Raw genomic sequence first — 56822 nt, forward strand, 5'->3', positions numbered from 1 at the left:
AGCGCGTAGTACTCGCACTGGATCGGGATTAGCACCTCCTGCGCGGCCACGAGCGCGTTGACCGTGAGCAGGCCGAGCGAGGGCGGGCAGTCGATGAAGACGTAGTCGAAGTGGCCGGGGTAGGCGGCGATCGCCCGGGCCAGCCGGGACTCGCGGGCCACCACCGACACCAGCTCGATCTCCGCGCCGGCGAGGTCGATCGTCGCCGGTACGCACCAGAGGTTGGGGATCCCCTCGACGCCCTGGGCGACCTCCTCCAGCGGCACGCTGTTGATGAGGCAGTCGTAGACGTCCGGCACACCGGTGTGGTGCGGGACGTTCAGCCCGGTGGAGGCGTTCCCTTGCGGGTCCAGGTCGACCACCAGCACCCGGTTGCCGTGCAGGGCTAGCGCCACCGCAAGGTTGACCGTGGTCGTGGTCTTTCCCACGCCGCCCTTCTGGTTCGCGACGCACATGACCCGGGTCCGTTCCGGGCGAGGCATCGTCACCTCGCCACTCGGATTAAGGATCTGCACGGCGCGCATCGCCTCCATAGCCAACGGTGGGTCATCCTCTTCGCGCGTCGGGGTTTCACGTGAAACGTACGCGGCCTCGGCGACGGTGGCTCCGGGGGAGCCGGCCGGGGGCGCGAACGGGTCGGTGACGGGAACGGGTTCGGGAGTCGCGTCCGGCACGGAGTCCGGGGTGGGCTGCTGCGGCACGGCGGACTCGAACCGCGCCGAGGCCGACGGGTTGCGCCGGACGGCAATCACCCGGCCGCCGGCCGAATTGCCGGCCCGCGGCACGTCGGCCGTGGCGCGGATCGCCGGAGGCTCCGGCACGTCCGGCTCGGCGCCGCCCGACCGAACGGCCGCGTCCCCGTCCTGCGGCGGGTTCGTCGGCCCGTCGGGCGACCAGCTCGGGTAGTCGGTTTCACGTGAAACGGGGTCGCCCGCTGGCCCCGTCACGCGTGGATCGTCGTACCTTCCGTCGTCATGCACCTGTCATCCCTGCCCGCTTCGGATGGTCGGTCCGCACCCCGTCAACTGGCCGTACGCGATCGCACCGCGGAGCGTACGGCCCGGCGGGAGCGGCGGGACCGGTGAACGTCCGTTGCCGCCCGCTCCACACTATCGACGCGCAGCCAGCCTACGGCTCACGGGCGCGACCGGTCCACGTCGGGTTCTCATCCTTCCGTCCACCCGTACCGGTTCAACGACGCAACCGCCGGCCGGGAAGCCGGTAGGCGGACATCCCGCGTGGGTGTCCGAGAGGGACTCACCGCCGCCGGGAGCGGCCGCCGCGAGCGCTCTTCGCGGCCTTCGGCCGGGCCGGTCCGATCATCCGCTCCCGCACGATCTCCACCACCGTCGTCGGCGGGTCGATCACTCCCTCGCCGCAGCGGTGCACCTCGGGCTCACCGCCACCGAGTCGGGCCACGGTCTGCGCGTGCTCGGCGATCTCCTCCGCGGCGGACGCCCCCTTGAGCGCGATCAGCCGACCGCCGCGCACGGCCAGCGGCAGGCACCACGTCGAGAGCCGGTCGAGCGGTGCGACGGCGCGCGCGGTGACCACGTCCCCGCTCAGCGGACCGATGCCGGTCGACCCGGTCGCCGCCTCGTCGGCGCGCCCCCGGAACACCCGGACCATCTTCGCCAACCCGAGGTGCTGCACCGCCTCGATGAGGAAGGAGGTGCGCCGGGAGAGCGGTTCGATCAGGGTCACCGTCAGGTCGGGTCGCGCGATGGCCAGCACCAGGCCGGGCAGCCCGGCCCCGGAGCCGACGTCGAGCACCGTCGCGCCCTCCGGGATGCGCTCGGCGACCGCCGCGCAGTTGAGCAGGTGGCGATCCCAGATCCGGGGCGCCTCGCGCGGGCCGATCAGGCCGCGGACCACGCCGTCGGTGGCGAGCAGTTCGGCGTACGCGGCGGCCAGGTCGAGGCGGTCGCCGAAGAGGGTGCGCGCCGCAGCGGCCAACTCCGGCGGCAGCACCGCCACGGCCGGAGAAGCGTCCTCCGCCGTCACGGCCGAGGACAGGGCGTCCTCGGAGGTGTCAGTCGGTGACGGGGCGTTCTCAGGGGCGACGGTCGAGGACGGGGCGCCCTCAGGGGCGTCGATCGACGGCGCGGCGTCGGAAGTCACGGTCGGCTCGGGCCGGACAGGCGACGGCCCGGGCGGCGTGCCACCCGGGCCGTCCACGGCACCGGCCGTGGTGTCGTCGTGGGTCACCCGGGTCAGTCCGCCGGCCGGACGATGATGCGCCGGTTCGGCTCGACGCCCTCGGACTCGCTCTCCACGCCGCTCATCGCGTTGACCACGTCGTGCACGCACTTGCGCTCGAACGCGGACATCGGCTCCAGGCGCACGGGCTCGCCGTGCTCCTTGACCTTCTCCACGGCGTTCTTGGCGACGGCGGCGAGTTCCTTGCGGCGGGTCGCCCGGTAGCCGCCGACGTCGAGCAGCAGCCGGCTCGGGGTGCCGGTCTGCCGGAAGACGGCCAGCCGGGCGAGCTCCTGGAGCGCCTCCAGGGTGGCGCCGCGCTGGCCGACGAGGTTCTGCAGCCGGCCGCCGACCACCTCGACGACGGGACGACCGGCCGAGACCAACTCGTCGATGTCGCCGTCGTAGTCGAGGATGTCGAGCAGGCCCTCGACGTAGTCGGCCGCGATCTCGCTCTGCCGGAACAGCTCGCTCTCGCCGACGGCCTTCTTCTCCCGGGTGCCCGACTCCTCGTCGGTCTCCTCGGTCTCGCCGTTCACCGCGGTCGGCTCGGTCCCCTCCTCGTCCAGGGACTCGTCGGCGCGGGGGGTGCTGGTGTCGGTCACGGTCTCATCTCCGTACTCGCTCGGCCGGACCGTCGGGTCCGCTGGTTTCCCGGGGCCGGCGGGAGGTCGCCGGTGCCCACGGGCACGTCTGTCGTAGGGCAGTTTCGCCCGTGGCCGCGCCGCGCGCGGCGGTTCCGCCCCGGCGCCGGCCGTACGGCGGCTGCGCGGTGCGGAACGGGCCGCCGCCGGTCTCCCGACGGCGGCCCGGACGTTCTCAGCCCTGCCGTTTGGCGGGGCCCTTCTTCGGGTTGACCGGCTTGGCGCCCGGCTTGGGGCCGGCGACCTTCGGCGCGACCGGCTTGGCCGGGGCCGGGGGGGCCGACTTGGTGCGGCCCAGCAGGCCGCCCGTCTTCGCCGGCTGCACCGGGTTGCGGGACGAGGTGCCCGGCTTGCTGGTGGCGGTGGGCGGCGGCGGGAACTTCCGCAGCACCCACTGCTGCTGCGCGAGGGTGAAGAGGTTGTTGGTGACCCAGTAGATGATCACACCGATGGGGAAGATGGCACCGGAGATGAGCAGCGACAGCGGGATGCCGTAGAGCATCAGCTTCTGGATCATCCGCTGCTGCGGGTCCTCGGCCCAACCGGTCTTCAGGATCATCTGGCGGCTGGTGAGGTAGGTGGTGCCCATCATCACCAGGACGAGGATCCCGGCGATGATCTTCACGGTGGTGCCGTTGGCGCCGAGCCGCGTCAGCTCCTCGGCGGTGGAGCCGAACTTGCCGGCGATCGGGGCGGTGAAGAGCTTCGCGGACGAGGCGCTCTCGAACTGGCTGATCGTCCAGCCGTAGAGGGTCTTACCGGCCTCGCTCTTGTCCGGGTTGAGCCGACGGAGCACGTGGAAGAGGCCCAGGAAGACGGGAATCTGGAGGAACATCGGAAGGCAGCCCATGAGCGGGTTGGCCTTTTCCTTCCGGTAGAGCTCCATCATCTCTTTCTGGAGCGTCTCCCGGTCACCCTTGTGCTTCTCCTGCAGCGCCTTCACCTGTGGCTGGAGCGCCTGCATCGCCCGCTGCGACTTGATCTGCTTGACGAAGACGGGGAAGAGGATCACCCGGACGGTGACCACCAGGAAGATGATGGCGAGGATCCAGGCCCAGTTGGTGCCGATCACCGCCGGATCCGGCACCCCGACGAAGTCCCAGGCCCCGTGCCAGACCAGCAGGATCCACGAAATCGCGTAGTAGATCCAGTCGAGACTCAATTCTCAGGCTCCAGTCACATCGGCGCGGCGGCGGCCGCCCGGCTTCGGCACCGGGTCGTGTCCACCTGGGTGAAAGGGGTGGCAGCGCAACAGCCGCCGGGCCGTCAGGCCAGCTCCCCGGATCGCGCCGTGCACCGCCACCGCCTCCAGGGCGTAGGCACTGCACGACGGGTAGAACCGACAGCGGGCCGGCAGAGCCGGACTTATCCACCGACGGTACGCGATGACGGGCCCGCTCAGCACCCGGGCACCGATCGTCGTCGGCCGGGGCTCGGCCGGTCCGCTGGTCACCGGGACCGCCGCCCGCGGGGCGCCTTCGCCGCGACGATCGCCGCGTCCAGGTCGGCGCCGAGTCGCGGGTACGAGGCGTCGGCCGCGGCGGGCTGCGCGCGTACGACCAGGGTGCTTCCCGCGGGCAGAGCCGCCAGCCGCTCGCGGACCAGGTGCCGCAGGCGACGCCGGACCCGGTTGCGGACCACGGCGTTCCCGACGGCCTTGGACACGACGAAGCCGGCGCGGGCCGGCGCGGAGGGTTGCTCCGCACCGCTGCTCCGCGCCGGCTCCGGCGAGGTTGCTGTCGCGGCCTCGGGGGTTGTCGGCAGACTCAGGTGGACGACGACCGCGCCACGGCCGGCGCGTCGACCACCCCGGACCGCTGCGGCGAAGTCAGTGCTGCGCCGCAGTCGCTGTGCGGCCGCCAGCACGACTGCCCACGTCCCCCGGACCTGACCCGGTCGGCCTCAGGCCGACAGGCGGGTGCGGCCCTTGGAGCGACGGGTCGAAAGGATGGCGCGGCCGGCACGGGTGCGCATGCGCAGCCGGAAGCCGTGGGTCTTCGCGCGCCGGCGGTTGTTCGGCTGGTAGGTGCGCTTGCTCACGTCAGGCTCTCCGTTTTCGTACGCCCCGGGCGAGGGGTCGCCGGGATCGTGTGGTGGTCCAGGCCACCTCGGCGGTGGCCCCCGATCGGTGCTGCCCGGCGGCGCGGGACCTCGGCGATGCGGGGAAGCGACCGCGGACAGCAAGCACCTAACACCCTAGCAGAGGGCGAGAGAGCAGCCGTTCCAGCCTACGCAGGGCGGCAACGACCGTCAAACACCCTCAGCAGGGCGGACACCGGGCCCTCCCGGCGACCGGAGCGGCGGTTTTCGCTGATGTCGACGAGGGTCGCCGCGCGTCGGCGGTTGATGGCGCGCCGACAACGCTGTTACCGTGCCCGATTGCGGTCAGCGTCGAAAGGTCCGGTCGTCGCCGGCGGGCAAGACCGGACAAGGTAGTGAATCGTTCGGCACGGTGAACCCGCTTCAGCGCCCGTTCAGGCAGGGGGCAGGTCCGACCCGCGTCCGGCGGGCGGCCACAATCGGTGCGTACACAGGCTGTGGATAACTTGTGGACGAGAACCGGTCGGCCGTCCGGTGGGTGTCGTTCCACCCGCGCGTACGCGGCGGGCCCGGGACGGCCGACCGGAGAAGACGGCGGCGTCGGCGGAGCAGAGGCGAGGGGGTGGCACGACGGTGACCGGTACGACCGACCTTGCCGCGGTGTGGACAGCAACGACCGACGAGCTCGCCGACGAGATCATCTCCGCGCAGCAGCGGGCGTACCTGCGGCTGACCCGGCTGCGGGCCATCGTCGAGGACACGGCGCTGCTCTCCGTCCCGGACGCCTTCACCCGGGACGTGATCGAGTCCCGCCTGCGCCCGGCGATCACGGAGGCGCTCACCCGCCGACTGGGCCGGCCGATCCAGGTCGCGGTGACCGTACGCGTGCCCGACGACGGTTCCGGCCGCCCGGCGGGGACCGTCTACCGCAGTGTTCCCGAGCCGGGGCCGGCCGACCACGACGGCGGGCCGCCCGGCTACGCCGACGCCGGCTACGACGGGTTGCCCGGGCAGCGCGACGGCGGGGACCACGACGCCGGGCAGTCGCCGCTCATCCCCGAACAGGCGCACCCCCGGCGCCGGCCCGACACGTCGTCGCCGGGCGACGACGGGCACCGGCCGGACGACCGGGACGGGCAGGAGGCCCTGTTCAGCACCGCCTTCGCCGAGCCGCCGCGCCCCGACCGGTCGGGGCCGCTCCGGCACCCGTCCGAGCGCCGGAGCTACGACGAGCAGGCAGCCCGGCTGGACCGGCCGACCGCCGACACCCGGGGGTACGAGCCGCGCTACCGCGAGGACGCCGTCTCCCCCCGGGACCAGCACGTGATCCGGGCGCTGCCCCGCGACACCGGCACGGACAACGGGCCCGGACGGGGTGGCGCGGATCACCGGCCCGGTGGCCGGGACGACCGCCGCATGCCCGGCGCCGACGGCGGGGGCAACCGGCTCAACCCGAAGTACATGTTCGAGACGTTCGTCATCGGCTCGTCCAACCGCTTCGCCCACGCGGCGAGCGTCGCGGTCGCCGAGTCGCCGGCGAAGGCGTACAACCCGCTGTTCATCTACGGCAGCTCGGGGCTGGGCAAGACGCACCTGCTGCACGCCATCGGGCACTACGCCACGACGCTGGGCAACGCGCGCTCGGTCCGGTACGTCTCGACCGAGGAGTTCACCAACGACTTCATCAACTCGCTCCGGGACGACAAGACCAGTGCGTTCCAGCGGCGCTACCGCGACGTCGACATCCTGCTGATCGACGACATCCAGTTCCTGGAGAACCGCGAGCGTACGCAGGAGGAGTTCTTCCACACGTTCAACACCCTGCACAACGCCAACAAGCAGATCGTGATCACCTCGGACCGGTCGCCGAAGCAGCTCGCGACCCTGGAGGACCGGCTGCGTACCCGCTTCGAGTGGGGACTGCTCGCCGACATCCAGCCGCCGGACCTGGAGACCCGGATCGCGATCCTGCAGAAGAAGGCGGCGCAGGAGCGCCTCTACGCCCCACCGGACGTGCTGGAGTTCATCGCCTCGCGGGTGTCGAACTCGATCCGGGAGCTGGAGGGCGCGCTGATCCGGGTGACGGCGTTCGCCAGCCTGACCCGCTCGACGGTCGAGCTGGCGCTGGCCGAGGAGGTGCTGCGGGACTTCATCCCGGACGGCGCCGGGCCGGAGATCACCGCCGACCAGATCATGGTCTCCACCGCCGACTACTTCGGGGTGAGCCTGGAGGACCTGCGCGGCCACTCCCGCTCCCGGGTGCTGGTGAACGCCCGCCAGGTGGCCATGTACCTGTGCCGGGAGCTGACCGACCTGTCGCTGCCCCGCATCGGGCAGGCCTTCGGCGGCCGGGACCACACCACGGTCATGCACGCCGACCGCAAGATCCGCCAGCAGATGGCCGAGCGCCGGTCGCTCTACAACCAGATCGCCGAGCTGACCAACCGGATCAAGCAAAACACCTGAGCGACGGCTAACGGACGCGCCCGACCGGACCATCGGTCGGGCGCTTTTTCGTCCTCCACAGCCGGTCCCGGCTTGACCCTCGACATGGTCTAGGCCACAGCATCTGAGCCGTGACCGTCCACCGCCCGGATCGTTGTCCACATCTCGTTGTCCACAGCCTGTGGGAAACTACGGTCCGTCCACCCCCAGTTACCCACAGGTTGTGGACAAACCCTGGGGACGAGCCTGTGGACGCCTGGGGACAACCGGTTGGTTGTCCACCGACGACGATCTACCTGTGGGAAACCTGTTGAAGGTTCTGGGGATGACGCCGTCGGTGCGGCTTCCGCCTGTCCACAGGTCTGGGGAGAAAGTCGGTGGATAACCGGTGGATAACCGGTGGACGACGGTGGACAACTTGGGGGCGCCGGCCGCCTGTGGACCGGGACGCGAGTTTTACCCCGGGTTCTCCACAGGTAAACCACCGGTGGATAACGTGTCTGAGCTGCGCAAACGCGGGTTCTCCACAGTTTGCACAGGTGCGATGAAGATGACGAGTTATCTCTTCTAAGAGAACAAAAACCAATCATCACCGTTGGACTTCCTGTGGATTGGCCGGAACGCCGTCGTGGACGGCCTCCCGGCACCAGGAGTCCACGGGGTCGGGCGCACAGCCGATGCCCACGCGCCCTAAGGTGCGATGGGTACCCGCACGGACAGGCGGGTCGGTAGGCAGCGGTCGGCATGAGAGAGTTGTCGCTGACGTCGACGCGGAGGCATTGATGAAGTTCCGAGTGGAGCGCGACGCGCTCGCCGAGGCCGTGGCCTGGACCGCGAAGAGCCTGCCCAACCGGCCGTCCGTACCGGTGCTCGCCGGCGTGATGCTGCGCGTCACCGACGGCAACCTGCAGGTTTCCGGCTTCGACTACGAGGTCTCCAGCCAGGTGACCGTCGAGGTGCAGGGGGACGCCGACGGCGCCGCCCTGGTCTCCGGCCGGCTGCTGGCCGAGATCACCAAGGCGCTGCCCGCCAAGCCGGTGGACATCGCCGCCGTCGGCGCGCACCTCGAGTTGGTCTGCGGCAGCGCCCGGTTCACCCTGCCCACCATGCCGGTCGAGGACTACCCGTCCCTGCCGGAGATGCCGGAGAGCACCGGCACCGTCGACGCCGCCGCCTTCGCCGCCGCGGTCGCGCAGGTGGCCATCGCCGCCGGGCGCGACGAGACGCTGCCGATGATGACCGGCGTACGCATCGAGCTCTCCGGCGGCACGCTGGCCATGCTCGCCACCGACCGCTACCGGCTGGCCCTGCGCGAGATGGAGTGGAACCCGGACGACGCCGAGGTGAGCGTCAACGCCCTCGTGCCGGCCCGGACCCTGCACGACACCGCCAAGGCCCTCGGCCCGATCGGCGGCCAGGTCGTCATGGCGCTCTCCCAGGGCGCGGCCGGCGAAGGCATGATCGGCTTCGCGGGCGGCACCCGGCGCACCACCAGCCGGCTGCTCGACGGCGCGAACTACCCGCCCGTGCGCTCGCTCTTCCCGGCCAGCCACAACGCCGAGGCGCGGGTGCCCGTCAGCACCCTGATCGAGGTCGTCAAGCGCGTCGCCCTGGTGGCCGAGCGGACCACCCCGGTGCTGCTCAGCTTCAGCACCGACGGCCTGGTGGTCGAGGCCGGCGGCACCGAGGAGGCGCGGGCCAGCGAGGCCATGGAGGCCACCTTCACCGGTGACCCGCTGACCATCGGCTTCAACCCCCAGTACCTGATCGACGGCCTGACCAACCTGGGGGCCCAGTTCGCCGTGCTCTCGTTCGTCGACGCCTTCAAGCCCGCGGTGATTTCGCCCGCCGGCGAGGATGGCGAGGTCATCCCCGGGTACCGGTACCTCATCATGCCGATCCGCGTCTCCCGCTGATCGCACCCCGAGAAGACCCCGACGCACGGAGGTAGGAACACATGCAGCTCGGCCTGGTAGGGCTCGGCCGGATGGGCGGCAACATGCGCGAGCGGTTGCGCGCCGCCGGGCACGAGGTGGTCGGCTTCGACCACAACGCGGAGCTGAGCGATGTCGCGACCCTGGCGGAGCTGGCGGAGAAGCTGGAGTCGCCCCGCGCGATCTGGGTCATGGTTCCCGCCGGTGTCACCGACGCGACCATCGACGAACTCGCCGACGTTCTCGGCGAGGGCGACATCATCATCGACGGTGGCAACTCCCGCTTCAGCGACGACGCGCCCCGCGCCGAGCGGCTGAACGAGCGCGGCATCGGCTACCTCGACGCCGGCGTCTCCGGTGGCGTCTGGGGCCGGCAGAACGGCTACGCCCTGATGGTCGGCGGCGCCCAGGAGCACGTCGACCGGCTCATGCCGATCTTCGAGTCGCTGAAGCCGGAGGGCGAGTTCGGCTTCGTGCACGCCGGGCCGGTCGGCGCCGGGCACTACGCCAAGATGGTGCACAACGGCATCGAGTACGGCCTGATGCACGCCTACGCCGAGGGCTACGAGCTGCTGGCCAAGTCCGAGCTGGTCACCAACGTGCCGGGGGTGTTCAAGTCCTGGCGCGAGGGCACCGTGGTCCGCTCCTGGCTGCTCGACCTGCTGGACCGGGCCCTCGACGAGGACCCGGAGCTGGCCGAGCTGAGCGGCTACACGGAGGACACGGGCGAGGGCCGCTGGACGGTCGACGAGGCGGTCCGGCTGGCCGTGCCGCTGAACGTGATCACCGCCTCGCTCTTCGCCCGCTTCGCCTCCCGCCAGGACGACTCGCCCGCCATGAAGGCCGTCGCCGCGCTGCGCCAGCAGTTCGGCGGTCACGCCGTCCGCAAGCGCTGACCGGAATCCCCGCGCCTGTGTACGTCCGCCGGCTCGAACTGGTCGACTTCCGCTCGTACGAGCGGGTCGGCGTGGACCTGGAGCCGGGGGCGAACGTCCTGATCGGCGCCAACGGCGTCGGCAAGACGAACCTGGTCGAGGCGCTGGGCTACGTGGCGACCCTGGATTCGCACCGGGTCGCCACGGACGCCCCCCTCGTCCGGATGGGCGCCTCCTCGGCGGTGATCCGCTGCGCGGTCGTGCACGAGGGGCGCGAGCTGCTGGTCGAGCTGGAGATCGTTCCGGGCAAGGCCAACCGGGCCCGGCTCGGACGGTCGCCGGCCCGCCGGGCGCGGGACGTCCTCGGCGCGCTCCGGCTCGTGCTGTTCGCCCCGGAGGACCTGGAACTCGTCCGGGGCGACCCGGCCGAGCGCCGCCGCTACCTCGACGACCTGCTGGTCAGCCGTCAGCCCCGGTTCGCCGGAGTGCGGGCCGACTACGAGCGGGTGGTCAAGCAGCGCAACGCGTTGCTGCGCACCGCGTACCTGGCCCGCAAGACGGGCGGGTCGCGGGGCGGGGACCTGTCGACCCTCGCGGTCTGGGACACCCACCTGGCCCGGCACGGCGCCGAGCTGCTCGCCGGCCGGCTGGAACTGGTCGCCGCGCTGGGCCCGCACGTGACGAAGGCGTACGACGCTGTCGCGGCGGGACGGGGGGCCGCCGGGATCGCGTACCGGCCGACGGTGGAACTGGCGGAGCCCACCACCGACCGGGAGGCCCTGGCGGCGGCGCTGACCGCCGCGCTCGTCGAGTCCCGCCCCGCCGAGGTCGAGCGGGGCACCACCCTGGTCGGCCCGCACCGCGACGAACTGGCGCTGACCCTGGGCCCGCTGCCCGCCAAGGGGTACGCGAGCCACGGCGAGTCCTGGTCGTACGCCCTGGCGCTGCGGCTCGCCGCCTACAACCTGCTCCGCTCCGACGGCATCGAGCCGGTGCTGGTGCTCGACGACGTCTTCGCCGAGCTGGACGCCGGGCGGCGGGAGCGGCTGGCGGAGCTGGTCGGCGGGGCGAGCCAGCTGCTGGTGACCTGCGCGGTCGACGAGGACGTGCCGGTGTCCCTGCGCGGCGCCCGGTACGCCGTGGGCGAGGGGACGGTGCGACGTGCCGGATGAGCAGCTTCCGCCGGCCCGGCTCGGCCCGGGCCGTGGCGGCGGAACGACCGGCGGCGACTCCGGCAGCGCGACGGGCGGCGATGCGCCGGCCGGGGCGAGCGGCCCGGAGCTGGCGCGGGCCGTGCTGGACGCGGCGCGCGCCCGTCGGGAGTCGGCGGCCCGTACGCGTCGGCGTACCTCCGGCGGGGGCGACGGCGAGGGCGGCCAGCGGCGGCTGCGCGGCTACTCCGGCCCCGGGCCGGACCCGCGCGATCCGCAGCTGCTCGGCGCGGTGCTCAACCGGCTCGTCAAGGCGCGTGGCTGGCAGCAGCCGGCGGCCGAGGCGACGGTGTTCGGCGCCTGGGAGCGGGTGGTGGGCCCGGAGGTGGCCCAGCACAGCCGGCCGGTGAAGCTGGAGGACGGCGAGCTGACCGTGGAGGCCCGCTCGACCGCGTGGGCCACCCAGCTGCGGCTGCTGGCCGGCTCGCTGCTCAAGCAGATCGCCAGCGAGGTCGGCCACAACGTGGTGCGCAAGCTGCACATCCACGGCCCGGCAGCGCCCTCCTGGTCGAAGGGCCCGCGCCGGGTCCGTGGCCGCGGCCCGCGGGACACCTACGGCTGACGGTCAGCGACCCTCGCGCCGGGCCTCCCGCTCGGCGCGCTTGCGCTCGCGCTGCTCGCGACTCCACTGCTTGCGCCGCTCCAGGTCTCGCTTCCACGCCTCCCGGGCGTGGTTCGAGCCGCCCTGCACCGCGCCCTGCACCTCCGGCGGGCCGGCGAGGCGCCGGAACGCCCAGGCCATCAGGCGGCCGCCCTCGCCCGGGGCCTTCGGGGTGGGCTTCTCCTCGGTCATCGCCTGGCCTCCGGTGCGACGGGAACGATTGGCGTACCAATCATTGGTACACCAATCATTGGTACGCTCGCAACGACGACGAGGAGGCCCGCCCGTGACCGACCAGCCCGACGGGGATCCCCTGGCGCTGGAACAGCAGGTGTGCTTCGCGCTCTCCGTCGCCGCGCGCGGCGTCGTCGCCGTCTACCGGCCCCTGCTGGAGCCGATGGGGCTCACCCATCCGCAGTACCTGGTGATGCTCGCCCTCTGGCAGCACGCGCCGCTGTCCGTACGCGACCTCAGCCGCCTGCTCCAGCTCGACCCCGGCACACTGTCGCCCCTGCTCAAGCGGCTGGAGGCGACCGGCTACGTCCGGCGCGAACGCGACCCCGCCGACGAGCGGAGCCTCGCGGTGACGCTGACCGCCGCCGGCCAGGCGCTGCGGGCGCGGGCGGAGCAGATCCCGCCAGCGATCGTCGAACGGCTCGGCATGCCGGTCGAGGACCTGCGCCACCTGCACGCCGTGCTGACCCGGGTCATCGACGCCGCCAACCGCGGGTCCGCCGCCGAGCGGGGTCAGGCGTCGGCGTAGACGGCGAAGCCGCGGTCGGCGCAGCGCCGGTAGAAGGCCGCCAGCACGGCCAGCTCGGCGCAGGTGAAGTTCCACTGCGGCGGCTCGCCGCTCTCGTCGCGCAGCGCGTCCAGGCGGCTGTCGAGCCAGCGCAGCTGCTGCTCGGCCAACCGCCCGTCGGCGAGCAGCGACCGCAGCACCTGGCTCACCGAGTCGAAGGTGACGGCCTCGCCGTGCGGGCGGTGGCCGGTCACGAACCGCTCGATGCCGCCGGCGACCCAGGCGCAGCCGTCGGGATCGATCACCGGATCCTCGTCCTCGGCCGCCGCGTCAGTGGCGTAGAGCACACCCTCCAGGCCGAGCAGGAGGTCGACCAGTTCGGTGTACACGGTCGCCCGCACGGTGCCGGTCTTGGCGATCAACTCGGCGAGCGCCGCGGTGGGCGCGGAGATGCGGGGCATGTCGACGATGTCGCCGAAGTCGACGAACTCGGCCGGTGCGACCGGATCGTAGAAGCGGCCGGTCCGCGGCCACTGCACCGCGACGTTGTCCAGCCCCATCGGGCGTCACCTCTTCGAGAGCACGGATAGTTCGTAACGGCTCGATCGTCCGGTTCCGGCCCGAAAAGATCAAGGCCGGGCCGACGGCGTGGCGGCGGTGGCGTTCCCGCCGTCCGACCCGCACCGATCGTCAGGCGGCGCCGCCCCCGAACGCACCCTGGCGTGTAGGGGGAGTCGCGGGCGGCGCGGTTCGGCCGGCTACGTCGGTCTCAGCCGCCTCGCAGGGGTGCCGAGTGGTGGTTCTGTCGTCCGCGCACAGTAAGATTGACCCTGAGACGAAGACCCGGTGCGGAGCGACGAGACACGGGCCCGGAGCGGGGCCCGCGATCATTGTCCATGTCGGGTCGAGCCGATCGCGATCCGCGGGCAACCGCGGCGACCGGCGCGTTCGACCCGTACCCCGGAATTGTCCCCGGTGCCGGTCTGCGCGTCGACGTCGCGTCCTGTCCGCCGAACCCGCGCCCGACGCGCCACCAGGTGCGGACGGCGCGAGAAAGTGGCCGAAGGTGGCAGCGCAGGACAAGCAGGAGTACGGCGCCGGGTCGATCACCGTTCTCGAGGGGCTGGAGGCGGTCCGGAAGCGCCCCGGTATGTACATCGGGTCGACCGGTGAGCGCGGTCTGCACCACCTGGTGTGGGAGGTCGTCGACAACGCGGTGGACGAGGCGCTGGCCGGCCACTGCGACACCATCGACGTGGTGCTGCTCGCCGACGGCGGGGTCCGGGTCACCGACAACGGCCGGGGTTTCCCGGTCGACCTGCACCCGAAGCTGAAGAAGCCGGGTGTCGAGGTGGCGCTGACCGTGCTGCACGCGGGCGGCAAGTTCGACGGTAAGGCGTACGCGGTCTCCGGCGGTCTGCACGGCGTCGGCGTCTCCGTGGTGAACGCCCTCTCCACCAAGATGGCGGTGGAGATCCACAAGTCCGGCTTCGTCTGGCGGCAGCAGTACCACAACTCCAAGCCGACCCCGCTGGAGAAGGGCGAGTCGACCGACCGCACCGGTTCCGCGGTGGCCTTCTGGCCCGACGCCGACGTGTTCGAGACGGTCGACTTCGACTTCCAGACCATCTACCGGCGGCTCCAGGAGATGGCCTTCCTCAACCGGGGCCTCACCATCCACCTGCTCGACGAGCGGGTTCCGGAGGGCGAGGAGGGCAAGCCGCGCGAGGTCACCTTCTGCTACAAGGGCGGCATCGCCGACTTCGTCCGGCACCTCAACGCCTCGAAGAACCCGATCCACAAGACCGTGGTTGAGTTCGGCGCCGAGGAGGAGGGCATGTCGGTCGAGATCGCCATGCAGTGGAACGAGTCCTACGGCGAGTCGGTCTACACCTTCGCCAACACGATCAACACGCACGAGGGCGGCACCCACGAGGAGGGCTTCCGGGCCGCGCTGACCAGCGTCGTCAACCGCTACGGCACCGACAAGAAGCTGCTCAAGGGCGACGAGAAGCTCTCCGGCGAGGACATCCGCGAGGGCCTGGCCGCGATCATCTCGGTCAAGCTGGCCAACCCGCAGTTCGAGGGCCAGACCAAGACCAAGCTGGGCAACACCCCGGTGAAGAGCTTCGTGCAGCGGGTCTGCAACGACCGGCTGGTCGACTGGTTCGACCGCAACCCGGCCGAGGCGAAGATCATCATCCAGAAGGCGTCCCAGGCCGCCCGGGCCCGGATCGCCGCGCAGCAGGCGCGCAAGCTGGCCCGGCGCAAGTCCCTGCTGGAGTCCGGCTCGATGCCGGGCAAGCTGGCCGACTGCCAGTCCACCGACCCGCGCGAGTCCGAGGTCTTCATCGTCGAGGGCGACTCGGCTGGCGGCTCGGCCAAGCAGGGCCGCGACCCGCGGACCCAGGCGATCCTGCCGATCCGCGGCAAGATCCTCAACGTGGAGAAGGCCCGGATCGACCGGGTGCTGAAGAACAACGAGGTCCAGGCGCTGATCACCGCGCTGGGCACCGGCATCCACGACGACTTCGACATGGAGAAGCTGCGCTACCACAAGGTGGTGCTGATGGCCGACGCCGACGTCGACGGCCAGCACATCCAGACGCTGCTGCTCACGCTGCTCTTCCGCTTCATGCGCCCGCTGGTCGAGATGGGGCACGTCTACCTGGCCGCCCCGCCGCTCTACAAGATCAAGTGGAACAAGCGCGGCGACGACGCGCAGTACGCGTACTCGGACCGCGAGCGGGACGGCCTGATCGCGCTGCGCCAGCAGAAGAAGCCGAACGCGAAGCCGGACGACATCCAGCGGTTCAAGGGCCTCGGCGAGATGAACTACCCCGAACTGTGGGAGACCACGATGAACCCGGCAACGCGTACGCTGCGTCAGGTCACGCTCGACGACGCGGCCACCGCCGACGAGTTGTTCAGCGTGCTGATGGGTGAGGACGTCGAGGCGCGCCGCTCGTTCATCCAGCGCAACGCCAAGGACGTCCGGTTCCTGGACATCTGACGGGTCCCGGCGGGCCGGCCGGTCATCCACCGGCCGACCCGCCTGTCCACAGAGTTATCCACAGCACGGCCGGTATCCACAGCCGTTATCCACAGCACGAAAACGACTCTGAGTCTGATAAGGGTTAACAGTGACCGATATCCCCGAGTCCACACCCAACGAGCCCGAGCTCCCGGAGACCGTTGCCGCCGTCGTCGCGCACGACCGCATCGAACCGGTCGGGCTCGAGGTGGAGATGCAGCGCTCCTACCTCGACTACGCGATGAGCGTCATCGTCGGGCGGGCGCTGCCGGACGTCCGGGACGGGCTCAAGCCGGTCCACCGCAAGATCCTCTACGCCATGTTCGACTCCGGCTACCGGCCGGACCGGGGCTACGTGAAGTGCTCCCGTGTGGTCGGCGACGTGATGGGTCAGTTCCACCCGCACGGCGACTCGGCGATCTACGACGCGCTGGTCCGGATGGCGCAGCCCTGGTCGCTGCGCTACCCGCTGGTCGACGGCAACGGCAACTTCGGCTCGCCGGGCAACGATCCTGCTGCCGCGATGAGATATACCGAATGCAAGCTGGACCCGCTGGCCATGGAGATGCTGCGGGACATCGACGAGGACACCGTCGACCTCCAGGACAACTACGACGGCCGGGCCAAGGAGCCCACCATCCTGCCGTCGCGGATCCCGAACCTCCTCGTCAACGGCTCCGAGGGCATCGCGGTCGGCATGGCCACCAAGATCCCGCCGCACAACCTGCGCGAGATCGGCGCGGCCGTGCAGTGGTGCCTGGAGCACCCGGAGGAGGACGAGGCCACCACCCTCGACGCGCTGCTGGAGATCGTCAAGGGGCCGGACTTCCCCACCCACGGCCTGATCGTGGGCACGCAGGCGATCCAGGACGCGTACCGCACCGGGCGCGGGTCGATCCGGATGCGGGCCGTGGTGGAGGTCGAGGAGGACAAGCGGGGTCGCCCCTGCCTGGTCGTCAGCGAACTGCCCTACCAGGTGAACCCGGACAACCTGGCCGAGCGGATCGCCGAGCTGATCAAGGAGGGCAAGCTCGCCGGCATCGCCGACATCCGCGACGAGTCCTCCGGGCGTACCGGCATGCGGATCGTGCTCGTGCTCAAGCGCGACGCCGTGGCCAAGGTGGTGCTGAACAACCTCTACAAGCACACCCAGCTTCAGGAGACCTTCGGCGCCAACATGCTGGCGCTGGTCGACGGGGTGCCGCGCACGCTCAACCTGGCCCAGTTCATCCGCTACTACGTCGAGCACCAGATTGACGTGATCCGCCGGCGGACGGCGTTCCGGCTGCGCAAGGCGGAGGAGCGGGCGCACATCCTGCGCGGTCTGTCCAAGGCGCTGGACGCCCTCGACGAGGTGATCGCCCTGATCCGGCGCTCGCCCACGGTCGAGGACGCCCGGCAGGGCCTGATCCGGCTGCTGGAGATCGACGAGATCCAGGCGACCGCGATCCTCGACATGCAGCTGCGCCGGCTCGCCGCGTTGGAGCGGCAGCGGATCCTGGACGACCTGGCAAAGCTGGAGGTGGAGATCGCCGACCTCAAGGACATCCTCGCCAAGCCCGAGCGGCAGCGCAGGATCGTCTCGGAGGAGCTGGGCGAGATCGTCGCCAAGTGGGGCGACGAGCGGCGCACCAAGATCGTGCCGTTCGAGGGCGAGGTCTCCATGGAGGACCTCATCGCCCGCGAGGACGTGGTGGTCACGATCACCCGTACGGGTTACGCGAAGCGGACCAAGGTCGACCTCTACAGGTCACAGCGGCGCGGCGGCAAGGGTGTCAGCGGTGCGACGCTCCGACAGGACGACATCGTCAGCCACTTCTTCGTATGCTCGACCCACGACTGGATGCTCTTCTTCACCAACAAGGGGCGCGTCTATCGGGCGAAGGCGTACGAACTGCCGGAGGCCAGTAGGGTGGCCAAGGGCCAGCACGTGGCCAATCTGCTCGCGTTCCAGCCCGACGAGCAGATCGCGCAGATCATCGAGATTCCGAACTACCAGGTGGCTCCCTACCTGGTACTTGCCACGAAGAACGGCCTGGTGAAGAAGACTCGGCTCGAGGAGTTCGACTCCCCCCGGTCCGGCGGCATCATCGCGATCAACCTGCGCGACGAGGACGAGCTGGTCGGGGCGGCGCTCGTCGCGCCGGAGGAGGATCTGCTGCTGGTCTCGAAGAACGCGCAGGCGATCCGGTTCAACGCGAGCGACGAGGCGTTGCGCCCGATGGGGCGGGCCACCTCGGGCGTGATCGGCATGCGCTTCAGCGAGGAAGACGTCCTGCTGGCCATGGAGGTGGTCCGCGAGGGGCTGGACGTTCTGGTGGCCACGAACGGGGGATATGCGAAACGCACCCCGATCGAGGAATACCCCGTGCAGGGCCGGGGAGGTAAGGGCGTGCTGACTGCGAAGATCACCGAGCGGCGCGGTGGTCTGGTCGGCGCGGTGGTGATCGACCCGGACGACGAGCTGTTCGCGATCACCAGCAACGGTGGTGTCATCCGGACTCCGGTGAAGCCTGTACGCCGTACGCGTGACCGGAACACAATGGGGGTCAAGCTGATGGACCTTCCGGATGGCGTGACTATCGTGGCGATTGCTCGCAATGCCGACGAGCCTGACGAACAGGACTAGTTGAATGACGGAGACACAGGCGAAGTCGGGGAACACGGGGACCTCGGCCACCCCGGTCGACGAGGAGGCCGCGAAGAGCGGCACACCAGCGACCGGCCGCGCGGCCGTGGGTCGGGCGACCGTCCCCGCCGACGCGCCTGCCCCGAAATTCACCCGGGCGCCCGGGATGACACCGCCTCCGGACAAGCCCTCCGAGGACGGCGACGCGGCGGACCGGACCGAGGCGGTGGGGGTTGACAAGCCGGCCCCCGCCGCCAAGCCGGCCGCCGCCACACCGACGACGACGCAGCCGCTGAAGGTCGGTGCCGCCCAGTCGACCGGCACCACCGGGACACAGCCGCGGATCACGGGCTCCACCGGCACACAGCCCCGCGTGACGGGCACCGCGAAGCCGCAGCCGGACGGCGGCGGCCCGGCCGGCGCCGGCCGCCCCGCCAACGGGGGCGGCCTGCCGCCGGGTATCAGCGGCGCCGCCGCCGTCGGGGCGGCCCGTGTGGGTGATGCGGTACGCGCCGCGCGTACGTCGGTCAGTTCGGCCGCGTCGCGCGGGCCGCGCCGGGCCCGGCTGAACCTCAAGCGGATCGACCCCTGGTCCGTCATGAAGTTCGCGTTCGCGGTCTCGGTGGTGCTCTTCATCGTCGTGGTGGTGGCCACCTCGGTGCTCTACCTGGCCCTCGACGCGATGGGCGTGTTCACCAGCGTCAACGACAGCCTGACCGACCTGGTCAGCGCGGGCGGCGGCCAGAGCACCAGCGGCTTCCAGATCACCGCCAAGGGCGTGATCCTGAGCTCGGCGCTGATCGGCCTGGTCAACGTCGTGCTGTTCACGGCGCTCGCCACGCTCGGGGCCTTCGTCTACAACGTCTGCGCGGACCTGGTCGGCGGCATCGAGCTGACCCTCGCCGAGCGCGACTGAACCACCTCGGAAGCCGGGGCACCGCCGAGCGCGGAGCCCCGGCTTCCGTGCGTCCGGAGCACGTCACCGGGCGTTCGGGCGGGGCGTGCGGGCGACGTAATCGGCTGGGCCGGGCGGGAAGCCTCCGGTAGGTTCAGAAGCGACGGCAACGCCCGGACGTCGCGGCGGCCCCCGATTTGGGGCCGGACGGACGGATGGGTTAACCTTGCTCGTCGCCACGCGGGGCTATAGCTCAGTCGGTTAGAGCGCAGAGCTGATAACTCTGAGGTCGCTGGTTCGATTCCAGCTAGCCCCACCGCACATTCGTCCGACGGCAGTCGAGCGCGAGGGGTAGGCCCCATGTTCAAGAAGCTTCTGATCCTGGCCGGCGTCGTTGGTGTGGCAGCCGTGGTGGCCAGGAAGGTCAAGGCTTCCAACGACGAGCGCGCCCTGTGGCACGAGGCGACCACCGCGCCCGACCTGCGCTGATCTCGCTGGCACTGCCGGCACCGGCGGCTTCGTCCGCCTCCCGGGGCCCTAGCTCAACTGGCAGAGCACTGCCTTTGCAAGGCAGGGGTTAGGGGTTCGAGTCCCCTGGGCTCCACCAGCACTTCCCTTGGTTGATCTCGTTCCTGACGCTCGCGACAGCATCACCGGTCAGCGCAGGAAGGTGAAGAGCGTTCCCGTGGCGTCCAGAGGTCGCGGTGTGCCCTCGAACCGGTGGACGCCGACGGAGAACCGCACGTCGGCCGGAGCGTGGAACGCCTCCTCAACGAAGCCGGCGTCGCGAAGCCACCCCCGTACGGCCGGCGTGAGGTCCGGTGCCCGCCGCGCCCGGGTCCAGATCACGGTGGCACCCGCCGCGCAGAACTGGGGCAGGGCGGCGACCGTCCGCTGCACGTCGGCGTCCGGGATGTTGCCGAAGACTCCGACCATGAGCACCAGGTCGGCCGGAACCGTCCCGGCGTAGGAGGAGAGCTGGCCCGCGTCCGCCTGCCTGATCACGAGGTGGGAGAGGCCGGCCCGGTCGGCGGCGGCCCGCGCGGCGGCCACGTTGCCGGCGTCGTACTCGAGCAGGGTCACGTGCATGCGCGGGGAGGCGGGCCGTGCGGCGAGGACGCCGATGAGGTCGTGGCCCTGCCCCGCGCAGGCGCTGACCACCGTCAGCCGTTCCTCGGAGCGCTCGTCGAGCCACGAGGCGATGTGCTGCTGCACCAGCCGCAGCCGACGCGACAGCGGGGAGTCCACGTCGGCGTACGGCTCGTGCCACGCCTGCCAGTCGGTACCGCCGGTCACGGGCGGGCGTGCTCACGCAGCAGCGCGAGGAGCCCGTGGCCGTCCTCGATCCGCGCGTCCGGTTCGACTCCCGGGAGCGCCGGTTCCCGGTCGGTGCGGGGCGAGCGCATCAGGATCGCGGCGCCCGTGCCGGCGCGACGGGCGCACACGACGTCGCGGTGCACGGTGTCGCCGACGAACCAGCAGTCGCCGATCGGCACCGTGATGGCGCGTGCCGCCAGCAGCGCCAGTTCCGGGTTCGGCTTCCGGGGCCCGGCCTCGTCGCTGTAGAACTCGGCCCCGAACAGCCCGGAGAGCCCCGCGGCGGCCAGGAAGTCCCGGTGGGCGGCGCCGCAGAGCGTGTTGCTGACGACCGCCATCGGCAGGCCGGCGTCGGCGGCGTGCCGCAGGGCCTCGCCGATGCCGGGACGCACCGCCCACTCCCGGCGCCAGGTCCAGGCGTACGCCAGCGGGGTCGCCTCCCGCTCGACGGCGGCGCGGGCCTCCTGCGGCCAGGACCGGGTCACGAAGTCGGCCCACACCTGGGCGTGCGGCAGCTCGACCGGGTCGTCCGTCCTGCCCACGTCGTCGCGCCACAGGGCGTAGGCCCGCGAGCCCTCGCCCAGGTCACGGGTGATCTGCTCGTCCGGTACGGCGCCGTCGACGAGTTCGGCGAGGCGCCGCACCAGACCCGGCGGGGCCGGCGGTTGGGGTGGCGCGTCGGCCAGGACGCCGCCGAAGTCCAGCAGGAGAGCCCGAGGGGGACGAAGCATGCCCGTCATCCTCGCGCACCGGGACAGGCGTCACCACTGTCGATACACGGTCGCCTTGCCGCCCGTCACCAGGCTGGCCGGCGGTACGTCCTCGGCCACGACCGCGCCGGCGGCGACCACCGCGTCCCGGCCGATGCTGACGCCGGGGAGGATCGTGGCACCGGCGCCGATCCACACGTTCTCCGCCACGTCGATGGGCCCTCCGCTGAGCCAGCCCCGTCGCTCCTCCGGATCGACCGGGTGGCCGACGGTGATGAAGGTGGCCTTCGGTCCGACCATCACTCCCTGACCGAGCCGGATGCCGGCGTAGTCCAGGAACGTGCAGTTCTGGTTGACGAACACGCGTTCCGCGAGGTCCAGGCGGAGGCCGTGGTCGGTGTAGAAGGGTGGATAGATCGTGACTCTCTTCGGCAGCGGCCTGCCGAGGATCTGTGCGAACAGCTTCGCCTTGCCCGCCTCGTCCTCGAAGGGCAGGACGTTCAGACGGGAGGTGAGCTCGGTGACCCGCAGGACCCGCTCGGCCATGGCCTGGAACTCGGGGCTGTGGATACGCATCAGACGGTCGCTGGACACGCCACGATCCTTCCTGTCGGCTCACGCGTGGGCGCGGCCGGCGCAGGGCACCGCGGTTCCGCCCGGCCGCCCACGAGCCGCCCGCCCCGGCAGGTTAGCGTCGGAGGCGTGACCACCGGATCCCCACGCGTGCTCCCGGCCGACAGCGGCATCGCCGAGGCGGCCTCCGTCCTGCGTACCGGCGGGTTGGTGGCCTTTCCCACCGAGACCGTCTACGGGCTCGGCGCGAACGCGTTGGACGCCCGGGCCGCCGCCCGGATCTTCGAGGCGAAGGCGCGGCCCAGCTTCGATCCGCTGATCACGCACCTCGCGGACGCGGCCGAGCTGGAGAAGCTGGTCGGGGCGGTGCCGGCGGCGGTGACGGCGTTGGCCGAGCGCTTCTGGCCCGGGCCGCTCACGCTGATCGTGGACCGGCCGGCGGCGATCCCGCCGATCGTCACCTCCGGGCTGGCGACGATGGCGGTCCGTGTGCCGGACAACGCGTACGCGCGGGCGCTGATCGCCGAGGCCGGGGTGCCGGTGGCGGCGCCGAGCGCGAACCGGTTCGGCCAGCTCAGCCCGACGCGGGCGGAGCACGTGGTGCGGGGCCTGGGTGCCGCCGTGGACGTGGTGCTCGACGGTGGGCCGACGCGGTGCGGCATCGAGTCGACCATCGTGGACGCCCGGGGCGGGCGGCCGGTGGTGCTGCGCCTCGGCGCGCTGCCCGTGGAGGCGCTGGAGGAGGCGGCCGGCCCGGTGACCGTACGCCCGGGCAGCTCCGGTCAGCCCGTCGCGCCCGGCACGCTGGCGGCGCACTACGCCCCGCGTACGCCGCTGCGGTTGGCCTCGGGCGGCGAGCCGCCGGCGGCCGACGGGGTCCGGCGCGGCTTCCTGGCCTTCCGGGACCGGCCGGCGGGCGACTGGGCGGCCGTGGAGGTGCTCTCCGCCGCCGGCGACCTGACGGAGGCCGCCGCGCGGCTGTTCGACGCGCTGCACGAGCTGGACGCCGCCGGGGTCGGCGAGATCCTGGTCGAGCCGGTTCCCGAGGTGGGCGTCGGCCGCGCGGTCAACGACCGGCTGCGCCGCGCCGCCGCCACCTGGCACCCGACGGCCTGACGCGGGCACCCGGGTCGGGCGGCGCCGCCTCCCGGCGGGCGCGAACGCTGTCGGTGCCGGCGGTTCCTCCCGGGCGCATGGGCCGGGAGGACGGGGGTAGGAGAAACGGCAACGACCCCCTGGAAGTGAGGTGTCAGCCAGTGCCGACCGCACGCGAGATCATGACGAACGACGTGACCTGCATCCGTGAGCAGGACGACCTCAAGACGGCCGCCAAGCAGATGGCCCAGCTGGGCGTAGGCTCGCTGCCGATCTGCGGGGACGACAACCGCCTCAAGGGAATGCTGACCGACCGCGACATCGTGGTGAAGGTCCTCGCCGAGGGCCGCGACCCGGGCGGCGTCACCGCCGGTGAACTCGCCCAGGGCGAGGCGGTGACGATCGGCGCCGACGACGACGCGGCGGAGATCCTGCGGACCATGAGCCAGCACAAGGTGCGCCGGCTGCCGGTGATCGACGGGCACGAGCTCGTCGGCATCGTGGCCGTCGCCGACGTGGCCCGCTCCCTGCCCGAGCGCCCGGTGGGGGACCTCATCGAGGCCATCTCCGAGCGCGTCTGACCGCACGTCACGACCGATCGCCGCCCTCCGGCCCCGGCTGGGAGGCGGCGATCGGCGTACGCGGGGCACCGACGGGCCGGATGCGCGGGAGGCGGCCCTGGCGGGACCGGGTGGGCCGGATGCGCGGGAGGAGGCGCTGGCGGGACCGGATGGGCCGGGGGCCGGCGGCTCAGTCCGGCGGGGTCAGCGGGACGGTCTCGCCGCGGGCGATGGTGCGGACGGTTCCGGCGAGGCCGCGCCGCCGGGCCTCCGCCACGAAGTGGCCCAGCGGCGAGCGGAACACCGGATAGTCGTCGTAGTGGATCGGCACGGTGAGCTTCGGCCGGACCAACTCGACGAGGTCGGCGCCCTGCCGCGCGTCCATGGTGAGCAGGATGCCGGCGATCCGGGTGCCGCCGAGGTGGATCAGCATCGCGTCGATGTCCGGGTACCGCTCGGGGATCTCGGCCAGCATCGGCCGGTTGAGCGTGTCGCCGGTGACGTAGAGGCGGAACCGGCGGCTGCCGTCACGTTCCAGGTCGATCATCGTGCCCATCACGTCGGGCATCAGCAGGTCCAGCGCGCCCGGCCCGTGCCTGCCCGGCATCGAGGTCAGCCGCAGCGTCTCGCCGTCGCGGCGCAGCTCCCGGGAGTTCCAGGTGGGCAGCCCCTCGGCGGCCCGGAAGCCCCAGCGGCGCAGCTTCCGCTCGGCGGCGGGAGTGGTGACGATGGGCAGCTCCCGGTCGAGTTCCCGGCGGGCCACGCGGTCGAAGTGGTCGCCGTGCAGGTGGGAGAGGACGACCGCGTCCAGCGACGGCAGTTGGGCGATCCGCAGCGCCGGGTCGGTGCGCCGTCGCGACCAGAGCCCCTTGCCCAGGTACGCGCGTTGGCCCCGGTGCAGGAAGTTCGGGTCGGTGAGCAGGGTGAACCCGCCGATCCGCAGCACCGTGGTGGCGGTGCCGATGAACGTGACCTCGGGCTGCGTCGTCGACATGTGCACCTCCACCGGTAGCCCTACCCGTGATCGGCGGGCCCATTCCGGCCGGGGTCACGGCGTGCTGGTCGACTGCGGTCGCCGAACCCGGTCAGGCCTGTTCGTCGTCCGTGCCGGACCCGGAGCCGGGCAGGCGCTCCACGAGGCGGGTGAGCGCGCCGTTGGCGAAGGTGGCGCCGAGCGCGGAGCCCGTCGCGATGGTCCAGCCGACCGGGCCGAGCGGTGTGCAGCCGAAGAAGTGGCTGACCCCCGGTGTCTGGACGACCACCACCAGCGCCCCGAGCGACGCGGCGGTGGAGGCCAGTACGGCCGGGCTGGTGCCGCCGGCCAGCACCGTCTGCCCGAGCTGGGTGCCGACCAGCGAGACCAGTGCGACGGTGCCCGCCCGCCTGCGTCGCCCGGTGTAGCGGGCCAACGTCCAGCCAGCGGTGGCGCCCAGCGTCGTGGCGGCGGCGCGCAGCCCGATCTCCCGGGTCATCGTCTCGCCCAGCGACGTGTCGGGGCCCTCCCGGAGCAGGCCGTCGGCGTGGTCCGCGTCGGGTGGCCGGATCGCGATCGCCAACGCCGGTGCCAGGTCGGTGAGCAGGTTGACCAGGAGAAGTTGTCGGCCGGTGAGCGCCGAGCGGCCGGTCGCGGCGGCGGTCAGCACGCTGAACGCGATCTCGCCGAGGTTCCCGCCGACCAGGATGCTGAGCGCGTGGCGTACCGAGGACCACATCGCCCGGCCCTCGACCAGGGTGGCGATGATGGTCTCCAGCCGGTCGTCGGTGACCACCAGGTCGGCCGCCGCCCGGGCCGCCGGGGTGCCCCGCTGACCGAGGGCGATGCCCACGTCGGCCAGCCGGATCGCCGCGGCGTCGTTGGCGCCGTCGCCGGTCATCGCCACCGTACGTCCGCACCGCTGCAACGCCTGGATGATCCGGACCTTGTGCGCCGGGGTGCACCGGGCCACCACGTCCGTGGCGGCGAGCCGCGCGGCGAGGGCCTCGTCGTCGAGCTGGTCGAGTTCCGTTGCGGTGACGACCCGCTGCTCCTCGTGGTCGCTGATGGTGGCCGCGATCGCCTCGGCGGTCGCCGGATGGTCACCGGTGATCATGATGGTGTGCACGCCGGCCTGGCGGATCCGGCGCACGGCGGGGGCGGCGCTCTCGCGTACCCCGTCGGCGAGGGCCAGGAAGCCGACGAAGGTCAGGTCGTGCACCTGATCGTCGGTGACTCCGGGCGAGGAGACCCGGCATTCGGCCACGGCGAGGATGCGGTGTCCCGCCCCCGCCCGGTCGGCGAGCACGGCGTGCAACCCGCCTCGGCCCTCGTCGTCGAGGGGCTCGTCGCGTCCCCCCGGCGTACGCCAGCTTGAGCACCGGGGCAGCACCGACTCCGGCGCCCCCTTCACGCTGAGCAGCAGCCGGTCCCCGGCCCGGCCGACGGTGGCGTGGTAGCCGCGGGACGGCTCGAACGGCAGCCCACCCACCGGCTCCCATCCCTGGGCGCCGGTCTGCTCGGTCACCCCGGCGGCCTGCGCGCCGGACCGGACCGCCCGGTCGGTCTGCTGGGCCAGGTCGTGGGGGTCGTCGGCGCCCGGGGTGGCGCGCAGCGCGGCCGAGAGGGTGCGCAGCAGGCCGTCGTCGAGGCGGTCGACCGGTGCGTACCGGCCGTCGTCGCCGACCCCGGCGAGCATCAGCTGCCCCTCCGTGAGGGTGCCGGTCTTGTCGAAGCAGAGCACGTCCACCCGCCCGAGCGTCTCGATGGTGCGCGGGTTGCGGACCAGCGCGCCGTGCTCCGCCAGCCGCCGTGCGGCGGCGAGCTGTGCGGCGCTGACCAGGAAGGGCAGCCCCTCCGGGACGGACGCGACGGCCAGGTTCGCGGCGGTCGCGGCGGTCTGGGCCAGGGGTACGCCCCGAAGCAGGCCCGCGCCGGCCACCGCCACCGCCGAGCCGGCGGCCAGTGGGATCGCCGCCCGGGTCAACCGGCCCAGCCGTGCCTCCACACCGCTCGACGGCGGGGCCTGCCGGGCCATCGCCAGGCTCCGCCCCGCCTCGGTGCCCGCACCCGTCGCGACCACCACCGCCGTTCCGTGGCCGGCGGCGACGCTGGTGCCCTCGTAGAGCATCGACCGCCGGTCGGCGACAGCAGCGGCGACCACCGGCTGGTCGGTCTTGCCGACCGGCAGCGACTCGCCGGTGAGCGATGACTCGTCCATCTCCAGCCCGGCCGACTCCAGCACCCGGCAGTCGGCCGGGACGGCGTCCCCCGATTCGAGGAGGACGACGTCCCCCGGCACCAGGTCCTCGGCCGGCAGGATCCGCTCCGCGCCGTCGCGGCGTACCCGGGCGGTCACCGCCGAGCGGGACAGCAGTTCGGCCAGCGACCGCTCGGTGTTGTGCTGGTGCACCGCCCCGAGCAGCGCCGAGCCGCCGACCACGCCGCCGACCAGGGCGGCGTCGACGGGCGAGCCGAAGGTGGCCGAGAGCACCGCCCCAGCGGCCAGCACCGGGGTGAGCGGGTTGGCCAGCTCGTCGACGAAGGCGCGGAGCAGCCCCGTCGGCCCCGAGGGCCGGGCCTCCCGGTTGCCCCGGCGGCGTTCGGCCTCGTCGGTGGCGAGCCCGTCCGGGCCGGTGTCGAGCTGGTTGAGCACGGTGGAGGACGGCATCAGGTGCCACGCGGTGATGTCGGGCGCCGGGGAGTTCGCCGGGCCGGGCAGCCGGTGCGCCCGCAGGACGCCGTGGGCGAAGGCCAGCGCCGCCGCCCCGTTCACGGCCATGAGGGCGCGTCCGGGCAGCCGCTCGCGGGGGGCGGTGAGCGCGTTCAGCGCGCCGAGGCCGGTGCCGGCCATGGCCAGGCCGATGCTCTGCCGGGCCATCCGGCGGGCCACCCCGGCCGCCTCGACCACCAGCGCCGCCACCCGCAGGTCGGCGCCGACCAGCAGGTGCGCGCCCCAGGGCGGCAGGTCCTCGAAGGCGGCGATCCCCAGCCCGCAGTCGGCGGCGCCGAGCGCGGCCCGGTCACCGGAGACCACCATCACCACGGCCCCGTCGCGTTGCAGCTCCCGCACCGACTCGACCAGCCGGTCGCGGCCGGGCAGGTGGGCGTCGGCGAAGTCGTACCGCCGCTCGTCGTCGCCGGCCACGACCAGCCGCAGGCCGGCCCGGCGGGCGGCGGCCGGCAGCGCGTCGACGCCCGGCGCCGGCTCCGGCTCGACCCGCAGTACGGCGGCGAGGGTGTCGCCGTCGGCCAGGCCGAGCACGGGGGCGCCCGCGTCGCGCAGCCGCCGGCTGTCGTCGGTGTCGCCCGGGTCCTCGACGTCCAGCGCGTCCAGCGGCCCGAGCCGCCAGCCGTCGGCGTGCCGCAGCTCCCGGGGCGCGGCGGGGTCGAAGAGGGCGAACGCGCGCGCCGCCACCCGCCCGGTGTCCGCACCGGCCAGTGGCGCCAGGTCCGCCAGCACGCCCCGGTCGGAGCCGAGTACGGCGGCGTCCAGCAGCAGGGTGTCGATCCGGTCGAGTTCGCGCAGCACGCTGCGGTCCATCGCGATCACCCCGCGCCGGGCGAGGATCAGGCCGAGCTGCGCGGCATAACCCTCGCGCCCGCTGCCAGGAGCCTTGGGCAGCGTGGAGAGGCCCAGCGCGGCGGCCCGCTTCCCACCCACGACCGGCGTCGCGGCGGCCGCCGCCACGGCGCCCGCGTCGAGCGTCCGGGCCACGTACCTCTCGACGGGGCCGTCCGGCTTCGGCCGGGGGCGCTCGATCTTCGGCACGGAGGCGGCGGCCCGCTCCGGATGCCCGGTCAGCCGAGGCTCGGCCTGTTCCCACGCGCGGAGCTGGGCGCGCGCCTCGCCCCACTGCACCACCCGGTGCGCGCTGTCGAGCACGAGCCCGGTCCAGCTACCCGTGAGGCCCTGCACCACCGCCTCGGCGAGCGGGAACAGCAGTTCGGCCCGGGGGTCGGCACGCAGCCCCCGGTCCGCCAGCGCGTGCAGCCTCGGGTGCAGGTCGACCGCGCCGAGCAGCCCGGCGACCTCCCCGGGCACCGGCGTGAACGGCAGGATCCGGGTGGCGGCGGAGAGGGTCAGGCCCAGGGCGTCGGAGGCCAGCGCGCCGAGGGTGCGCGGCGTGCGCGGCCCCTCCTCGGGCGGGTGCGGCGGCGGGATCTCCGGGTCCGGCTCGTGCGGACAGGTGTGTTCGGTGCGGGCGACGGTCGCGATGAGGTCCCGCAGGGCGGGCTCCGGCGTACCGACGGCGACGACCACCCGGCCGGACGGGGCGTTGACCCGCGCCCACTCCACGCCGGGCATCCGCTCCAGCGCCGCCTCGACCTGCCGCGCGAGGACGTCGCCGCCGTCCTGGCAGACCCCGAGCACCTCGATGTGGTGCCGCCCGGGGCGGGACCAGACCCGACGCCGGCCCAGCCCGGCCGCCCGCGCCAGCCGGGCCGCGACGGCACCGACGTTCCGGGACGCCTCGCCGACGACCGGCGGCACCGTCACCGGCGGAAGGAGCCGGCCGGCGGTGCGGACCAGTGAGATCATCGAGGCGTACGACCGGACAGGCGCCGGTCAGGCCCCTCGCTGCCGCTGCTCCCGCCGTACGCCATCTCGCCTCCCACGCCTGAAGCTCCGGCGGCCTGGCTTCCCGGCTGATCGTCCGTTATGCGCTCCGAGCAGCGGAAGTTCCCCGGATGGGCCGGAGAGAGTCGGGTCTCCCTTGACCTGAAGCCGGGTTGAGGTCCGAGGCTTGTCGCATGCTGATCGAACTGCTCCGCTGCGAGACGGGTCCGTCGGACCCGCGGGCCCGCCTCGGCCACCGACCGTTGTGGCTGCCGGGCGCGGCGGGCCGGAGGTGACCGGAACGGCGACGCACGCCGCCCCGGTCGCCGACGAGGCCGGGCTCTTCGCGCCCCGGCTGCGCGCGATGACGGTGGGCAGCGTCGCGCTGATCTCGCTGCTCGCCTTCGAGGCGCTGGCGGTGGGCACCGCCATGCCGACCGTCGCCCGCAACCTCGACGGGCTGGCCCTCTACGGGATCGCCTTCGGGGGGCCGTTCGCCGCCGGCGTGCTCGCCATGGTCGCCTCCGGCATCTGGTGCGACTCGCGGGGCCCCCGGGCGCCGATGTGGCACGGGCTCGGCTGGTTCGTGCTGGGGCTGGTGCTCGCCGGTGGCGCCACCACCATGGGCGTCCTGGTCGCCGGCCGGATCGTGCAGGGCCTCGGCTCCGGCCTGCTCTCGGTGGCGCTCTACGTGATCGTCGGGCAGGCGTACCCGGAGGCGCTGCACCGGCGGATCTTTGCGGCGTTCGCCGCCGCGTGGGTCGTACCGTCGCTGGTCGGGCCGGCGCTGGCCGGCCTGATCGTGGAACACCTCGGCTGGCGCTGGGTCTTCCTGGCGGTGCCGGTGGTGGCGGTGCCGGCGGTGCTGCTGATCCACCCCGGCCTGCGGGCGATCGGCGTGCCCCCGGTGACCCGGTTGCCGTCCGGCGCGGCGGCCCGGATCGGCTGGGCCTGCGGGGCGGGGGTGAGCGCCGCACTGTTGCACATCGGGGGGCAGCAGCGCGGCGCTGCCGCCGTCGGGCTGGTGGCCCTGGCGCTGATCGGGCTGCTGGTCTGCGCGCCCCGGCTGCTGCCGGCCGGGTTCCTGCGCGCCGGCCGGGGCCTGCCCACGGTGATCGGGCTGCGCGGTCTCGCCTCGGCCGCGTTCGTGGGCGCGGAGGTGGTGATCCCGCTGATGCTCTCGCGGGAGCGCGGGCTGTCGGCGACCGCCGCCGGCCTGGTCCTGACCACGGGCGCGCTCGCCTGGTCGGCGGGTTCCTGGTTGCAGGGGCGGATGCCGCCGCCGCGCTCCCGGGCCACCCTGCCGAGGGCGGGGCTGACCTGCATCGCCGCCGGTACGGCCGTGGTCACGCTCGCTGTCGCGCCGGCGGTGCCGGTCTGGGTCGGCGTGCTGGGCTGGGCCGGCGCGGGTCTCGGCATGGGGCTGCTCTATCCGTCGTTGTCGGTGCTCACGCTGGAGCTGTCCGCCCCCGGCGAGCAGGGCCGCAACAGCTCCTCGCTGCAACTGGGCGACTCGCTCTTCGCGGCGACCGTGCTGGCGCTCACCGGCGCGGTGCTCGCGGCCGGGGCGGCCCCGGGACCGGCCAGCTACGCCGGCACGCTCGCGGTGGCCTCGGGGCTGGCCCTGCTGGGTGTCGTTCTCGCCGGCCGGGTGGTGCCCGGCGCGTCCGGGATCCGCGCCGGCTGACCGCCCGGCGGGTGCCCGACTCCGGCACGGCCGGCGGCGATGTGCCGATCCGGTCCGGTGGCGGCCGTCGGCCCGGGAGGATGGGCGGGCGATGAACTTCCTGACCATCCTGCCGATGGCCGTGGTGCTGACAGCGGCCGACCTGCTGCGGTGAGCCGTCCTGCTGCGGTGAGCCGTCGCACAGCCGGTCACACGCGTGGGCCGGGCGCCGTCACCACCACTGTCGCGTGGCGGGCGCGCGACGGCCGGAGAGGGAGGGAACCATGCGGGTGCTGGTTACCGGGGCGGGCGGTCGGCTGGGGCGGGTGGTGCTGCCCCGGCTGCGTGCCGAGGGTTGGGACGTGCGGGCGACGAGCCGGCGGGCGCGTACCGGCTCGTGGGTGGTCGCCGACCTGGCCACCGGGGAGGGGGTGGTCGAGGCGGTGGCCGGCGTGGACGCCGTACTGCACCTGGCTTCGGCACCGAACCGGGGGCGGCAGACCCACCGGGTCGACGTGCTCGGCACCCGCCGGCTGGTCGTCGCCGCCGGGCAGGCGGGCGTACGGCACCTGGTCTACGTCTCGATCGTCGGGGTGGACCGGGTGCCGATCCCCTACTACCGGCACAAGCTCGCCGCCGAGCAGGTCGTGGCGGCCGGCACGGTGCCGTGGACGGTGCTGCGGGCGACCCAGTTCCCGGAGTTCCTCGACGGGCTGCTGCGCGGGGCGAGCCGCCTCGGCCCGGTGATCGGCGATCCGGCCGTACTCGCCCAGCCGGTGGATCCCGGCGAGGTCGCGGACCGCCTCGTCCGGCGGCTGACCGCCGGCCCGCTGCACGGCATCGAGGAGTACGGCGGCCCGGAGGTGCTCCGCTTCGACGACGCGGCCCGCGCGTGGACGGCCGCCCGGCGGTCCCGCCGTCCGCTGCTCCCGGTCCGGATACCCGGTGGGATCGGCCGTGCCCTGCGCTCGGGCGGCCTGGTCACCGAGGCGACCCCGAAGGGCGTCCGGACCTGGGCCGACCACCTCGCCGACACGTACGGGGGAACGGGCGCAAGATGAACGGCCTGCGCGTTCACGTCCGGCCTACCGTGACGCCATGTTCGCCATGGTCGCCACCGTCATCCTGTACGTCGCCGGTTTCGTCTTCCTCTACGGCGTGATCCGGCTCGCCATCCGCCACGCCCTGGAGGAGATGGAGGTGCGCCGGGTCCAGGCCGAACGGGCGGAGGAACTGGCCTCCGTCCGGGACCGCGCGCTGCTCCGCGAGAACGGCTTCCTCACCGGCAACTGACCGGCCCGTCCCGACCGGCCCGGGGTTTTCCGTTCGACCGGCCCGTCCCGACCGGCCCGTCCCGGCGGTCCGGGAGGGCGGTCCGGGACGGGGCCGGTGCTCCGGGTGGCTAGAAGTCGGCGGCCACTGCCAGGTTGAACTTGTCGACGGCGGCCTTCTTCTCCTCCGGGAGCGACTCGACGTCGATCCGGTCGGTCTCGCCTCTTCCGTCGTGGGTGTCGACACCCTTGAGGAGGTGGTCGACGATGGAGTTCGCCTCGTCGGTCGTGAAGCCTGCGTCGGTCAGGATGTGCAGCGGAAGTTCACTCATGCCGATCGCCGGTACCCGGCATCGCCCGCTCCCACACGCCGTCGGGACCCGTCTCCGGATCGATAGGGGTGACCCCTGTCGACGGCGGTTCCGCCCGCTGGTCAGGTGGTGGAACGCCGGGCCCGGGCGGGTGCGAGGATCGCAGGCGTGATGGGGACGCTGAAGACCGAACCTGCCCGCAGTCGGCTCGACCTGCTCGCTCCGCCGGTCGCCGCCGCCGTCGGGCAGTGGCCCGCCGAGGCGCCGGTGGACGTGGACGACGTGCTGGTGGCGCCGATCGACGCCGAGCTGGCCGACACGGCCGCCTTCTGCGCCGCGTACGAGGTGGGGCTGGACGAGTCGGCCAACTGCGTGGTGGTGGCCGGCAAGCGCGAGGGGGTCGTGCGCTACGCGGCCTGCGTCGTGCTCGCCACCACCCGCGTCGACGTCAACGGGGTGGCCCGCCGCGCGCTCGACGTGCGGAAGGCGAGCTTCGCGCCGATGGCCGAGGCGGTGGAGCTGACCGGCATGGAGTACGGCGGCATCACCCCGATCGGCCTGCCGGAGCAGTGGCCGATCCTGGTCGACGCGCGGGTGATCGCCGCCCCGCACGTGATCATCGGGTCGGGCGTACGGCACAGCAAGATCGCGCTGCCCGGGCCGGCGCTCGGCGCGCTGCCCGGCGCGCGCGTGGTGGAGGGGCTGGCCAGGCCGGCCTGACCGGTGACGGACGTCGATGTCGTTGCACGTGAAACATCACCCATGTCGATGTCCGTCGTCGGGGTCGGCCCCACCGCCGCCGTGGACGGCTCAGTCGGCTTCGGCCTCGCGGCGGTCCACCTCGGCCAGGGCGGCGAGCAGCGTCTCCGGCTCCTGGGCGCCGGTGACCGCGTACCGGCCGGCCAGCACGAAGGTGGGCACGCTGGTCACCCCGATCTGCCGGGCGGTGGCCAGCTCGTCGGAGAGTTCCGCCACCCGCTCGTCGGAGTCGAGGAAGCGGCGCGCCTCGGCCGCGTCCAGGCCCACCTCGGCGGCGAGCGCGGCGAGCGCGTCGCGGGAGCCGACGTCGACGCCGTCGGTGAAGTGGGCGCGGTAGAGCGCGTCGACCGTCTCCGCGGCGCGTCCCCGGTCGGTGGCCCAGGCGACCAGGCGGTGCGCGTCGAAGGTGTTCGCCGCGACCGCGCGGTCGAAGTCGAGCTTCAGGCCGACCTGGGCCCCCACCTCCGTTACCTGACCGAACATCTGCCGGACGCGGTCCGGCCCGCCGAACTTCGCGGCCATCGCGTCGACAAGTGGACGCGGCTCCGGCACCGGCGACGGGTCGAGCTGGAACGGCCGGTAGCGGACGGTCACCTCGCCGTCGTACGACTCCAGGGCCTGCTCCAGCCGACGCTTGCCGATGTAGCACCAGGGGCACACGACGTCGGCGTAGATCTCGATCTCCATGTCGGGTGACAACCCTCCGTCTAGCTGGTCTGTTCCCGGACCTGCCGCTTGAGCCGGGCCAGGATGGCCGTGCCGCCGCGCACCCGTAGCGGGCTGATGGCCTGGGCCAGGCCCATCCGCTGGTAGAGGTCGTCGGGCACGGCGAGCACCTCGTCCGCGCTCGCCCCGGCCAGCCCTTCGGCGAGGATGCCGGCGAACGCGCGCGTGGTGGGCGCCTCCGGCGGGCAGTCGAACAGCGTCTCCACCGTCTTCTCCGGGGTGACCCGGGCGCGCAGGAAGAACGCCGTCTGGCACTCCGGCACCTGCTCCATGCCCTCCCGGTCGGCGGCGTCGGCGGGCAGCGGCGGGATGACGTCGGCGTACTCCAGCAACATCTCCAGCACCACGTCGCGGGGCGCGGCGGCGAACTCGTCGACGATCTCGGAAAGCCTGGCCGGCATGGATGACATGCCCCCGAGGCTACCGCCGCCGGCAGGGGACCCCTCCTGCGCCACGGGCGTCAGGAAGGGCCCTTCCGCCCACCTCAGACGGTCGGTGCCTGCTCGCTGATGTCGCTCAGCGCCGAGTGGGGATCGAGCTGCATCGCGAGGTCACCGAGGGAGACGATGCCGACCAGCTTGCGCTCGCTGTCGCAGACCAGCACCCGCCGGATGCCCCGCTCCCGCATCAGGGCCGCCGCCTCGGCCGCGGTCGAGTGCTGCTCGATCATCACCACCTCGCGGGTGATGATCGAGCCGATCGTGGTGGTGGCCGGGTCGCTGCGCTCGGCCACCGCCCGTACGACGATGTCGCGGTCGGTGAGCATGCCGGCGAGGGTGGCGCCGTCGGTGACCACCACGTCGCCGATGTCCGCCTCCTTCATCACCCTGGCCGCCTCGTCCAGGGTGGTCTCGGCCGGCAGGTAGATGACCTGCTTCGTCATCACGTCGCTGACCCGGTAACCGGTCATGAGAGCCTCCAGAACGCATTCAGTCGATCGGACTGCGGTACCCCGTGACACGTTCGCTACACCACGTTTCCGCGCTCCCGGTGTACCTGGTCGACCAGCCGGTCCGCCACCCCGTCGACCGGCAGTTCGACGCGCTCGCCGGACGCCCGGTCGCGTAGCTCGACGTACCCCTCGGCGAGACGGCGGCCGACCACGACGGCGCGCGGGATGCCGATCAGCTCGGCGTCGGTGAACTTCACCCCGGCGGAGACGTGCGTCCGGTCGTCGACGAGCACCCGCAGGCCGGCGGCGGCGAGCCGCCCGCCGAGCTCCAGCGCCGCGTCCAGCTGCGGCCCCTTCCCGGCAGCCACCAGGTGTACGTCGCACGGCGCGACCGCCGTCGGCCAGACGAGTCCCCGCTCGTCGTGGTGCTGTTCGGCGATCGCCGCGACCGCGCGGGACACCCCGATCCCGTAGCAGCCCATGGTCGGCCGGACGGGCTTGCCGGCGGGACCGAGCACGTCGACGGCGAAGGCGTCGGTGTAGCGGCGACCGAGCTGGAAGATGTGCCCGATCTCGATGCCCCGCCGCATGGTCAGCTCGCCGGTGCCGCACGCCGGGCAGGGGTCGCCGGGGCGCACCTCGGCGGCCTCGACCGTGCCGTCCGGCTCGAAGTCCCGGCCGCAGACCACGCCCGTCGCGTGCCGGCCCGGCTCGTTCGCGCCGGTCAGCCACGCGCTGCCCGGCACGACCCGGGGATCGGCCAGGTAGCGGATGCCCAGCTTCGCCATCACCTGCGGGCCGATGTAGCCACGGACCAGCTCGGGTCGGGCGTCCCAGCCGTCGAAGACGTCCACGGTGGCCGGGGCGACCGCCGCGCCGAGCCGCTTCAGGTCGACCTCGCGGTCGCCGGGCAGCCCGACCACCAGCAGCTCGGCCTCCTGCACGCCGGGACGGCGCAGGGCGAGCACCACGTTCTTCAGGGTGTCGGCGGCGGTCCAGTCGTCCCGACCGCCCAGACGGCGGGCGTTGGCCAGCTCGACCAGGCTGGCGATGGTCGGGGTCTCGGGGGTGTCGTGCACCTCGGCCGGCGGCTGGGCGTCCGGGTCGCCGGCCGGCGGGGCGGGCGTGGTCACCGCCTCCGTGTTGGCGGCGTAGTCGCAGGCGGTGCAGCCGACGAAGGTGTCCTCGCCGACGGGCGTCGCCGCCAGGAACTCCTCCGACGCCGAACCGCCCATCGCCCCGGAGGTGGCGCGCACGATCGTGTGTTCCAGCCCGAGCCGGTCGAAGATCCGTCGGTACGCGCCGCGGTGCCGCTCGTACGCCGCCGCGAGGCCCGCCTCGTCGAGGTCGAACGAGTAGGCGTCCTTCATCAGGAACTCGCGCCCGCGCAGCAGCCCGGCGCGCGGCCGGGCCTCGTCCCGGAACTTCGTCTGGATCTGGAAGAGCGTCACCGGGAAGTCCCGGTACGAGGTGAACAGGTCCTTGACCAGCAGCGCGGCCAGTTCCTCGTGGGTGGGCGCCAGCAGGTGCTCCGCGCCGCGCCGGTCGGCGAGGGTGAAGATGTCGTCGCCGTACTCCGTCCACCGGCCACTGGTCCGGTAGGGCTCGGCCGGCAGCAGCGCCGGGAAGTGCACCTCCTGGTCGCCGATCGCCGTCATCTCCTGCCGGACCACATCGGTGACCCGGTCCAGCACCAGCTTGCCCAGCGGCAGCCAGGTGTAGCCGCCCGGTGCGGCGCGACGGATGTAGCCGGCGCGCAGCAGGAGCCGGTGGCTCGGCACCTCCGCGTCCGCCGGGTCCTCGCGCAGGGTCCGGAGCAGCAGGGTCGACATGCGTAGCAGCATTGGCGCAGCGTACGGGGGCCGGTGGCGGGACGACGATCCATTTCGGGTACGGCGTCAGCCCGGTTCCTGCTCGCCGTCCGCCGGCGCGGCGGGCAGCGGTCGTCGGCGACCTGACCCGGTCGACGCGGCCCGCGCACCCCTCCCCGACTGTTCCAGCGGGACGGACAGGGCACCGGCGGCCGGGCGGAACGCCGCGTTCCGCCCGGCCGGCTCAGCGGGCGCCGTGACCGGCGAGCGTGACCTGATCCAGCAGGCCGGCGAGCCGTTTGGCCACCGGCGGGGCGTGCAGGTGCAGCCGGGCCACGTTGATGCTGTCCTCGCCGACGACAGCGAGCAGCGCCTGCGAGCTGACCGCGTAGACGCTCAGGTAGCCGCCGGCGTTGCGGACGGTGGACTGCTGGAAGTCGCCCTGTCCCAGCCGCAGCCCGACCTGCCGGCCCAGCCCGTACGTGGTGGCGGCGAGCGCCGCCAGGTCGTTCGGGTCGACGTCGGTCTGCAGGTTGTGGGTGATGAGCAGGCCGTCCACGCCGCCGAGGACGCAGCCGTGCACCCCGGGGATCTGGAGGCGCAGCTCCGACAGCTCGTGCCCGATCGCCGGGTACGGCAGCGACGTGTTCCCGGCGAGCGACGGGGGCAACGACCGGGGTGGCGGAAGGGTGCCCGTGCGTGCGGTGCGGCGGGGAAGTGGGGTCTCGGTGTCGTCGATCCCGCTCACAGCTCCAGGCTCTCCTCGATGCTGCGCAGCTGGTGACGCGCCATCGCCAGGTTGGCGCGGCTCTTGCTCACCATCAGGTAGAGGAAGAGTCCCTTGCCGGTGCGGCTGGTCACCGGGCGGATCAGGTGGTACTGGGTGCCGAGCGTGATGAGGATGTCCTCGATCTCGTCGTTCAGGTTGAGCATCTCGATGGTGCGCAGCTTGGCGCGGACGACATCGGTGTTGCCGGCGGCGGCGACGGTCAGGTCGATCTCCCCGGTTCCGCCCGCCACGCCGAGGGTCATCCCACTGTTGTAGTCGACGAGTGCGGCGCCGATCGCGCCGTCGATGCTCATCGCGGTCTTCAGTGCCAGGTCGAGGTTCGACACGCTGCATTCTCCCAGGACGTGCGGGCGGCGTCGCCGTCTGCAGTGCAGAGGGTGACACGGCGGTGACAAGTGTTACAACCTCGTTAAAAGGGCTTGGACGAGGCTCGCACACCGGAGGCCGCAGCGCACCTGCTGGCAACGCCATCCACCTGACCGGACCGTGCCGGTCGGCCGGCAGTCCCCGCAAATAGGACGCTCCGACGGATGGCCGACAGCGCCATCGAACTTTTCAGCTCGGGCGGGGCACGGCCGGTGCATCCTGCCACGATCCCGCCGTCCACGATGACCTCCGCCACGTTTGTTCCTCGGTCCCCCCGCCACCGGCCCTCCTGGTGAAGACTGTCCCGCGTCGGGAAGGACCCTCGCCCCACCGGAAGCGATGACGAGGCGCCCTTCCCTGCCGCATGTCGGAGGGATGATCAGGTGCGCTGGCGCAGTTACGTGGCGGTCGGGGACAGCTTCACCGAGGGCATGGACGACGCGTACCCGGACGGCAGCTACCGGGGCTGGGCGGACCTGGTGGCCACCCGGCTGGCCGCCGGGGCCGGCCCCGACTTCCGGTACGCGAACCTGGCCATCCGGGGCCGGCTCTTTCCCGGCGTGGTGGCCGAGCAGGTGCCCGCCGCGCTCGCCATGAAGCCCGACCTGATCAGCTTCGCGGCCGGCGGCAACGACGTGCTCCGCCGCACCTTCGACCCGGACGCCCTGGTCACCCGCTTCGACGACGTGGTGCGCAGGCTGCGCTCCGGCGGCGCCGACGTGGTCCTCTTCCGGTTCGCCGACGTGATGGCCCGGCTGCCCGGCCAGCGCCTCGTCGCGCCCCGGGTGCAACTGCTCAACCGGGCCGTCGGCGAGACCGCCGAGCGGCACGGCGCCATCCTGGTCGACCTGTACGCCGACGACGCGTACCTCAACCCGATGCTCTGGAGCACCGACCGGCTGCACCTGTCGGAAGCCGGGCACCGGCGGGTCGCCGCGCAGGTGCTCAACGCGCTCGGCGTCGGCTGCGACGAGGAGTGGCTGATGGTGCCGCCCCACCCGGCGCCGACGCCCTGGCTGGCCGCCCGCGCCGCCGACCTGCGCTGGGCCGGGCGGCACCTGGCGCCGTGGATCAAGCGCCGGCTCACCGGCCGCTCCTCCGGCGACACGGTCACCGCCAAGCGCCCGTCGCTCGGCCCGATCACCGACTGAGTCGTGCTCACCCTGCACACCGCGCCGCTGCTGCGGACCGCGCCCGACGCCCCGCCCACCCCGGGGGCCGCCGTCGCGGTCCGGGCCGACCGGATCGTCGCGGTCGGACCGCTGGCCGAGCTGACCGGGGCGTACGCCGGAGCCCGGATCCGCCGCTGGCCCGGCACGCTCGGGCCGGGGCTGGTGCACGACGGGCCGCTGCCGGCAGCCGACACTCCCCGCGAGCGGGTGCACGCGCTGCTGCGCCTCGGGGTGACCGCCGTGCTGGCCGGCCACCTGACCGATCCGGCGCTGCGGGCCGCCGTGGAGCGCAGCGACCTGCTGGTGCTGCCCGCCACCGCACCGCCGACGCTGGCTCCCGGTGGGCGCGCGGACCTGGCGGTCCTCGACGCCGACGGCGCCTGCCTGGTGACCGTGGTCGCCGGCCGGATCGCCCACCGCCGCGCCTGACCGTCCGGCGACGCCGTTCCCGATGGTCGGTCACTGGCCCGGGATGCGGCGTACCTTGGGGATCATGTCTGTGCCGAGCGATCCCGATCCCCGACTCCAGTCGTACGCGGACCCGCAGCGGTTGGTCACCACCGAATGGTTGGCCGAGCACCTGGGCGACGAAGGGCTCGTCGTCGTTGAGTGCGACGAGGACGTGCTGCTCTACGACACCGGCCACATCCCGGGTGCCGTGAAGGTGGACTGGCACACCGAGCTGAACGACCAGGTGACCCGGGACTACCTGGACGCCGAGCGCTTCGCCGAGTTGTGCGCCGCGAAGGGCATCGGCCGGGGCGACACGGTCGTCTTCTACGGCGACAACTTCAACTGGTGGGCCGCGTACGCCCTGTGGGTGTTCACGCTCTTCGGCCACCCGGACGTGCGGCTGCTCGACGGCGGCCGGCAGAAGTGGGTCGCCGAGGGCCGCGAGACGACCCGGGACAAGCCGGCCCGGCCCCGCGCCGACTATCCGGTGCCGCAGCGCAACGACGCGCCCGTGCGGGCGTACCGCGAGCAGGTGATGGCGCACGTGGCGGCGGGCCGTCCGCTGGTCGACGTCCGGTCGCCGGGCGAGTACACCGGCGAGATGCTGCACATGCCGGACTACCCGCAGGAGGGCGCGCTGCGCGGCGGGCACATCCCGGGCGCGGTCAGCAAGCCGTGGAAGTCCGCCGCCAACGACGACGGCACGTTCAGGTCGGCGGACGAGCTGCGCGCGATCTACGCCGACCAGCTCGGGCTGAGCCCGGACGACGACATCGTGGCCTACTGCCGCATCGGCGAGCGGTCGAGCCACACCTGGTTCGTGCTGCGGCACCTGCTGGGCTACCCGCAGGTGCGCAACTACGACGGCTCGTGGACCGAGTGGGGCAACCTGGTCCGGGCCCCCGTCGTGAAGGGCGACCAGCCCGGCGGCCTGGCGGGCTGACGCGTTGGCCGGTCCCCGCGCGCCCGCCACGGTCGCACGGGGATCGGCCCTGCCGTGGTACGGGACAGGTCAGCCGGCGGAGAGCGACACCGCCCCGAACAGGTTCCGCGTCACGCCCGTGATCTCGCGGGTCTCCGGCCGCCAGCGCAGCAGTCCGCCCGGGTTGTGGCGCAGCAGCACCGCGCCGTCGGAGTCCCAGCCGAGCACCTCGCAGCAGCCCTTCCAGCGGTCCCGGCCAAGGTCGAGCAGATGGGTCACGATGCCGGTGTCGGCGTTCAGCAGCGCGACGCCCTCCAGCCCGCCCATCGTGCCGGTGGTGATCCAGCCGGCGCGAGTCACCCGGTTTCCGCGCTGCCAGCCCCGCCCGTAGAACTCGTCGACCCGGTGACCGGGCGGTAGCGCGCGGAAGTCGACCCGGCGGATGCTCCGGTACGTCTCGTCGTGGCTCCACCGGATCTCCGTCAGGTTCGGCGGCGTGCCGCCCAGTTCGAGCGGGACGTTGGGCGGGGCCGCCGGGTCGGGCGTGACCGCGTCCCAGGGAGACACGGGCAGCTTCCGGGCGGCGCCCGTGCCACGGTCCAGCTCGTACGTGGTGTCGTCGTCGCCGACGAGCAGCCGGTCGCCGGACCAGAGGACGTGCTCCAGGTAACCCTTGAGCGGGTGGCGGCGTACGGCGGCGGTGGTCAGGTCGACCACGATCACCTCGTCGGTCTGGGCGAAGGCGGCCGTCCGTCCGTCCGGGGAGAGGCTTCCGCTCTTCAGCGGCACCGCCTCGTTGCCCTCGGAGTCGCGGGTCGGGGCGGGGGTGACCACGTCGAGGTCGCGTACGACGCCGTCGTCGCCGAGCACCCGGATCCGGCCGGCGACGCCGGTCCCGGGGTCGATCGGCTGGTGCAGCGCCAGCGCCTTGCGTACCGGGCGGGCCGAGAGCGTCGCGCCGACCGGGTCGCCGAGGCGACCCAGCGGGTGCCCGGGATAGGCCAGGTCGGCCGGGGGCGTCTGCACGGGTACGGGGTGCGGGGTCGGGTTCCGGCCCGGTGTCGCGGTGGTGGCCGGTGGTGGCGGCGCGGCGGGGCGCAGGGCCAGTGCCGTACCGCCGGTGAGCAGGGCGACCGCGAGCACGGTGGCGCTGGCGGCACGGCGGGTACGACGTACCCGGCGGGCCCGTTCCCAGCCGGTCGTGGCGGGGTGCGCCGGCCGGACGTCCTCGGCGGCGACGGTGAGCAGCCGGTGCAGTTCCTCTTCCCTCACGGGTTCACCTCCATTCCGGTGACCAGGCCGCCGCCGGGCCGCCCCTCGTCGCGTCCCAGCTCCGGCGCGATCTCCCGGAGCCGGCGCAGCGCCGCGTGGCACTGGCTCTTGACGGTGCCGACGGTGACGCCGAGCGCCTCGGCGGTGGCGGCCTCGGTGAGATCCTCGAAGTAGCGCAGCACCAGCACGGCCCGCTGCCGGGGCGGCAGGTGACCGAGCGCGTCGCGCAGCGCGAGCCGCAGCGCCCCGTCGCCCTCGGTCGTGGCCCGCTCCGGCGGGTACTCGCTCAGCCACTCCCGGCGGCGTCGGCGCCACCAGGAGACGGCGTCGCGGTAGAGGATGGTCCGCACGTACGCGGCCGGGTCGCCGTGCCGCACCGAGGGCCAGCGCAGGGCGAGCTTGAGCAGGGCGTCCTGGAGCAGGTCCTCGGCCTGGTGCCGGTTGCCGCAGACCAGGTAGGCCGCGCGCAGCAGCCGGTGCTGGTGGCACTCGACGAAGGTGACGTAGCCGTCCCGCCCGTCGTCGGTCGTCGGCGGTCCCATCCGCCCTCCCCTCCGGCCGGCCGTCGCGTGTCACAAGACAGACGCACCGGGGCCGGAGAAGGTTGGGTGGCCGTTTGCCGGAATCCGGACGGCGGCGGCGCGACTGACGCGGTACCGACGGTCACGCCCCGGATCCCGCGCTGATGGGCGGCGCCCGGTCAGGCGTCGGGCGCGCCGCACAGGTAGCGCTGGACGGTCGGCGCGACCCAGGCGACCAGCTCGGCCGGGTCGGCGTCGACCACCGGGGGCAGCCGGAGCACGTACCGGGTCAGCGCCAGGCCGAGCATCTGGCTGGCGACCAGCCCCGCCCGCCGGGGGGCCTGCGCCGGTTCCGGGACGACCCGGGCCACCGCCGTGGTGAGCTGGTCGGCGAAGATGCCCCGCATCCGCTCGGCGGCGGCGTGGTTGGTGGCGGCCGTACGCAGCAGCGCGGCCATCGTCCCGTCGGTCTCCCACCGGTCGACGAAGTGCCGGACCAGCAGCTCGCCGAGCCGCTCGGGTGGCGTGTCGGCCAGCTCGGGCAGCCGCAGGTCGAACTCGGCCGCCGCCGCGAAGAGCCCCTCCTTGCTGCCGTAGTAGCGCATCACCATCGACGGGTCGATCCGCGCGTCCGCCGCGATGGCCCGGATGGTCGCCCGGTCGTAGCCGTCGGCGGCGAAGCGTTCGCGGGCGGCGCGGAGGATCGCCGCCCGGGTGGCGTCGGAGCGGCGGGTACGGGTCGGCGCGGCGTCGGTCATGCCCACGACCGTATGCCAACGCCTGTTGACACTCCAGTGCCGGGAGAACTACCGTTGCCAACAAGCGTTTGCCAACAGACGTTGGCATTAACTGACGGAGGTCGGCGATGCTGCCCACGAGCACGGACGTCCTGGTGGTGGGTGCCGGCCCGACCGGGCTGACCGCCGCGCTGACCCTCGCCCGGCGCGGGGTCGGCGTGACCGTGGTCGACCGGCTGGACCGGCCGGCGCGGACCTCCCGGGCGGCGGTGGTGCACGCGTACACCCTGGAGACGCTGGACCGGATCGGCGCCGGCGCCCCGCTGGTGGCGCGCGGCCTGCGGTCGCCGGGCTTCACGGTCCGCGACCGCGACCGGGCGCTGCTCACCGTGCCGTTCGACACGCTGCCCTCCCGGCACGCCTACGCGTTGATGGTGTCCCAGTCGGTCACGGAGGAGGTGCTCGCCGGGCAGCTCGCCGCGCTCGGCGTCCCGGTGCTGCGCCCGTACGAGATGACCGGGCTGGCCCCCGACGCGGCCGGCGTGGTCGTCAACTTCGCGGGCGGCGCGACGGTCCGGGCCCGCTACCTGGTCGGCGCCGACGGGATGCACAGCACGGTTCGGGAGCGGGCCGGGATCGGCTTCGCCGGCCCGGCCGGCGGCGAGGAGTCGTTCGTCCTCGCCGACGTCCGACTGGAGAGCGCGCTGCCCCGCGACCGGGTGTCCCTCTTCCTGGCCCGCTCCGGCCCGCTGGTCTGGGCGCCGCTGCCCGACGGGGTGGTCCGGCTGGTCGCGGCCGTGGCGGAGGCTCCGGCCGCGCCCGACCAGGCCCACCTCCAGGCGCTGCTCGACGAGCGCGGGCCGGCCCGCCGCCCCGACCGGGTGACGGAGGTGCTCTGGGGCTCCCGGTTCCGGATCCACCACCGGATCGCCGACACCTTCCGCAAGGGGCCGGTGCTGCTCGCCGGCGACGCCGGGCACGTGCACAGCCCCGCGGGCGGGCAGGGGATGAACCTCGGCATCGTGGACGCGGTCGACCTCGGTGACACGCTCGCCGACGTGCTGGCCGGCGCGCCCGACGGGCTGCTCGCCGCGTACGCGGCCCGGCGCCGCCCGATGGCCGGGGAGGTGGTGTCCCTCGCCGCCCGGCTGACCCGGCTCGCCACCCTGCCACCGGCCGCCCGGCCGGCCCGGAACCTGCTGTTCCGCCTGCTCGGCGCCGTGCCGCCGGCCCGGCACCGGATCGCGATGCGCCTCTCCGGCCTGCACCACCGCGACGGGACGCGCGGCTGACCTGCCCGGCGGATCGCGCGGCCAGGCCGCCCGGTGGATCAGGCGCGACGGGGCGCGCGGCTAGGCTGCCCCGGTGGGTCAGGTCTGGCGTGACTGGGGTGGCGTGCTGCTCGCCGTGGCCGCCGGGCTGCCCCTGCTGGCCCTCCTCACCGCCGTGCTGGCGCGCCACCGGCGCGACGCCGCGACGGTCGGGGAGTCGTGGCGGCGCAGCGTCGCCGAGGTGGGCGCGGTGGCCGGCACCCTGCCGTGGGTGTGGATGATCCTCACCCCCCGGCCCGCGCCCCGGCAGGTCGACCCGGTGCCGCTGCGCGACCTGGCCGACCTGCTGACCGGGCCGCCGGCGACCGCCGTGGTCCAGGTCGTCGGCAACCTGCTGGTCTTCGCCGCGCTGGGCTTCTTCGCCCCGGTACGCCTGGCCGCGCTCGCCGGCGTCGGCCGGCTGTTCCTGCTCGGGGCGGCCGGTTCCGTGCTGGTCGAGTCCCTCCAGTACGCGCTCGACCTCGGCCGGGTCTCCTCGGCCGACGACGTGCTGCTCAACGCGACGGGCGCCGCCCTGGCCGGGCTGCTGTCGCGACGCTGGTGGGCCCGGCGGCCGGTGCCGGCGCGGCCGGTCGCAGCGTCCGCCACGCCGCGAGGGTGACCAGCACGAAGACCCCGGCCACCGCCGCCGCCACCGGTCCCACCCCGTACGCCGCGCCGGCCATGCCCGCGAGGGCCGCCCCGACCGGCGCGGTGAGCAGGCCGACCATCCGCTGGGCGGCGCCCACCCGGCCGAGCAGGGCGGGCGGCACGTGGCGCTGCCCGTACGAAACCCACAGGCCGTTCCACACCGTGGTGCCGGCGGCGAACACGGCCAGCGCCAGCCCGCCGGGCACCGGGTGCCGGGCCAGCGCCAGCCCGGTCAGCGCGACGGCCTGGCCGGCGAGCACGACGCGCAACGCGGGCACCGTGCCGAGCCGGGCGGCCAACCGACCCGCCCCTAGCCCACCGGCGAGCCCGCCGAGGACCGCCCCCGCGGCGAACAGCCCGTACCCGGCCGGCGGCACCCGCAGCACGTCGAGCGCGTAGAGCACCAGCACCGCCATCAGCCCGCTGATCGCCAGGTTGCTCCCGGCGGTCGCCACGGTCAGCCGCCACAGCATCGCGTCCCCGCGCACCCATCGCACCCCCTCGACGCCCTCCCGCCACACCGACCGCCGCCCGGGGCTCGCGCGGGGGCGGGGCGGGACGGGACGAAGGGCGAGGGTCAGCAGGGCGGCGCAGAGGAAGGTGAGGGCGTCCACGGCGAACGGCAGCGGGGCGGCCAGGGCGAAGAGCACGCCGGCGGCCGGGGCGCCGAGGAAGCCGCCCGCCACCGCCGAGCCGGCCTGGAGGCGGCCGTTGGCTCGGGGCAGCGCGGCCGGCGGCACCACGGACGGGAGCATCGCGAACGAGGCGGCGTCGAAGAGGGTGCCGAGCGCGGCGAGCAGGAAGGCCACGGTCACCAGCGCGGCGACGCCGGCCCGGTCGAGGGCGACCGCGAGGGCGAGGGCACCGATCACGGCGGCGCGCAGGCCGTCCACCACCGCCATCGTCCGGCGGCGGTCCCAGCGGTCCGCGTACACGCCGCCGAGCAGGCCGAACAGCAGCGGCGGGAGCTGCCCGGCCACGGTCACCGCCGCGATCACCCGGGGGTCGCGGGTCAGCGTCGCGGCCAGCAGCGCCAGTGCCGGCGTACGCAGGGCGTCGCCCAGGCGCGAGGACACGGCGGCGGACCAGAGCAGTCGGTAGTCGCGGCCGAGCGGGGGTGCGGTCATGCCGGCGACCCTTCGGGCTCGACCGGGTCGAGGGTCAAGGGGCCCGGACCTGGCGTCCCGGGCGGCGGACGTGAGCCAACCGACGGGTAGCGGAGGCTCCACGCCGGGCCGGTCGAGGTCTACGCTTGCCCGGTGACGGTCGAGCAGCAGGCACGGGGCAGGGCGAACGGTGCCGCGGGGTCGGCCCGGCGCCGGTCCCGCAAGGACGAGATCCTGGAGATCGCGGTCGGCCTCTTCGCGTCCCGGGGCTACCACGGCGTCTCGATGGACGACATCGGCGCGGCCGCCGGGGTCACCGGCCCGGCGCTCTACCACCACTTCGCGGGCAAGGAGGCCATGCTGGTCGCCGCGCTGATCCCGGTCAGCGAGGAACTGCTGGCCGGCGGCCAGCAGCGGTCCGCCGGCCACCCCGACGACCCGCGCGGCGCGCTGGAGTCGCTGATCGACTTCCACGTCGACTTCGCGCTGGCCAACCCGGCGGTGATCGCCCTGCACCTGCACGAGCTGGACCGCCTCCCCGACGAGCCGCGCCGCCGGATCCGCCGGCTCCAGCGGCTCTACGTCGAACAGTGGGTGACGGTGCTGACCACGCTGCACCCGGGCATGCCCGACGGCGAGGCGCGGGTGCTGGCCCACGCCGCGTTCGGCCTGATGAACTCGACGCCGTTCCTGGGCGGCGAGGTGGACCGGCGCCGCCGGGCCGAGCTGCTCCGCGCCGCCACCCTGGCCGCCCTCCTGGCCCACCCCGGTTCCTGAACCGGGGGCAACTCGTCAGTAACGTTCCGGCCGTGGTTCCCTAGCACCCGTCCCCACCCCCGGACGCTGGAGGGAAACATGATCGAGTCGCTGCTGGTCGCCAACCGGGGCGAGATCGCCCGCCGGATCATCCGGACCGCCAGGCGGCTCGGCATCCGCGCGATCGCGGTGCACTCGGAGGCCGACGCCGGCCTGCCGTTCGTGACGGAGGCCGACGAGGCGGTGTGCGTGGGCCCGGCCAACCCGGCCCAGAGCTACCGCAACGTCGAGGCCATCCTCGCCGCCGCCAAGTCGACCGGCGCGCAGGCGATCCACCCCGGCTACGGCTTCCTGTCGGAGAACGCCGACTTCGCCCGTACCGTCGAGGCGAGCGGGCTGATCTGGGTCGGGCCCGGCGCGGACGCGATCACCGCGATGGGCGACAAGATCAACGCCCGGAACCTGATGGCGGCGGCCGGCGTGCCGGTCGCGCCCGGCACCACCGACCCGGCGGCCGACCTCGACGCGGCGGTCGTCGCGGCGGCGGAGATCGGCTACCCGGTGATGGTCAAGGCCGCGGCCGGTGGCGGCGGCATGGGCATGGGCGTGGCGACCGAGGAGGCCGCGCTGCGCACCGAGTACGACAAGGTGCGCTCCTTCGCCGAGCGCATGTTCGGCGACGGCTCGGTGCTGATCGAGCGGTACTTCCCCCGGGTGCGCCACGTCGAGGTGCAGATCCTCGGCCTGGCCGACGGCCGGGTGATCGCCCTCGGCGAGCGGGAGTGCTCGGTGCAGCGGCGCAACCAGAAGCTGGTCGAGGAGTCGCCGTCGCCGGCGGTCTCCCCGGAGCTGCGCGAGCGCATCCTGGCCGCCGCCGTGCGTGCCGGCGAGGCGGTGGGCTACCGCAACGCGGGCACGGTCGAGTGCCTGCTGGTCCCGCGCCAGCGGGACGCCAGCGGTGACGGCCCGGCTTCCGAAGAGTTCTACTTCCTGGAGATGAACACGCGGCTTCAGGTGGAGCACCCGGTCACCGAGCTGGTCTACGGCGTCGACCTGGTCGAGGAGCAGCTGCGGGTGGCCGCCGGCCTGGCGCCCACCTTCGACCCGGACGCGCTCGCCCCGCGCGGGCACGCCATCGAGCTGCGGATCAACGCCGAGGACCCGAAGCGCTTCCTGCCCGGCCCCGGCGTGATCAAGACCTGGGTGGAGCCGACCGGCGAGGGCGTCCGGGTGGACTCGGGCTACGTCGAGGGCAACACGGTCACCCCGTTCTACGACAGCCTGATGGCCAAGCTCATCGTCAGCGGCGCCACCCGCGCCGAGGCGATCGAGCGCGCGAAGGCGGCGGTGGCCGCCTTCCAGCTGGCCGGCCCGAAGAACAACCTCCCCTTCTTCGCCGAACTCCTGGAGAACGAGGAATTCCTCTCCGGCGACTACGACACGGCCATCGTCACCCGAATGCGCTGACCCCCACCCTGCCCCCCACCCCCCACCCCACCCCGGTCCGCCCGGGTCCCCCGCCCGGTTGATCATGAAGTTGTTGCCCTCGGCTGCGGCGTGTCGTGGCGATAACTTCATGATCAACCGGGATGGGGCGGTGGAGGGGGTGGGAGGCTGGAGGGGACAGAACAGCTCTGCGTCACAGTGAGGTGACCCCTTATGGCGGAAATGCCGAACTCCGTGTCGATCCGGGAGGTCGGGCCGCGCGACGGGCTCCAGAACGAGGAGCCGATCCCGACCGAGGCCAAGGTGCGGCTGCTCGACGCCCTCTCCGGCACCGGCGTGCAGCGGATCGAGGCCGTCTCGTTCGTGCACCCGAAGGCGATCCCGCAGATGGCCGACGCCGACGAGGTGTGGCAGCGGGCCGCGAAGGCCGACGGCGTGCGCTACTCGGCGCTGGTGCCGAACACCCGGGGCGCGCAGCGGGCCCTGGCCGCCGGCTTCACCGAGATCGAGGTGGTGGTTTCGGCCAGCGACACGCACAACCGGCGCAACGTCAACCGCTCCACCGACGAGTCGCTGGACGACATCGCCGAGTTGATCGACCTGCTGCACGGCGCCGGCGCGCAGGCCGAGGTGATCGTGGCGACCAGCTTCGGCTGCCCGTACGAGGGGGACACCGACCCGGCCCGGGTGGCCGCCATCGTGGACCGGGTGGTCCGCGACGGCGCCGACCGGGTGGCCTTCGGCGACACCACCGGCATGGGTACGCCCCGACGGGTCCGCGAGCTGCTGACGGCGGTACGCGACCGCAACGCGCACGTCCCCGTGCTGCTGCACTTCCACAACACCCGGGGCACCGCGCTGGCCAACATGCTCACCGCGCTGGAGCTGGGCGTGACCGAGTTCGACGCCAGCGTCGGCGGCCTCGGCGGCTGCCCGTACGCGCCGGGGGCCAGCGGCAACCTGGCCACCGAGGAGGCGGTGCACATGCTGCACGACATGGGCGTCGACACCGGCATCGACCTGGACGCCCTGGTCGAGGTGGCCGAGCTGGCCGAGGAGCTGGTCGGCAAGCGGCTCCCGTCGGGGGTGCTCCGCGCCGGGCCGCGTACCCGGCTGACGCCGCTGCCGGGCTGACCACACGCGGGAGGGGCCGGCACGACGCCGGCCCCTCCGTCATGCCCGGTCGGTCAGCCCACCGTGGTGAGCATGCTCGGCCAGCTGTCCTGGAAGATCTGCGACCCGGCGCGGTTGGTGCTGAGGGTGCCGGCGAAGAGGTTGGTGACCCGGTTCGCCTCGGTGGTGCTCGGGTACGGGTTGGTGCAGCTGGTGCCGGCGCTGCCGCCGGACATCAGCAGCGCGCAGTTGCCGTTGTAGTTGTCGGGCAGGCCGAGGATGTGCCCGATCTCGTGGGTCATGATCCGCAGCGGGCTGTACTGCTGGGCCTGCTGGGTGTCGATGTAGACCCGCCCGTTGCCGAGGCTGGTCCGGACGGCGTACGAGCCGCCGCCGGTGATCTGGTAGATCCGCAGGTTGGAGCCGCAGTTCGCCGTGAGCGTCAGGTTCGACGTGGCGTTGTTCCAGATCGAGGCGGCCTGGTTGGCGGTGCCGGCGAAGCTCCCCGCCTGGCTGGTGTTGTAGCAGATGGTCATGGCGGCGGAGGCGGGTGACGGGTTGGCGACCGTGACGCCGAGGGTGGCCAGTGCCGTCGCGACGAACGCGACCGCGAGCCGGTTGAGCCGTGAGGTCATCGTTGACTCCAATCCGGGAGGAGGGGTGTCAGGAGCGTAGCCCTATAAATTCATGATTTTCAATGCCTATCGGCCGGGTGCGGCCGGGTGGCGTCTCCTCCGTCGGCCGTGGGTCGCCGGGGGGTGGGGGGATGCGCTAGCCTAACGATCGTTCAGGTCAGTCGGTCCGCCCGCGAGGTGACCGGCTCAGGTGGCGAGGGAGTCGGCGTGACGCTCGACGGTGAGGCACTGGAGCAGCTGCGCAAGCGGGCCCGGGCCGGCGGTGCGGACAAGTACCACGCGGCGAACGCCGCCAAGGGCAAGCTCTTCGCCCGGGAGCGGGTCGCGCTCCTGGTCGACGAGGGCTCCTTCGTCGAGGACGGCCTCTACGCCAACGCGATGGCCGAGGGCCTCCCCGCCGACGGCGTGGTGACCGGCACCGCCACCATCGACGGCCGCCCGGTCTGCCTGATGGCGAACGACTCCACGGTCAAGGCCGGCAGCTGGGGCGCCCGCACCGTCGAGAAGATCATCCGGATCATCGAGCGGGCCTACTCGACAAGCGTGCCGATGGTCTACCTGGTCGACTCGGCCGGCGCCCGGATCACCGACCAGGTCGACCTCTTCCCCGGCCGCCGCGGCGCCGGCAAGATCTTCTGGAACCAGGTCCGCGCCTCCGGCTCCATCCCGCAGGTCTGCGCCCTGTTCGGGCCGAGCGCGGCCGGCGGGGCGTACATCCCGGCGTTCTGCGACGTGGTCGCCATGGTCGACGGCAACGCCAGCATGTACCTCGGCTCCGACCGGATGGTCGAGATGGTCACCGGCGAGAAGACCACGCTGGAGGCCATGGGCGGCGCCAAGGTGCACTGCGCCGAGTCGGGCGTCGGGCACTTCCTCTGCAAGACCGAGGCCGACGCGCTCGACGTGGTGCGGCGCTACCTGTCGTACCTCCCGACCAACTGGACGCAGGCCCCGCCGGCCGTGCCCGCCGTCGCGGCGCCGGAGAAGGCCGACCTGGCCGCGCTGGTGCCGGCAAGCGAGCGGCAGGCGTTCGACATGCGGCGGTACGTCAAGGGCCTGCTCGACGACGGCTCCTTCTTCGAGATCCAGGCGCTCTGGGCCAAGGAGCTGACCATCGGCTTCGGCCGGCTCAACGGCGAGGTCGTCGGCGTGGTCGGCAACAACTCGATGTTCAAGGGCGGGGTCCTCTTCGTCGACTCGGCCGACAAGGCCACCCGCTTCGTGCAGCTCTGCGACGCGTTCAACGTGCCGCTGCTCTTCCTCTCCGACGTGCCCGGGTTCATGGTCGGCAGCGCGGTGGAGAAGCAGGGCATCATCCGGCACGGCGCCAAGATGATCACCGCGATCTCGGAGGCGACCGTACCCAAGATCTGCGTGGTGGTCCGCAAGGCGTACGGCGCCGGCCTCTACGCGATGGCCGGTCCCGGCTTCGAGCCGGAGGCCACGATCGCGCTGCCCACCGCCAAGATCGCCGTGATGGGCGCGGAGGCGGCGGTCAACGCGGTCTACGCGAACAAGATCGCCGCGATCGGGGACGAGACCGAGCGGGCCGCGTTCGTCGCCGCGAAGCGCGAGGAGTACGAGCGCGACATCGACGTGGTCCGGCTCGCCAGCGAGCTGGTCGTCGACGCGATCGTCGAGCCGCACGAGCTGCGCGCGGAGCTGGTCCGCCGGTTCGCCGCCGCCCGCACGAAGGAGCGGCACTTCTCCCGGCGCCGGCACGGCGTCACCCCGGTCTGATCCCGCCGCCGGCCCCACCCGGCCGGCGCGGGCCCGCACCGCACCAGCGACCCGTCCGTTCCCGGCGTCACGAGCGCCCGGCGGCCCATCCACACAGGAGGATTCCATGGACTTCCGGCTCACCGAGGAGCAAGAGGCGCTGCGGGAGAGCGTGCGGGAATTCGCGCGCGAGGTGGTCGCCCCGGTCATCGCGGAGCACTACGAGAAGCACACCTTCCCGTACGAGGTGATCCGGCAGATGGGCAAGATGGGTCTGTTCGGCCTGCCCTTCGCGGAGGAGCACGGCGGCATGGGCGGCGACTACTTCGCACTCTGCCTCGCCCTGGAGGAGCTGGCCCGGGTCGACTCCAGCGTCGCCATCACCCTGGAGGCGGCGGTCTCGCTGGGCGCGATGCCGATCTACCGCTTCGGCACCGACGAGCAGAAGGCGACGTGGCTGCCGAAGCTGCTCAGCGGCGAGGCGCTGGCCGGCTTCGGGCTGACCGAGCCGGGCACCGGATCGGACGCCGGCGGCACTCAGACCCGCGCGGTGCTCGACGAGTCGACGGACGAGTGGGTGATCAACGGCTCCAAGGCGTTCATCACCAACTCGGGCACCGACATCACGGCGCTGGTCACCGTCACCGCGGTCACCGGCACCCGCCCGGACGGCGCCAAGGAGCTGTCCACCATCATCGTCCCCTCGGGTACGCCGGGCTTCACCGTCGCGCCGGGCTACTCGAAGGTCGGCTGGAACGCCTCGGACACCCACGAGCTGACCTTCGACGACTGCCGGGTGCCGGCCGCGAACCTGCTCGGCGAGCGCGGCCGGGGCTTCGCCCAGTTCCTGCGCATCCTCGACGAGGGGCGGATCGCCATCGCCGCCCTGGCCGTCGGCCTCGCCCAGGGCTGCGTCGACGAGTCGATCCGGTACGCGAAGGAACGCCAGGCGTTCGGCCAGCCGATCGGCAACTACCAGGCGATCCAGTTCAAGATCGCCGACATGGAGATGAAGGCGCACACCGCCCGGCTGGCCTACTACGACGCGGCGGCGCGAATGCTCGCCGGCGAGCCGTTCAAGCGGCAGGCCGCCATCGCCAAGCTGCACGCCAGCACCATCGCCGTGGACAACGCCCGCGAGGCCACCCAGATCCACGGTGGCTACGGCTTCATGAACGAGTACCCGGTGGCCCGCTTCTGGCGCGACTCCAAGATCCTGGAGATCGGCGAGGGCACGTCCGAGGTGCAGCGCATGATCATCGCGCGCGATCTGGGCATGTGACGGCGACGGGTCCGCTGGCGTCGAGGCAGTCGACTCCGCGCCACCGGGCCCGCCCGGTGTGACCGGTCCGCTGTCGGATATCCGCGCCGGGGCGTCGGCAGGGCGACGCTCGGCTGCCGTCGGTCGTACCCCGTCCGTACCCTTCCTGCCCATGACGCCGGATCATGATCGTTCGCCGCATCCGGGCGGTCGTGCCGGGCTGCCGGAGCTGTTGCGCGGGCACCGGCTCGCCGCCGGCCTGACCCAGGCCGAGCTGGCGGGCCGGGCCGGTGTGGGCATCCGGACCGTCCGCGACCTGGAGCGGGGCCGCTCGTCCCGGCCGCAGCGCACCACGGTCGAGCTGCTCGCCGGCGCGCTGGAGCTGGCCGGAGCCGTCCGGTCGACGTTCCTGGCCGCCGCCCGGGGGCCGGTCCCGGCCGCCGCGCCGGCCACCACCCGCGGTGCCCCGCCGGCCCGCGTCGACCTCGACCACCACGCCGGTACGCCGGCCGCGCTCCCGCCCCCGGTCGCGCTGGTCGGCCGGGACCGTGACCTGACCGAGCTGGTCGGGTTGTTCACCGACGGGCGCGGGCCCCGGCTGGCCAGCCTGGTCGGGCTGGCCGGCGTGGGCAAGACCGCGCTGGCCCTCTCGGTGGTCCACGCGGTCGCCGACGACCATCCCGGCGGGGCGGCCGGAGTGCTCATCGGCGAGGGCTCGGACGCGGCCGACGTGCTCTCCGCCTCGGTCGCCGTCTTCGGTGTCGCCCGGCTGCCCGAGCTGAGCGCCCGCCTCGCCGGCCGGCCGGCGCTGCTGCTCGTGGACGCGGCCGAGCGGGCTCCCGACGCGGTCGCCGAGACGGTGCACCGGCTCGCCGGGGCGGTGCCGTCGCTGCGGGTGCTGGTCACCGGCCGGCACCCGGTCGGCCTGCCCGGGGAGCGGGTGTGGCCGGTCGCCCCGCTCGACGTACCGCCGCCGGGCAGCGAGCGGGAGGGCCCGGCGGCGCTGGCCGACTATCCCGCCGTGGCTCTCTTCACCGCCCGGCTCGCCCAGGTCCGCCGGGAGCCGCCCGGTCCCGCCGAGCTGCCCGCCCTCGCCGCCCTGGTACGCCGCCTGGGCGGGCTCCCGCTCGCCATCGAGCTGATGGCGGCCCGGGGCCGGATCCTCGACCTCAACGAGCTGCTCGACCGGTACGGCGACCGCGTCCTCGACCTGACCACCTCGTCGGGGGCGGCCGGGCGGCCGGGCTGGGACAGCACGGAGCCGGGCCGTCCGGAGAGCCCACGGGCGGCGGTGGCGGAGACCCTGCGGGACGCGGTGGCCGTCAGCTACCGCCTCCTCGCCCCCGACGAGCGGGCCGCGTTGCGCCGGCTCGCCGCGTTCGGCAACCGCTGGTCGGTCGAGCTGGCCGAGGAGATGCTCGCCGATCCCGCCGACCGGGACGGGACGGTGGTCGTGGACCCGGTGCCGCTGCTCGACCGGCTCGTCGAGCTCGGTCTGCTCAGCGTTCGGGGCGCCGGGCCGTTCCGGTTCCGCCTGCTCGACGCCGTACGGGACTTCGCCGCGGAGCAGGCGACCGGCGCGGGCGAGCTGACCGCGATCCGGCGCCGGCACGCGCAGGTCGTCGCCCGGCTGGTGGCGCGGACCGCGCCGGAGCTGGTCGGGGCCAACCTGCCGGCGGCGGTGCACCGCCTGGACGAGGTGTCCGGCGACATCAGCTCCGCCCTGGCGCACGCCGCCGTCGACGACCCGTTGACCGCACTGCGGTTGGCGGCGTCGCTGTCACGGTGGTGGCGGTTCCGGGGGCGCGACGTCCCCGGCAGGCAGTGGCTCCGGCGCCTGCTGGCGGATCCGCGTACCGCCGATGTCGACCCGGTGCTGCGGGCGTGGGCGTTCCTCGGGGTGGCCCGGCTCGCCGCCGAGCACGGCGCCGGGGCCGAGGAGTTGCCGGCCGCGCGGCGGGCGTTGGCCGCGTTCCGGGACGCGGGCGACGTCACCGGGGAGTTGGAGGCGCGTTCGGTGCTCTGCGCGCTGCTGATCGCCCTCGGCGAGCACGACGAGGCGCGTACGCAGGCCGAGGCGGTGCTCGCGCTGGCCGTCCGGCACGGGCGGGCCCGCGACATGACGGTGGCGCAGAACAACCTCGCCTGGCACGACATCCGGGTAGGTGACCTGGCGGCCGCCCGGCGCCGGCTGGCCGCGGTCGACCGGCTCGCCGCGCAGGGCGGGGAGCAGCGGCTGCGGGTGCTCGCGCGGGCCAACCTCGCCGAGGTGTCCCGCCTGGAGGGCCGCTACGCCGACGCCGTCGACCAGGGCCGGCGGGTGGTGGCGGCGCTGGCGGACCTCGGCGACCCGGGCCACCGTCGCCGGGTGCTCGGCACGGTGGGGCTGGCGCTGGCCCGCGACGGCCGGTCCGCCGAGGCGGCCGAGGTGCTGGCCGAGCTGCGCCCGCCCCCGGTGCCCCGCGCCGAGGAGGCCTGGTCGCCCGGGCGCCTGCCGGGTGCGCCGACGCCCGGGGCACGCCCGGAGGACGGGATCTGCGCGCTGATCGAGGGGAACCTGGCCCTGTGCCGGGGCGACCGTGAGCTGGCGGCGGAGTGGTTCGCCGCGGCGGCGGAAGCGGGCGTCGACGGCCAGGACCGGCGTGACGTGGTGGAGGCGCTGGTGGGGCTGGCCGCCAGCTCGGGCGACCCCGGCGTGCTGGACCGTCTCGACCGGGCCTGCCGGCAGAGCGGTGTCCGGCTGCTGCCGCACGAGGAGGAGCAACTGCGCCCGTGGAGAGCGGGCCGGAACGGGTGGCCCGTCGGCGACGGCGTCGGTCGTCGCGTGGAGGGCGTGGCGCAGAGCGAGTGGAGGGCGTTGCGCAGAGCGACCGGGGGTGACGCGGGCGACGAAGCCCCTCTTGCTACCCCTCGCTCGTCGCCCGCGCCATCACCCCCCGGTGCGTCCCCACTGCCCGAAGACTAGCCACCGCCCGCACGCCGTCCCGTCCGGTTTGAACGTCTATCGTCCCGTGGGCGCAGCAGTTCTGCCGCTCTTTCTGCCGGTGCCGAGCGGGCCCGGGAACGGGTCAGGAGGGCGTGACCGTCTCGTCGCAGTCGGCGGCGGATCCGGTGCTTCCGGCGGTGGCGCCGGGGTGCACCGCGTCCCGGACCCGGCGCAGCCCGTCGAGCAGGGCGTCCAGGGCCGCCGGCTCGAGCTGGCCGGTGAACCACTGCTCGATGATCCGTAGGTGCCCGGGCAGGGTCTCGTCGAGGCGTTGCAGGCCGGTGGCGGTGACCACGGCGAACGAGCTGCGCCGGTCGGAGGGGCAGGCGCGGCGGGTGAGCAGCCCGTCGCGTTCCATCCGGTCCACCACGCGGGTGACGCCGCTCGTCGAGAGCGAGGTCTGGGCGGCGAGGTCGGTCATCCGCAACTGGTTGCCGGGTGAGCGGGCGAGTCTGGTCAGCACCTCGAACTCGACCGGTGAGAGGCCGTGCTCCTCGAACTGGGCGGCGAACCGGGCCGAGAGCCCGGCGTGCGCCTCGACGAGCAGGCCGACAGCGGTGATCCGGGGGTCGTCGAACACGTTCTGGTCCACGCGCCCATCGTAGCAGTACTTGACACGAGGAATATTGCTGTGCCTATAGTTGCTGCGACAGTCGTTGGGCTACTAAACAACTTCCCCCACGGAGGGCAGCTTCATGACCAGCAGCACCGCACCGGTTACCCGCGACTGGGACGGCCTCACCATCCCGACCGCCGGCACCTACCTGCTGGACGCCGCGCACAAGCGCGTGGGCTTCGTCGCCCGGCACATGATGGTCAGCAAGGTACGCGGTGAGTTCGCCGACGCCAGCGCCACCATCACCGTCGCCGAGGACCCGATGCAGTCCTCGGTCAGCGCCACCATCCAGGCGGCCACCATCAACACCAACCAGGCCGACCGGGACGCGCACCTGCGCAGCCCCGAGTTCCTCGACGCCGAGGCCTTCCCGACCCTGGAGTTCCGCAGCACGGCCGTGAAGTCCCGCGACGGCAACGAGTTCGTCCTCTCCGGCGACCTGACCATCAAGGGCGTCACCCGCCCGGTCGACCTGGAGGTCGAGTTCGAGGGCGTGGGCCGCAGCCCGTTCGGGCA

Annotated in this window: 54 protein-coding genes, 2 tRNA genes and 1 pseudogene (2 of these 57 only partly in view); 30 read left to right on the forward strand and 27 right to left on the reverse strand. The window is 73.4% G+C overall.

The genetic code is table 11. The features are described from left to right. The 7 genes from OG989_RS07030 to rpmH all read right to left on the reverse strand — a co-directional run. On the reverse strand, positions 1–980 hold the 5' portion of the coding sequence (locus OG989_RS07030) for a ParA family protein (RefSeq protein ID WP_151452752.1). It extends 325 nt beyond the left edge of the window; 980 of the gene's 1305 nt are visible here — the first part of the coding sequence; the start codon lies at positions 978–980; its stop codon lies beyond the left edge, outside the window. A gap of 277 nt (positions 981–1257) precedes the next feature. Further along, positions 1258–2121 carry a 16S rRNA (guanine(527)-N(7))-methyltransferase RsmG gene (gene rsmG / locus OG989_RS07035; RefSeq protein WP_370518894.1) on the reverse strand — a complete coding sequence of 288 codons (864 nt, stop codon included), beginning with the start codon at positions 2119–2121 and terminating at the stop codon, positions 1258–1260. Between the two features lie 92 nt (positions 2122–2213). Then, positions 2214–2804 (reverse strand): Jag family protein, encoded by a 591-nt coding sequence (locus OG989_RS07040; protein WP_151452753.1) that lies wholly within the window; start codon positions 2802–2804, stop codon positions 2214–2216. A gap of 214 nt (positions 2805–3018) precedes the next feature. Continuing rightward, entirely contained in the window at positions 3019–4005 is a 987-nt protein-coding gene (yidC, locus tag OG989_RS07045) for a membrane protein insertase YidC (RefSeq protein WP_151452754.1), read from the reverse strand. A gap of 3 nt (positions 4006–4008) precedes the next feature. Beyond that, entirely contained in the window at positions 4009–4248 is a 240-nt protein-coding gene (gene yidD / locus OG989_RS07050; protein ID WP_207914193.1) for a membrane protein insertion efficiency factor YidD, read from the reverse strand. 44 nt (positions 4249–4292) lie between these two features. After that, positions 4293–4709: a ribonuclease P protein component gene (gene rnpA / locus OG989_RS07055; RefSeq protein WP_327030045.1), complete on the reverse strand. Its 417-nt coding sequence runs from the start codon at positions 4707–4709 to the stop codon at positions 4293–4295. A 36-nt stretch (positions 4710–4745) separates the two neighbouring features. Beyond that, positions 4746–4883: a 50S ribosomal protein L34 gene (rpmH, locus tag OG989_RS07060; protein ID WP_088959667.1), complete on the reverse strand. Its 138-nt coding sequence runs from the start codon at positions 4881–4883 to the stop codon at positions 4746–4748. 633 nt (positions 4884–5516) lie between these two features. Between rpmH and dnaA the strand changes: the two genes are divergently transcribed. The 5 genes from dnaA to OG989_RS07085 all read left to right on the forward strand — a co-directional run bounded on the left by dnaA (position 5517) and on the right by OG989_RS07085 (position 11910). Beyond that, complete coding sequence (gene dnaA / locus OG989_RS07065; RefSeq protein WP_327030046.1) at positions 5517–7349, forward strand: chromosomal replication initiator protein DnaA; 1833 nt, start codon at positions 5517–5519, stop codon at positions 7347–7349. A gap of 761 nt (positions 7350–8110) precedes the next feature. Further along, positions 8111–9244, forward strand: a complete 1134-nt coding sequence (gene dnaN / locus OG989_RS07070; protein ID WP_151452757.1) for a DNA polymerase III subunit beta — start codon at positions 8111–8113, stop codon at positions 9242–9244. Between the two features lie 41 nt (positions 9245–9285). Continuing rightward, positions 9286–10158 (forward strand): phosphogluconate dehydrogenase (NAD(+)-dependent, decarboxylating), encoded by an 873-nt coding sequence (gnd, locus tag OG989_RS07075; RefSeq protein WP_132235451.1) that lies wholly within the window; start codon positions 9286–9288, stop codon positions 10156–10158. Positions 10159–10175: 17 nt separating this feature from the next. Beyond that, complete coding sequence (recF, locus tag OG989_RS07080; protein ID WP_327030047.1) at positions 10176–11309, forward strand: DNA replication/repair protein RecF; 1134 nt, start codon at positions 10176–10178, stop codon at positions 11307–11309. Continuing rightward, entirely contained in the window at positions 11299–11910 is a 612-nt protein-coding gene (locus OG989_RS07085; protein WP_327030048.1) for a DUF721 domain-containing protein, read from the forward strand. Before recF ends, OG989_RS07085 begins: the two co-directional genes overlap by 11 nt. Before the next feature lie 3 nt (positions 11911–11913). Here OG989_RS07085 and OG989_RS07090 read toward each other — a convergent pair whose 3' ends face one another. After that, positions 11914–12141: a hypothetical protein gene (locus OG989_RS07090; RefSeq protein ID WP_132235445.1), complete on the reverse strand. Its 228-nt coding sequence runs from the start codon at positions 12139–12141 to the stop codon at positions 11914–11916. Positions 12142–12235: 94 nt separating this feature from the next. Here OG989_RS07090 and OG989_RS07095 point away from each other — a divergent pair, with 94 nt between their 5' ends. Further along, the gene (locus OG989_RS07095) at positions 12236–12712 is read left to right on the forward strand and encodes a MarR family winged helix-turn-helix transcriptional regulator (RefSeq protein WP_151452760.1); all 477 of its coding nucleotides are present in this window, start codon (positions 12236–12238) and stop codon (positions 12710–12712) included. Here OG989_RS07095 and OG989_RS07100 read toward each other — a convergent pair. Next, on the reverse strand, positions 12697–13251 hold the full coding sequence (locus OG989_RS07100) for a hypothetical protein (RefSeq protein ID WP_151452761.1): 555 nt from the start codon (positions 13249–13251) through the stop codon (positions 12697–12699). The two genes, OG989_RS07095 and OG989_RS07100, sit on opposite strands and share 16 nt — an antisense overlap. Before the next feature lie 506 nt (positions 13252–13757). Between OG989_RS07100 and gyrB the strand changes: the two genes are divergently transcribed. From gyrB to OG989_RS07130, 6 genes are all read left to right on the forward strand, one after another. Further along, positions 13758–15704 (forward strand): DNA topoisomerase (ATP-hydrolyzing) subunit B, encoded by a 1947-nt coding sequence (gene gyrB, locus OG989_RS07105; protein WP_151452763.1) that lies wholly within the window; start codon positions 13758–13760, stop codon positions 15702–15704. A gap of 130 nt (positions 15705–15834) precedes the next feature. Next, positions 15835–18354, forward strand: a complete 2520-nt coding sequence (gyrA, locus tag OG989_RS07110; RefSeq protein ID WP_151452764.1) for a DNA gyrase subunit A — start codon at positions 15835–15837, stop codon at positions 18352–18354. Positions 18355–18358: 4 nt separating this feature from the next. Continuing rightward, complete coding sequence (locus OG989_RS07115; protein ID WP_151452765.1) at positions 18359–19270, forward strand: DUF3566 domain-containing protein; 912 nt, start codon at positions 18359–18361, stop codon at positions 19268–19270. 221 nt (positions 19271–19491) lie between these two features. Further along, positions 19492–19565, forward strand: a tRNA-Ile gene (locus tag OG989_RS07120). Between the two features lie 44 nt (positions 19566–19609). Next, positions 19610–19738, forward strand: a complete 129-nt coding sequence (locus OG989_RS07125; protein ID WP_210834795.1) for a DLW-39 family protein — start codon at positions 19610–19612, stop codon at positions 19736–19738. Between the two features lie 42 nt (positions 19739–19780). Continuing rightward, positions 19781–19856: transfer RNA gene (locus OG989_RS07130), tRNA-Ala, on the forward strand. Positions 19857–19906: 50 nt separating this feature from the next. Here OG989_RS07130 and OG989_RS07135 read toward each other — a convergent pair. The 3 genes from OG989_RS07135 to OG989_RS07145 are packed head-to-tail and all read right to left on the reverse strand — an operon-like array spanning position 19907 to position 21870. Further along, a complete protein-coding gene (locus OG989_RS07135) occupies positions 19907–20545 on the reverse strand; it encodes a class I SAM-dependent methyltransferase family protein (RefSeq protein WP_151452766.1) in 639 nt (212 codons plus the stop codon). Beyond that, positions 20542–21297, reverse strand: a complete 756-nt coding sequence (locus OG989_RS07140; RefSeq protein ID WP_192581254.1) for an HAD family hydrolase — start codon at positions 21295–21297, stop codon at positions 20542–20544. Before OG989_RS07140 ends, OG989_RS07135 begins: the two co-directional genes overlap by 4 nt. A 30-nt stretch (positions 21298–21327) precedes the next feature. Further along, a complete protein-coding gene (locus tag OG989_RS07145) occupies positions 21328–21870 on the reverse strand; it encodes a DapH/DapD/GlmU-related protein (RefSeq protein ID WP_151452768.1) in 543 nt (180 codons plus the stop codon). A gap of 108 nt (positions 21871–21978) precedes the next feature. On the opposite strand from OG989_RS07145, the gene OG989_RS07150 reads away from it, so the two are divergent. Further along, positions 21979–22965, forward strand: a complete 987-nt coding sequence (locus tag OG989_RS07150) for an L-threonylcarbamoyladenylate synthase (protein WP_151452769.1) — start codon at positions 21979–21981, stop codon at positions 22963–22965. A gap of 140 nt (positions 22966–23105) precedes the next feature. Then, positions 23106–23525, forward strand: a complete 420-nt coding sequence (locus tag OG989_RS07155; protein ID WP_151452770.1) for a CBS domain-containing protein — start codon at positions 23106–23108, stop codon at positions 23523–23525. Positions 23526–23694: 169 nt separating this feature from the next. Here OG989_RS07155 and OG989_RS07160 read toward each other — a convergent pair whose 3' ends face one another. After that, positions 23695–24498, reverse strand: coding sequence for an MBL fold metallo-hydrolase (locus tag OG989_RS07160; RefSeq protein WP_151452771.1), 804 nt, complete (start codon positions 24496–24498; stop codon positions 23695–23697). Positions 24499–24589: 91 nt separating this feature from the next. Continuing rightward, positions 24590–29020, reverse strand: a complete 4431-nt coding sequence (locus tag OG989_RS07165) for a cation-translocating P-type ATPase (RefSeq protein ID WP_327030049.1) — start codon at positions 29018–29020, stop codon at positions 24590–24592. 310 nt (positions 29021–29330) lie between these two features. On the opposite strand from OG989_RS07165, the gene OG989_RS07170 reads away from it, so the two are divergent. The 3 genes from OG989_RS07170 to OG989_RS07180 all read left to right on the forward strand — a co-directional run bounded on the left by OG989_RS07170 (position 29331) and on the right by OG989_RS07180 (position 31997). Next, the gene (locus OG989_RS07170) at positions 29331–30725 is read left to right on the forward strand and encodes an MFS transporter (RefSeq protein ID WP_327030050.1); all 1395 of its coding nucleotides are present in this window, start codon (positions 29331–29333) and stop codon (positions 30723–30725) included. Between the two features lie 263 nt (positions 30726–30988). Beyond that, complete coding sequence (locus OG989_RS07175) at positions 30989–31765, forward strand: SDR family oxidoreductase (RefSeq protein ID WP_327030051.1); 777 nt, start codon at positions 30989–30991, stop codon at positions 31763–31765. Between the two features lie 37 nt (positions 31766–31802). After that, positions 31803–31997 (forward strand): hypothetical protein, encoded by a 195-nt coding sequence (locus OG989_RS07180; RefSeq protein ID WP_132235413.1) that lies wholly within the window; start codon positions 31803–31805, stop codon positions 31995–31997. A 109-nt stretch (positions 31998–32106) separates the two neighbouring features. Here OG989_RS07180 and OG989_RS07185 read toward each other — a convergent pair whose 3' ends face one another. After that, the gene (locus tag OG989_RS07185; protein ID WP_151452774.1) at positions 32107–32307 is read right to left on the reverse strand and encodes a hypothetical protein; all 201 of its coding nucleotides are present in this window, start codon (positions 32305–32307) and stop codon (positions 32107–32109) included. Positions 32308–32457: 150 nt separating this feature from the next. Here OG989_RS07185 and OG989_RS07190 point away from each other — a divergent pair, with 150 nt between their 5' ends. Further along, positions 32458–33006: a YbaK/EbsC family protein gene (locus OG989_RS07190; protein WP_151452791.1), complete on the forward strand. Its 549-nt coding sequence runs from the start codon at positions 32458–32460 to the stop codon at positions 33004–33006. A 90-nt stretch (positions 33007–33096) separates the two neighbouring features. Here OG989_RS07190 and OG989_RS07195 read toward each other — a convergent pair whose 3' ends face one another. The 6 genes from OG989_RS07195 to OG989_RS07220 form a co-directional block, all read right to left on the reverse strand. After that, positions 33097–33732 (reverse strand): DsbA family oxidoreductase, encoded by a 636-nt coding sequence (locus tag OG989_RS07195; protein ID WP_151452775.1) that lies wholly within the window; start codon positions 33730–33732, stop codon positions 33097–33099. Positions 33733–33752: 20 nt separating this feature from the next. Then, complete coding sequence (locus OG989_RS07200) at positions 33753–34181, reverse strand: SufE family protein (RefSeq protein WP_327030052.1); 429 nt, start codon at positions 34179–34181, stop codon at positions 33753–33755. A 74-nt stretch (positions 34182–34255) separates the two neighbouring features. Further along, entirely contained in the window at positions 34256–34681 is a 426-nt protein-coding gene (locus OG989_RS07205) for a CBS domain-containing protein (RefSeq protein WP_132235410.1), read from the reverse strand. A 56-nt stretch (positions 34682–34737) separates the two neighbouring features. Continuing rightward, positions 34738–36507 (reverse strand): proline--tRNA ligase, encoded by a 1770-nt coding sequence (locus OG989_RS07210; RefSeq protein WP_151452777.1) that lies wholly within the window; start codon positions 36505–36507, stop codon positions 34738–34740. A gap of 211 nt (positions 36508–36718) precedes the next feature. Beyond that, on the reverse strand, positions 36719–37222 hold the full coding sequence (locus tag OG989_RS07215) for a roadblock/LC7 domain-containing protein (RefSeq protein ID WP_151452778.1): 504 nt from the start codon (positions 37220–37222) through the stop codon (positions 36719–36721). After that, entirely contained in the window at positions 37219–37590 is a 372-nt protein-coding gene (locus tag OG989_RS07220; RefSeq protein WP_151452779.1) for a hypothetical protein, read from the reverse strand. Before OG989_RS07220 ends, OG989_RS07215 begins: the two co-directional genes overlap by 4 nt. A 423-nt stretch (positions 37591–38013) precedes the next feature. On the opposite strand from OG989_RS07220, the gene OG989_RS07225 reads away from it, so the two are divergent. From OG989_RS07225 to OG989_RS07235, 3 genes are all read left to right on the forward strand, one after another. Next, positions 38014–38781 (forward strand): SGNH/GDSL hydrolase family protein, encoded by a 768-nt coding sequence (locus OG989_RS07225; RefSeq protein WP_151452780.1) that lies wholly within the window; start codon positions 38014–38016, stop codon positions 38779–38781. A 3-nt stretch (positions 38782–38784) separates the two neighbouring features. Then, complete coding sequence (locus OG989_RS07230; protein ID WP_327030053.1) at positions 38785–39231, forward strand: imidazolonepropionase-like domain-containing protein; 447 nt, start codon at positions 38785–38787, stop codon at positions 39229–39231. A gap of 64 nt (positions 39232–39295) precedes the next feature. Next, entirely contained in the window at positions 39296–40198 is a 903-nt protein-coding gene (locus OG989_RS07235; RefSeq protein WP_327030054.1) for a sulfurtransferase, read from the forward strand. A 69-nt stretch (positions 40199–40267) separates the two neighbouring features. Here the strand turns inward: OG989_RS07235 and OG989_RS07240 are convergent, their stop codons facing one another. The 3 genes from OG989_RS07240 to OG989_RS07250 all read right to left on the reverse strand — a co-directional run bounded on the left by OG989_RS07240 (position 40268) and on the right by OG989_RS07250 (position 42728). After that, entirely contained in the window at positions 40268–41449 is a 1182-nt protein-coding gene (locus OG989_RS07240; protein WP_327030055.1) for a hypothetical protein, read from the reverse strand. Beyond that, positions 41446–41991, reverse strand: coding sequence for a SigE family RNA polymerase sigma factor (locus OG989_RS07245; RefSeq protein ID WP_151452784.1), 546 nt, complete (start codon positions 41989–41991; stop codon positions 41446–41448). Before OG989_RS07245 ends, OG989_RS07240 begins: the two co-directional genes overlap by 4 nt. A gap of 158 nt (positions 41992–42149) precedes the next feature. Continuing rightward, positions 42150–42728 carry a TetR/AcrR family transcriptional regulator gene (locus tag OG989_RS07250; RefSeq protein WP_327030056.1) on the reverse strand — a complete coding sequence of 193 codons (579 nt, stop codon included), beginning with the start codon at positions 42726–42728 and terminating at the stop codon, positions 42150–42152. Positions 42729–42835: 107 nt separating this feature from the next. Between OG989_RS07250 and OG989_RS07255 the strand changes: the two genes are divergently transcribed. Both OG989_RS07255 and OG989_RS07260 read left to right on the forward strand, forming a co-directional pair. Beyond that, positions 42836–43999 (forward strand): FAD-dependent oxidoreductase, encoded by a 1164-nt coding sequence (locus tag OG989_RS07255; protein ID WP_327030057.1) that lies wholly within the window; start codon positions 42836–42838, stop codon positions 43997–43999. Positions 44000–44072: 73 nt separating this feature from the next. Then, positions 44073–44639, forward strand: a complete 567-nt coding sequence (locus OG989_RS07260) for a VanZ family protein (protein ID WP_327030058.1) — start codon at positions 44073–44075, stop codon at positions 44637–44639. On the opposite strand, the gene OG989_RS07265 is transcribed toward OG989_RS07260, so the two are convergent. Further along, a complete protein-coding gene (locus OG989_RS07265; protein WP_327030059.1) occupies positions 44533–45795 on the reverse strand; it encodes an MFS transporter in 1263 nt (420 codons plus the stop codon). The two genes, OG989_RS07260 and OG989_RS07265, sit on opposite strands and share 107 nt — an antisense overlap. Positions 45796–45927: 132 nt before the next feature. Here OG989_RS07265 and OG989_RS07270 point away from each other — a divergent pair, with 132 nt between their 5' ends. The 3 genes from OG989_RS07270 to OG989_RS07280 all read left to right on the forward strand — a co-directional run bounded on the left by OG989_RS07270 (position 45928) and on the right by OG989_RS07280 (position 49110). Then, positions 45928–46551 carry a TetR/AcrR family transcriptional regulator gene (locus OG989_RS07270; RefSeq protein WP_327030060.1) on the forward strand — a complete coding sequence of 208 codons (624 nt, stop codon included), beginning with the start codon at positions 45928–45930 and terminating at the stop codon, positions 46549–46551. A gap of 78 nt (positions 46552–46629) precedes the next feature. Beyond that, positions 46630–47997, forward strand: coding sequence for an acetyl-CoA carboxylase biotin carboxylase subunit (locus OG989_RS07275; protein ID WP_327030061.1), 1368 nt, complete (start codon positions 46630–46632; stop codon positions 47995–47997). Positions 47998–48189: 192 nt separating this feature from the next. Continuing rightward, a complete protein-coding gene (locus OG989_RS07280) occupies positions 48190–49110 on the forward strand; it encodes a hydroxymethylglutaryl-CoA lyase (RefSeq protein WP_425856994.1) in 921 nt (306 codons plus the stop codon). A 53-nt stretch (positions 49111–49163) separates the two neighbouring features. Here OG989_RS07280 and OG989_RS07285 read toward each other — a convergent pair whose 3' ends face one another. After that, entirely contained in the window at positions 49164–49724 is a 561-nt protein-coding gene (locus OG989_RS07285) for a snapalysin family zinc-dependent metalloprotease (RefSeq protein ID WP_151455979.1), read from the reverse strand. 207 nt (positions 49725–49931) lie between these two features. Between OG989_RS07285 and OG989_RS07290 the strand changes: the two genes are divergently transcribed. The 3 genes and pseudogenes from OG989_RS07290 to OG989_RS07300 form a co-directional block, all read left to right on the forward strand. After that, positions 49932–51464 carry an acyl-CoA carboxylase subunit beta gene (locus OG989_RS07290; RefSeq protein WP_151455978.1) on the forward strand — a complete coding sequence of 511 codons (1533 nt, stop codon included), beginning with the start codon at positions 49932–49934 and terminating at the stop codon, positions 51462–51464. 106 nt (positions 51465–51570) lie between these two features. Further along, the gene (locus tag OG989_RS07295) at positions 51571–52725 is read left to right on the forward strand and encodes an acyl-CoA dehydrogenase family protein (protein WP_121397345.1); all 1155 of its coding nucleotides are present in this window, start codon (positions 51571–51573) and stop codon (positions 52723–52725) included. Between the two features lie 151 nt (positions 52726–52876). Further along, positions 52877–55471: pseudogene (locus OG989_RS07300) on the forward strand (ATP-binding protein); the annotation flags it as partial. A 301-nt stretch (positions 55472–55772) separates the two neighbouring features. Here the strand turns inward: OG989_RS07300 and OG989_RS07305 are convergent. Beyond that, positions 55773–56282, reverse strand: a complete 510-nt coding sequence (locus tag OG989_RS07305; protein WP_151455976.1) for a MarR family winged helix-turn-helix transcriptional regulator — start codon at positions 56280–56282, stop codon at positions 55773–55775. 103 nt (positions 56283–56385) lie between these two features. Here OG989_RS07305 and OG989_RS07310 point away from each other — a divergent pair, with 103 nt between their 5' ends. Further along, on the forward strand, positions 56386–56822 hold the 5' portion of the coding sequence (locus OG989_RS07310) for a YceI family protein (RefSeq protein WP_151455975.1). Its footprint extends 145 nt past the window's final position; the window shows 437 of its 582 coding nt (coding positions 1–437); the start codon lies at positions 56386–56388; the stop codon falls past the right edge of the window.

Source organism: Micromonospora sp. NBC_01740, assembly GCF_035920365.1.
GTDB lineage: Bacteria > Actinomycetota > Actinomycetes > Mycobacteriales > Micromonosporaceae > Micromonospora > Micromonospora reichwaldensis.

Coding starts and splice junctions, on each gene's coding strand:
- OG989_RS07125 (WP_210834795.1), top strand. CDS start 19,610: ATGTTCAAGAAGCTTCTGATCCTGGCCGGCGTCGTTGGTGTGGCAGCC.
- OG989_RS07195 (WP_151452775.1), bottom strand. CDS start 33,732: ATGGAGATCGAGATCTACGCCGACGTCGTGTGCCCCTGGTGCTACATC.
- OG989_RS07285 (WP_151455979.1), bottom strand. CDS start 49,724: ATGACCTCACGGCTCAACCGGCTCGCGGTCGCGTTCGTCGCGACGGCA.
- OG989_RS07265 (WP_327030059.1), bottom strand. CDS start 45,795: ATGACCGCACCCCCGCTCGGCCGCGACTACCGACTGCTCTGGTCCGCC.
- OG989_RS07185 (WP_151452774.1), bottom strand. CDS start 32,307: ATGAGTGAACTTCCGCTGCACATCCTGACCGACGCAGGCTTCACGACC.
- OG989_RS07275 (WP_327030061.1), top strand. CDS start 46,630: ATGATCGAGTCGCTGCTGGTCGCCAACCGGGGCGAGATCGCCCGCCGG.
- OG989_RS07250 (WP_327030056.1), bottom strand. CDS start 42,728: ATGACCGACGCCGCGCCGACCCGTACCCGCCGCTCCGACGCCACCCGG.
- OG989_RS07180 (WP_132235413.1), top strand. CDS start 31,803: ATGTTCGCCATGGTCGCCACCGTCATCCTGTACGTCGCCGGTTTCGTC.
- OG989_RS07190 (WP_151452791.1), top strand. CDS start 32,458: ATGGGGACGCTGAAGACCGAACCTGCCCGCAGTCGGCTCGACCTGCTC.
- OG989_RS07165 (WP_327030049.1), bottom strand. CDS start 29,020: ATGATCTCACTGGTCCGCACCGCCGGCCGGCTCCTTCCGCCGGTGACG.
- OG989_RS07115 (WP_151452765.1), top strand. CDS start 18,359: ATGACGGAGACACAGGCGAAGTCGGGGAACACGGGGACCTCGGCCACC.
- OG989_RS07100 (WP_151452761.1), bottom strand. CDS start 13,251: ATGGGGCTGGACAACGTCGCGGTGCAGTGGCCGCGGACCGGCCGCTTC.
- OG989_RS07090 (WP_132235445.1), bottom strand. CDS start 12,141: ATGACCGAGGAGAAGCCCACCCCGAAGGCCCCGGGCGAGGGCGGCCGC.
- dnaN (WP_151452757.1), top strand. CDS start 8,111: ATGAAGTTCCGAGTGGAGCGCGACGCGCTCGCCGAGGCCGTGGCCTGG.
- OG989_RS07210 (WP_151452777.1), bottom strand. CDS start 36,507: ATGCTGCTACGCATGTCGACCCTGCTGCTCCGGACCCTGCGCGAGGAC.
- OG989_RS07160 (WP_151452771.1), bottom strand. CDS start 24,498: ATGTCGACGACGCAGCCCGAGGTCACGTTCATCGGCACCGCCACCACG.
- OG989_RS07280 (WP_425856994.1), top strand. CDS start 48,190: ATGGCGGAAATGCCGAACTCCGTGTCGATCCGGGAGGTCGGGCCGCGC.
- OG989_RS07235 (WP_327030054.1), top strand. CDS start 39,296: ATGTCTGTGCCGAGCGATCCCGATCCCCGACTCCAGTCGTACGCGGAC.
- OG989_RS07205 (WP_132235410.1), bottom strand. CDS start 34,681: ATGACCGGTTACCGGGTCAGCGACGTGATGACGAAGCAGGTCATCTAC.
- OG989_RS07175 (WP_327030051.1), top strand. CDS start 30,989: ATGCGGGTGCTGGTTACCGGGGCGGGCGGTCGGCTGGGGCGGGTGGTG.
- gnd (WP_132235451.1), top strand. CDS start 9,286: ATGCAGCTCGGCCTGGTAGGGCTCGGCCGGATGGGCGGCAACATGCGC.
- OG989_RS07255 (WP_327030057.1), top strand. CDS start 42,836: ATGCTGCCCACGAGCACGGACGTCCTGGTGGTGGGTGCCGGCCCGACC.
- OG989_RS07245 (WP_151452784.1), bottom strand. CDS start 41,991: ATGGGACCGCCGACGACCGACGACGGGCGGGACGGCTACGTCACCTTC.
- OG989_RS07140 (WP_192581254.1), bottom strand. CDS start 21,297: ATGCTTCGTCCCCCTCGGGCTCTCCTGCTGGACTTCGGCGGCGTCCTG.
- OG989_RS07295 (WP_121397345.1), top strand. CDS start 51,571: ATGGACTTCCGGCTCACCGAGGAGCAAGAGGCGCTGCGGGAGAGCGTG.
- OG989_RS07200 (WP_327030052.1), bottom strand. CDS start 34,181: ATGTCATCCATGCCGGCCAGGCTTTCCGAGATCGTCGACGAGTTCGCC.